This window comes from Dyadobacter sp. CECT 9275 (assembly GCF_907164905.1).
Lineage (GTDB): Bacteria > Bacteroidota > Bacteroidia > Cytophagales > Spirosomataceae > Dyadobacter > Dyadobacter helix.
The window spans coordinates 1,038,088-1,095,758 of sequence record NZ_CAJRAF010000002.1; the positions used below are offsets into that span (position 1 = coordinate 1,038,088).

Annotated in this window: 50 protein-coding genes and 1 pseudogene (2 of these 51 only partly in view); 16 read left to right on the forward strand and 35 right to left on the reverse strand. The window is 46.1% G+C overall.

Annotated elements, in window-relative coordinates:
- The 4 genes from KOE27_RS12320 to KOE27_RS12335 form a co-directional block, all read right to left on the reverse strand.
- Positions 1 to 572 carry the 5' portion of an LLM class flavin-dependent oxidoreductase gene (locus KOE27_RS12320; RefSeq protein ID WP_215239183.1) on the reverse strand. The gene continues 451 nt to the left of window position 1, outside the view, so the window shows 572 of its 1,023 coding nt (coding positions 1–572); its start codon is at positions 570 to 572; the stop codon falls past the left edge of the window.
- A gap of 203 nt (positions 573 to 775) precedes the next feature.
- Positions 776 to 2,098, reverse strand: a complete 1,323-nt coding sequence (locus KOE27_RS12325) for a neutral/alkaline non-lysosomal ceramidase N-terminal domain-containing protein (RefSeq protein ID WP_215239184.1) — start codon at positions 2,096 to 2,098, stop codon at positions 776 to 778.
- Positions 2,099 to 2,472: 374 nt separating this feature from the next.
- Positions 2,473 to 2,796 (reverse strand): HigA family addiction module antitoxin, encoded by a 324-nt coding sequence (locus tag KOE27_RS12330; RefSeq protein WP_215239185.1) that lies wholly within the window; start codon positions 2,794 to 2,796, stop codon positions 2,473 to 2,475.
- A 15-nt stretch (positions 2,797 to 2,811) separates the two neighbouring features.
- On the reverse strand, positions 2,812 to 3,090 hold the full coding sequence (locus KOE27_RS12335) for a type II toxin-antitoxin system RelE/ParE family toxin (RefSeq protein WP_215239186.1): 279 nt from the start codon (positions 3,088 to 3,090) through the stop codon (positions 2,812 to 2,814).
- 181 nt (positions 3,091 to 3,271) lie between these two features.
- On the opposite strand from KOE27_RS12335, the gene KOE27_RS12340 reads away from it, so the two are divergent.
- Positions 3,272 to 3,520 carry a hypothetical protein gene (locus KOE27_RS12340; RefSeq protein WP_215239187.1) on the forward strand — a complete coding sequence of 83 codons (249 nt, stop codon included), beginning with the start codon at positions 3,272 to 3,274 and terminating at the stop codon, positions 3,518 to 3,520.
- Between the two features lie 533 nt (positions 3,521 to 4,053).
- Positions 4,054 to 4,317 carry a dihydrofolate reductase family protein gene (locus KOE27_RS12345; RefSeq protein ID WP_215239188.1) on the forward strand — a complete coding sequence of 88 codons (264 nt, stop codon included), beginning with the start codon at positions 4,054 to 4,056 and terminating at the stop codon, positions 4,315 to 4,317.
- A 130-nt stretch (positions 4,318 to 4,447) separates the two neighbouring features.
- Here KOE27_RS12345 and KOE27_RS12350 read toward each other — a convergent pair whose 3' ends face one another.
- From KOE27_RS12350 to KOE27_RS12360, 3 genes are all read right to left on the reverse strand, one after another.
- Positions 4,448 to 5,473 (reverse strand): LLM class flavin-dependent oxidoreductase, encoded by a 1,026-nt coding sequence (locus KOE27_RS12350; RefSeq protein WP_215239189.1) that lies wholly within the window; start codon positions 5,471 to 5,473, stop codon positions 4,448 to 4,450.
- 253 nt (positions 5,474 to 5,726) lie between these two features.
- Positions 5,727 to 6,269 (reverse strand): dihydrofolate reductase family protein, encoded by a 543-nt coding sequence (locus KOE27_RS12355; RefSeq protein ID WP_215239190.1) that lies wholly within the window; start codon positions 6,267 to 6,269, stop codon positions 5,727 to 5,729.
- A gap of 64 nt (positions 6,270 to 6,333) precedes the next feature.
- Positions 6,334 to 7,116: an AraC family transcriptional regulator gene (locus tag KOE27_RS12360; protein ID WP_215239191.1), complete on the reverse strand. Its 783-nt coding sequence runs from the start codon at positions 7,114 to 7,116 to the stop codon at positions 6,334 to 6,336.
- Positions 7,117 to 7,731: 615 nt separating this feature from the next.
- Between KOE27_RS12360 and arr the strand changes: the two genes are divergently transcribed.
- Positions 7,732 to 8,181: an NAD(+)--rifampin ADP-ribosyltransferase gene (gene arr / locus KOE27_RS30040; RefSeq protein WP_406566867.1), complete on the forward strand. Its 450-nt coding sequence runs from the start codon at positions 7,732 to 7,734 to the stop codon at positions 8,179 to 8,181.
- A 76-nt stretch (positions 8,182 to 8,257) separates the two neighbouring features.
- Here arr and KOE27_RS12370 read toward each other — a convergent pair whose 3' ends face one another.
- The 10 genes from KOE27_RS12370 to KOE27_RS12410 form a co-directional block, all read right to left on the reverse strand.
- Positions 8,258 to 9,340, reverse strand: coding sequence for a PAS domain S-box protein (locus KOE27_RS12370; protein WP_215239192.1), 1,083 nt, complete (start codon positions 9,338 to 9,340; stop codon positions 8,258 to 8,260).
- Positions 9,341 to 9,510: 170 nt separating this feature from the next.
- On the reverse strand, positions 9,511 to 10,035 hold the full coding sequence (locus KOE27_RS12375; protein ID WP_215239193.1) for a GNAT family N-acetyltransferase: 525 nt from the start codon (positions 10,033 to 10,035) through the stop codon (positions 9,511 to 9,513).
- A 310-nt stretch (positions 10,036 to 10,345) separates the two neighbouring features.
- A complete protein-coding gene (locus KOE27_RS12380) occupies positions 10,346 to 10,573 on the reverse strand; it encodes a helix-turn-helix domain-containing protein (protein ID WP_215239194.1) in 228 nt (75 codons plus the stop codon).
- Between the two features lie 3 nt (positions 10,574 to 10,576).
- Entirely contained in the window at positions 10,577 to 11,113 is a 537-nt protein-coding gene (locus KOE27_RS12385; RefSeq protein WP_215239195.1) for a DUF2975 domain-containing protein, read from the reverse strand.
- A gap of 367 nt (positions 11,114 to 11,480) precedes the next feature.
- Positions 11,481 to 11,921 (reverse strand): VOC family protein, encoded by a 441-nt coding sequence (locus tag KOE27_RS12390; protein WP_215239196.1) that lies wholly within the window; start codon positions 11,919 to 11,921, stop codon positions 11,481 to 11,483.
- A gap of 169 nt (positions 11,922 to 12,090) precedes the next feature.
- Positions 12,091 to 12,216, reverse strand: a complete 126-nt coding sequence (locus KOE27_RS29850; protein ID WP_255573762.1) for a hypothetical protein — start codon at positions 12,214 to 12,216, stop codon at positions 12,091 to 12,093.
- Between the two features lie 134 nt (positions 12,217 to 12,350).
- Positions 12,351 to 13,352, reverse strand: coding sequence for an NADP-dependent oxidoreductase (locus tag KOE27_RS12395; protein WP_215239197.1), 1,002 nt, complete (start codon positions 13,350 to 13,352; stop codon positions 12,351 to 12,353).
- 88 nt (positions 13,353 to 13,440) lie between these two features.
- A complete protein-coding gene (locus KOE27_RS12400; protein ID WP_215239198.1) occupies positions 13,441 to 14,211 on the reverse strand; it encodes an SDR family oxidoreductase in 771 nt (256 codons plus the stop codon).
- A 65-nt stretch (positions 14,212 to 14,276) separates the two neighbouring features.
- Positions 14,277 to 15,014 (reverse strand): SDR family oxidoreductase, encoded by a 738-nt coding sequence (locus KOE27_RS12405; RefSeq protein WP_215239199.1) that lies wholly within the window; start codon positions 15,012 to 15,014, stop codon positions 14,277 to 14,279.
- A gap of 247 nt (positions 15,015 to 15,261) precedes the next feature.
- Entirely contained in the window at positions 15,262 to 15,852 is a 591-nt protein-coding gene (locus tag KOE27_RS12410; protein ID WP_215239200.1) for a TetR/AcrR family transcriptional regulator, read from the reverse strand.
- Positions 15,853 to 16,260: 408 nt separating this feature from the next.
- Here KOE27_RS12410 and KOE27_RS12415 point away from each other — a divergent pair, with 408 nt between their 5' ends.
- The 4 genes from KOE27_RS12415 (at position 16,261) to KOE27_RS12430 (ending at position 22,932) form a co-directional block, all read left to right on the forward strand.
- Positions 16,261 to 16,869 carry a YdeI/OmpD-associated family protein gene (locus KOE27_RS12415; RefSeq protein WP_229252753.1) on the forward strand — a complete coding sequence of 203 codons (609 nt, stop codon included), beginning with the start codon at positions 16,261 to 16,263 and terminating at the stop codon, positions 16,867 to 16,869.
- A 77-nt stretch (positions 16,870 to 16,946) separates the two neighbouring features.
- Positions 16,947 to 17,270, forward strand: a complete 324-nt coding sequence (locus KOE27_RS12420; protein WP_215239201.1) for a DUF6660 family protein — start codon at positions 16,947 to 16,949, stop codon at positions 17,268 to 17,270.
- 88 nt (positions 17,271 to 17,358) lie between these two features.
- A complete protein-coding gene (locus KOE27_RS12425) occupies positions 17,359 to 21,678 on the forward strand; it encodes a CusA/CzcA family heavy metal efflux RND transporter (protein WP_215239202.1) in 4,320 nt (1,439 codons plus the stop codon).
- A gap of 3 nt (positions 21,679 to 21,681) precedes the next feature.
- Positions 21,682 to 22,932 (forward strand): efflux RND transporter periplasmic adaptor subunit, encoded by a 1,251-nt coding sequence (locus KOE27_RS12430; RefSeq protein WP_215239203.1) that lies wholly within the window; start codon positions 21,682 to 21,684, stop codon positions 22,930 to 22,932.
- A 101-nt stretch (positions 22,933 to 23,033) separates the two neighbouring features.
- Here the strand turns inward: KOE27_RS12430 and KOE27_RS12435 are convergent, their stop codons facing one another.
- The 5 genes from KOE27_RS12435 to KOE27_RS12455 are packed head-to-tail and all read right to left on the reverse strand — an operon-like array spanning position 23,034 to position 30,948.
- The gene (locus tag KOE27_RS12435) at positions 23,034 to 24,137 is read right to left on the reverse strand and encodes a mannonate dehydratase (RefSeq protein ID WP_215239204.1); all 1,104 of its coding nucleotides are present in this window, start codon (positions 24,135 to 24,137) and stop codon (positions 23,034 to 23,036) included.
- Positions 24,138 to 24,141: 4 nt separating this feature from the next.
- Positions 24,142 to 25,677: a SusD/RagB family nutrient-binding outer membrane lipoprotein gene (locus tag KOE27_RS12440; protein WP_215239205.1), complete on the reverse strand. Its 1,536-nt coding sequence runs from the start codon at positions 25,675 to 25,677 to the stop codon at positions 24,142 to 24,144.
- A gap of 25 nt (positions 25,678 to 25,702) precedes the next feature.
- Entirely contained in the window at positions 25,703 to 29,161 is a 3,459-nt protein-coding gene (locus tag KOE27_RS12445; protein WP_229252754.1) for a SusC/RagA family TonB-linked outer membrane protein, read from the reverse strand.
- A 47-nt stretch (positions 29,162 to 29,208) separates the two neighbouring features.
- The gene (locus tag KOE27_RS12450) at positions 29,209 to 30,225 is read right to left on the reverse strand and encodes a FecR family protein (RefSeq protein ID WP_215239206.1); all 1,017 of its coding nucleotides are present in this window, start codon (positions 30,223 to 30,225) and stop codon (positions 29,209 to 29,211) included.
- Between the two features lie 45 nt (positions 30,226 to 30,270).
- Positions 30,271 to 30,948 carry an RNA polymerase sigma-70 factor gene (locus tag KOE27_RS12455; RefSeq protein WP_215239207.1) on the reverse strand — a complete coding sequence of 226 codons (678 nt, stop codon included), beginning with the start codon at positions 30,946 to 30,948 and terminating at the stop codon, positions 30,271 to 30,273.
- Between the two features lie 462 nt (positions 30,949 to 31,410).
- Here KOE27_RS12455 and KOE27_RS12460 point away from each other — a divergent pair, with 462 nt between their 5' ends.
- A complete protein-coding gene (locus tag KOE27_RS12460) occupies positions 31,411 to 32,568 on the forward strand; it encodes a hypothetical protein (RefSeq protein WP_215239208.1) in 1,158 nt (385 codons plus the stop codon).
- Positions 32,569 to 32,664: 96 nt separating this feature from the next.
- Positions 32,665 to 33,798, forward strand: a complete 1,134-nt coding sequence (locus KOE27_RS12465; RefSeq protein ID WP_215239209.1) for an acyltransferase family protein — start codon at positions 32,665 to 32,667, stop codon at positions 33,796 to 33,798.
- 7 nt (positions 33,799 to 33,805) lie between these two features.
- Here KOE27_RS12465 and KOE27_RS12470 read toward each other — a convergent pair whose 3' ends face one another.
- The 3 genes from KOE27_RS12470 to KOE27_RS12480 form a co-directional block, all read right to left on the reverse strand.
- The gene (locus tag KOE27_RS12470) at positions 33,806 to 35,227 is read right to left on the reverse strand and encodes an alanine/glycine:cation symporter family protein (RefSeq protein ID WP_215239210.1); all 1,422 of its coding nucleotides are present in this window, start codon (positions 35,225 to 35,227) and stop codon (positions 33,806 to 33,808) included.
- Positions 35,228 to 35,398: 171 nt separating this feature from the next.
- A complete protein-coding gene (locus KOE27_RS12475) occupies positions 35,399 to 36,076 on the reverse strand; it encodes a potassium channel family protein (RefSeq protein ID WP_215239211.1) in 678 nt (225 codons plus the stop codon).
- Between the two features lie 10 nt (positions 36,077 to 36,086).
- The gene (locus KOE27_RS12480; protein WP_215239212.1) at positions 36,087 to 37,877 is read right to left on the reverse strand and encodes a TrkH family potassium uptake protein; all 1,791 of its coding nucleotides are present in this window, start codon (positions 37,875 to 37,877) and stop codon (positions 36,087 to 36,089) included.
- Between the two features lie 104 nt (positions 37,878 to 37,981).
- Between KOE27_RS12480 and KOE27_RS12485 the strand changes: the two genes are divergently transcribed.
- The 3 genes from KOE27_RS12485 (at position 37,982) to nhaA (ending at position 42,572) form a co-directional block, all read left to right on the forward strand.
- On the forward strand, positions 37,982 to 39,301 hold the full coding sequence (locus KOE27_RS12485) for a DUF389 domain-containing protein (RefSeq protein WP_215239213.1): 1,320 nt from the start codon (positions 37,982 to 37,984) through the stop codon (positions 39,299 to 39,301).
- Between the two features lie 469 nt (positions 39,302 to 39,770).
- Complete coding sequence (locus KOE27_RS12490; RefSeq protein ID WP_215239214.1) at positions 39,771 to 41,300, forward strand: SulP family inorganic anion transporter; 1,530 nt, start codon at positions 39,771 to 39,773, stop codon at positions 41,298 to 41,300.
- Positions 41,301 to 41,375: 75 nt separating this feature from the next.
- Entirely contained in the window at positions 41,376 to 42,572 is a 1,197-nt protein-coding gene (nhaA, locus tag KOE27_RS12495) for a Na+/H+ antiporter NhaA (protein WP_215239215.1), read from the forward strand.
- Between the two features lie 13 nt (positions 42,573 to 42,585).
- Here the strand turns inward: nhaA and KOE27_RS12500 are convergent, their stop codons facing one another.
- Complete coding sequence (locus KOE27_RS12500; protein ID WP_215239216.1) at positions 42,586 to 43,764, reverse strand: hypothetical protein; 1,179 nt, start codon at positions 43,762 to 43,764, stop codon at positions 42,586 to 42,588.
- Positions 43,765 to 44,382: 618 nt separating this feature from the next.
- Here KOE27_RS12500 and KOE27_RS12505 point away from each other — a divergent pair.
- The 3 genes from KOE27_RS12505 (at position 44,383) to KOE27_RS12515 (ending at position 45,838) form a co-directional block, all read left to right on the forward strand.
- On the forward strand, positions 44,383 to 44,853 hold the full coding sequence (locus tag KOE27_RS12505) for a hypothetical protein (RefSeq protein ID WP_215239217.1): 471 nt from the start codon (positions 44,383 to 44,385) through the stop codon (positions 44,851 to 44,853).
- 87 nt (positions 44,854 to 44,940) lie between these two features.
- Positions 44,941 to 45,642, forward strand: coding sequence for a hypothetical protein (locus tag KOE27_RS12510; protein ID WP_215239218.1), 702 nt, complete (start codon positions 44,941 to 44,943; stop codon positions 45,640 to 45,642).
- A 46-nt stretch (positions 45,643 to 45,688) separates the two neighbouring features.
- Positions 45,689 to 45,838 carry a DUF5989 family protein gene (locus tag KOE27_RS12515; RefSeq protein ID WP_171036524.1) on the forward strand — a complete coding sequence of 50 codons (150 nt, stop codon included), beginning with the start codon at positions 45,689 to 45,691 and terminating at the stop codon, positions 45,836 to 45,838.
- Positions 45,839 to 46,385: 547 nt separating this feature from the next.
- Here the strand turns inward: KOE27_RS12515 and KOE27_RS12520 are convergent.
- The 4 genes from KOE27_RS12520 to KOE27_RS29630 form a co-directional block, all read right to left on the reverse strand.
- Positions 46,386 to 47,165, reverse strand: coding sequence for a phytanoyl-CoA dioxygenase family protein (locus tag KOE27_RS12520; RefSeq protein ID WP_215239219.1), 780 nt, complete (start codon positions 47,163 to 47,165; stop codon positions 46,386 to 46,388).
- 628 nt (positions 47,166 to 47,793) lie between these two features.
- Entirely contained in the window at positions 47,794 to 48,000 is a 207-nt protein-coding gene (locus tag KOE27_RS29620; protein ID WP_229252755.1) for a hypothetical protein, read from the reverse strand.
- A 3-nt stretch (positions 48,001 to 48,003) separates the two neighbouring features.
- Positions 48,004 to 48,243 carry a sodium:solute symporter family transporter gene (locus KOE27_RS29625; protein ID WP_229252756.1) on the reverse strand — a complete coding sequence of 80 codons (240 nt, stop codon included), beginning with the start codon at positions 48,241 to 48,243 and terminating at the stop codon, positions 48,004 to 48,006.
- Positions 48,244 to 48,304: 61 nt separating this feature from the next.
- The gene (locus KOE27_RS29630; protein WP_229252757.1) at positions 48,305 to 48,808 is read right to left on the reverse strand and encodes a sodium:solute symporter family transporter; all 504 of its coding nucleotides are present in this window, start codon (positions 48,806 to 48,808) and stop codon (positions 48,305 to 48,307) included.
- 257 nt (positions 48,809 to 49,065) lie between these two features.
- On the opposite strand from KOE27_RS29630, the gene KOE27_RS12530 reads away from it, so the two are divergent.
- A complete protein-coding gene (locus KOE27_RS12530) occupies positions 49,066 to 49,257 on the forward strand; it encodes a cold-shock protein (RefSeq protein ID WP_215239220.1) in 192 nt (63 codons plus the stop codon).
- Positions 49,258 to 49,340: 83 nt separating this feature from the next.
- On the opposite strand, the pseudogene KOE27_RS12535 reads toward KOE27_RS12530, so the two are convergent.
- The 5 genes and pseudogenes from KOE27_RS12535 to KOE27_RS12555 form a co-directional block, all read right to left on the reverse strand.
- Positions 49,341 to 49,661 (reverse strand): annotated as a pseudogene (locus KOE27_RS12535) (sodium:solute symporter family transporter); the annotation flags it as partial.
- 206 nt (positions 49,662 to 49,867) lie between these two features.
- Positions 49,868 to 52,003, reverse strand: a complete 2,136-nt coding sequence (locus tag KOE27_RS12540) for an alpha-glucuronidase family glycosyl hydrolase (protein ID WP_215239221.1) — start codon at positions 52,001 to 52,003, stop codon at positions 49,868 to 49,870.
- 67 nt (positions 52,004 to 52,070) lie between these two features.
- Positions 52,071 to 54,740, reverse strand: coding sequence for a sialate O-acetylesterase (locus tag KOE27_RS12545; protein WP_215239222.1), 2,670 nt, complete (start codon positions 54,738 to 54,740; stop codon positions 52,071 to 52,073).
- 92 nt (positions 54,741 to 54,832) lie between these two features.
- Positions 54,833 to 55,918, reverse strand: coding sequence for an endo-1,4-beta-xylanase (locus KOE27_RS12550; RefSeq protein WP_215239223.1), 1,086 nt, complete (start codon positions 55,916 to 55,918; stop codon positions 54,833 to 54,835).
- A 52-nt stretch (positions 55,919 to 55,970) separates the two neighbouring features.
- On the reverse strand, positions 55,971 to 57,671 hold the 3' portion of the coding sequence (locus KOE27_RS12555; RefSeq protein ID WP_215239224.1) for an alpha/beta hydrolase-fold protein. It continues 225 nt past the right edge of the window; the window shows 1,701 of its 1,926 coding nt (coding positions 226–1,926); its start codon lies beyond the right edge, outside the window; it ends in the stop codon at positions 55,971 to 55,973.

Genomic DNA, 57,671 nt, shown 5'->3' on the forward strand with positions numbered 1-57,671 from the left:
GCATAGGGTAAGCCCAGATGTGCCGCCAGTCGGGCACTATCGGTGCTTGAACCCAGTATCCAGATCGGTATGTCAAGCCCTTCACCCGGAATAGCACGTACTTTGGAGCTTTTGTTTTCTGCCGAAAAATAGGTCTGCAATGCCATTACATCTTCCGGAAAATCCTGTACAGACTCCATATAACTGCGCCTGAGCGCGCGGGCCGTAACCTGGTCAGTCCCGGGGGCTCTTCCAAGGCCCAGATCAATACGACCGGGATAAAGCGACGCCAGGGTACCGAACTGTTCAGCAACAACGAGTGGTGCGTGGTTGGGTAACATAATACCGCCGCTGCCCACGCGGATGGTTGTCGTACCGCCTGCAATGTAGCCAATCAGTACCGAAGTAGCAGAACTGGCGACACTTTCCATATTGTGGTGCTCGGCGAGCCAGTATCGTTTATAGCCAAGTTCTTCCGCACGTTGCGCCAGCCGAAGGCTGTTTCTGAATGTAGTGCCCGCATCATTTCCTTCGGTGATCGGGGCAAGATCAAGAATAGAAAATGGTATATCCCGGACAAGTCTTTCTGCCATTATTGATGTATTAACTGTGAAATGCTACTATTAAAAAGCATTTGTTCAGCCTGTGAGTTCCATCACACAGAAAAAGTAAATCGCCGGGTCATTTTTAAAAATCGGGTTCGGTTCGCGCTATCTGAATTTATATTCTTAAAAAGCTGATAAACCTCTGGTCCGGACGGTAGCGTTCGTCAGAGCGCAGCCCCAGACCAAAGTGGTTATTTCTGACGGGACAACTTATCCAGGTGCTGGCTTACGCCCTCGGTCAGATCCCTTGCCGCCGACGGCGAAAACGGTGATACCATTGGCTCATAACCACCCAACTTGATTTCCTCTTCCGTGGGCAGGTATCCCAGCGTACCATTGGTAATTCCTGCATAAAACGTGAACGGAAAAGGCGAATTGCCGCGAATTTCGTTGGAAACCTCGCAAAACAGCTCACAAGGAGCGCTCCATATCATGATATCGTCGTTGATACCCAGAAATTGGATCGGCATTTTGATCAGGGCCACTCCGTTGGCACCAATGCGCAGATAGTTTTTCATGTCATCGGGCCATGTTTTGATATCCGCCCTCCGGGGTGTTTCAATGACAATGCCCGAAGTGGATAGTTTTACGGATCCGGTGGTACCTAAAATCCTTTTATTGGCCTCAAGAATAGGTTCTCCCAGCAGTTTACGAAACTGCCTCAGCTGGCCATCCTTTTTGCCGGTATTGGACACAGAAATGGAAAAACGGGGGGCAACATTTCCCAGCGCTCCGTTTATAAAAAGCAGCGGCGCGCCAGTTTGTTCCTCTACGTACTGAGCCACTTCTCCGGCCACATCCCCACTGATCCTTTTATCGGAAACACTCAGTACCGTGCCGTGTATCGGATAATTGGCAATGAGGGCCATCAGCTTTCCTTCAACGCTTTCTATCCTCAGAAGGCCTATCTTGCCGTCAATAGGTGCATCGGGGTTTTCTCCCAGAAAGGTCTTATTGTCAACCCCGCGGGCGCGACGGTTGACGTTGGCACGGGAGTACCCCCAGCCCGCACCCAGTTTGGCAGGAACCTGTCTGTTACGCGCCGTGGCCACCGCTTCCACCAGTTTATCTTCTATAAACTGTGCATACTCCTGGTTATATTTTACTTCGTAGCGACTTCCCAGAAACAAGGGAATAACACCCGGCGAACCCACTTCCGGGGCGGAGTGGGTGTGGGTATTCGCCCACCAGAAATCCTCCGGATTGATATTAAATTCCTTTTTAAGCCTGGCAGCGGCTTTGTCGTAGGTCACCGTTGCGATACAACCAAGATCAGAACTGACCAGATAAAATTTCTTCTTGCCGTCGTCCAGCAATACCACTTTGTGATAAATACTATCTCTCACTCCCTCAGACATCCGGGGATCGTACCCCAGCAGATTCTGGGGAGTCAAAGGGGTAATATTGGTCCTGGCGAAAGCAGCGCGGAAAGTTTGCTGTGCAACAGCCTCTGAGGTCAGACGCAGATTCAGAAAAGCAAGTACCAGGGTAGCAGTAATCAGAAGTCGTTTCAAAGCGATAAAGATTTATTGAATTGAAGAAGATTGATGCTAAGGGTACGCAGTTGTTTGGTGTTTGGGCTATTATTGCAATTGGAGCTATTCTATCACCACTTTACACGTTCTTACTCCTAGCCCTTCCTCGAAACTGATCAGACAGGCACCCTGAGGCAACTGATCAGGAATTATCCGGTTATCGGTGGACTGCCCGGTAATTGTCTCCAAAACTCCCCTGTACTGACATCTGCCCAGTTTCCTCGCAGTACCTGTTTAAATTTATACCGGTCCCTTCTAAGCATTGAAAGACTGTTCTTTATATGAATTTCATAATGAGTAATATACGGAATGACAACCTGTTGTTGCCGGGGCCATTCGTGGGTTATTCAAAATTACGCGGGTTGCAATGTCTTTGGCTCCCATAAAGCCCGGATATGTGAGGGATCAATACGCTTTCTGGCTTGGGCCAGGTCGTAGCTTTCCTGAACGGATAACCAGAACTCAGCGCCTGTGTTCGGAAATGCTGCTCCTAAACGGATGGCCATGTCAGGAGAGACGGCGGATTTCCCGTTGATAATAGCTGACAAAGTTTTACGGGTTGTCCCTAAAACCTGCGCTACCTGCTCGACGGTGAGTTTCTGTCCTGTTTCCTCCCGGATTCCATCAAGCGTTTCACGGATCAGTTCGCCCGGATGGGCTGGATCAAATAGTGCCATGATAAAAACTCCTGTTTAGTGATAGTCAATATAATCAACGTCTGCGGCGTTCTCTCCTTCAAATCGGAAGATTATCCGCCAGTTTCCCGACACTTTTACTGCATAAAACCCCTCCAAGTTTCCTTTCAGGGAGTGAAATGCATAGCCAACCTGGTTCATTTGCTCCGGGGATCTTGCCGCATCGAGACGGGTTAAGATCAACCGTATTTTAGTAACGTGGCTTTGCTGGAGCTTCGAGCGGTCGCCTTTGGTGGCATATAATTCCAACCCTTTGTGTCGGTAACTTATAATCATAACACCAATGTAACGTGAAACGTGCCACGTGTCAAGTACTTTTTTTGATTTTGACTATTTTTATGCCACGCACGCATAAACATAACAGAAAAACGCCCCAGATGTGTGGCCTATGGGTTATCCAGTCTTATCTGTTTAATTTTCCTTTAATAATGGTACTTTTGAGAAAAGGATATCCATCATGCAACAAACATTTCAGATAAATCCGGCCAACATCAACGCGCAAGTTATCGAGAATATTCTCAATACCGCGAAAGCCAAGTTTGGAAGCCGCCCGTTTCGGCTCATCATTGATGATGAGCCTATTGTCGCAGTGATTGACCAAAAGGAGCTTTATAAAAAGTCTTTGGAGCTTCGGGAATTATTCAAAGACGCAGTCGTCCCGCCAGGAGTGAATTTATCCGATTTAGCCAATGATGTGAATTTATGATCTACTTTGATACGGATGTTTTAATTCATTTTCTTATTTCTCAAGAACCCGATAAACACCAACAAGCAAACGTACTTTACGAAGCAGCCGCCCAAAAGGGTCTTTTTTTGTCTCTCTCTTGTGCCTTCAAGAAACGGCTTTTGTGTTGCACCGGCTAAATCAATCTCCGCAAAATATTGAGAGAATGTTAGCGACCTTTCTACCATCTCAACCTGTGGCATACAGTTTGGAAGAAATGAAACGGGGCATCGCCATTGCGAGACAGATAGGCTTCCCACATATCAATGATTGTCTACACCTAGCTATTGCCGAAACCCATTGCACAGAAATATACACTTTCAATAAGTCGGATTTAAAGCGTATTCAAAACCACTCCAAACTAAAAATTACTATTTTATGACCTGTTATTTTTCTGCAAAGTGGGTAAGCCTATCGGGATCTGATGCATGGATGCTGAAATACTGATTAAGAGATAGGATAAATAAGAATTTTGAAACGCGGGAAGGCCATCAAACCGGGGAAAATTGTTGTTGATGCCGGGCAGCCGCCATGCCGAAGAATTGCTCAAATTGAAACAGCAAGGAGGTAAGAAAATTTTAGTGGACAGTCTAAGCCTGTTCCCGGAACTGACAGTAGCCGGCCTTATTGATGAATTCCATATTGTTATCCATCCCGCGATTGTAGGCAGTGGAAGAAAATGGCTGGATGCCGACAGTCAGCAAAAACTAAACTTAAAGCTGGTTGATACTGTAACTTTTAAATCCGGATGCGTCGCACTTCATTATTTAAAACAGTAACCGCGTGACCAACAATCCATGAGTACCCGGAATGGCGGATACTCCAGAGAGCCATAGGGAGGGCTGAGGCAGTCATCGACAAAAGCGACCGCTCCCCAGTCCCCCACTCTCAACAGGCCGGATCCGCTCCTCATGGACGCCATCCCAGGCCCGGCGCAACATGCTCCAGAATCGCTGACAGTACATGGACGTTGTAATCAACTCCCAGCGTATTAGGTATGGTCAGCAGTATGGTATCCGCTTCCTGTATAGCCTCGTCCTTTGCCAGTTCTTTGATAAGCTGATCTGGTTCCGCAGCATAACTTCTGCCAAAAATCGCACGTTTATCTTGTTCGATCATCCCGATTTTATCTCCCCGGACAGCCTCCTGCCCGAAGAAATAGCGATCCTGGTCGTTCACCAGCGCAAAAATGGATCGGCTCACAGACACCCTTGGTTCCCGCTTGTGCCCTGCTTTTTTCCACGCCTCTTTGTACAACCTGATCTGCTCAGCCTGCTGCACATGAAAAGGCTTGCCGCCTTCATCGTACTTCAGGGTAGAGCTTTGAAGGTACATCCCGTTTTCGGCTGCCCACACAGCCGTAGCATTAGAAGCGGCACCCCACCAGATACGCTCCCGCAGTCCTTCCGAGTATGGTTCAATCCGCAACAGGCCCGGCGGGTTTGGAAACATCGGGTACGGATTGGGCTGCGCAAACCCTATACCTTTGAGCTTATCAAGGAATTCCAATGCCTTTCTGCGTCCCATATCGGCGTCGGTTTCTCCCTCCTCAGGTTCATATCCAAAATAGCGCCAGCCGTCAATTACCTGTTCCGGAGATCCCCTGCTGACTCCCAGCTGCAACCGCCCTTCAGAAATTAAATCGGCTGCACTGGCATCTTCCACCATATACAGTGGATTTTCGTAACGCATATCAATCACCGCAGTTCCAATCTCTATTTTGCTTGTCTTAGCACCCACAGCCGCCAGCAGAGGAAACGGTGACGCCAGCTGAGCCGCAAAATGATGCACGCGAAAATAAGCACCGTCCAGACCGATTTCCTCCGCAGCAACAGCCAGGTCAATAGATTGCAGCAGCGTGTCGCTGGCTGTTTGGGTTTTATAAGCCGGATGGCTGGACCAATGCCCGAATGATAAAAATCCTATTTTCTTCATTAAACGCAGTTCTGGCTCCTAATTTTTAAGAGTAAGTTTTTAGAAAAAATACATGCTTACAGCACATTGTAAAACCCGGAAAACGAATGCCTTCGCCTCCGAATCATCCCTTTTATCCCTGGCGGACAGTGCCCGAAGCAGCTTTTGAAGCTATGTAAAGATACAATCGATCACCGAAATGGCAAGGATAACTTTTGCTAAAAATGATATCTCTCAGGATTAAAAACCACCGAAAATTCAGAAACCCTCAGGATCAGTCTTCCTTCTTATTCACTTTATAATGCAGCGATACCAGGCCTGTAGAATAACTCTTGGTTTTTAAAAGCGTAAGCGGGATACGTTCATCTGATAAACCGAATAGTGGCCTGCCCCCTCCCAGTAGTATGGGATGCACCGACAGCCACAGCTCGTCGACAAGGCCTTCTTTCATCATCGCCTCGGTCAGTGTAGCTCCTCCGAATAACCAAATGTCTTTACCCGGCTGTTCCTTAATTCTGCGTGCTTCATCCATCACATCCTCGCTTAAAAGGACGGCCCCGCTTTTTACCGATCTTAAAGTTTTGGAAAAAACATATTCCGTCAATGCAGGCATACCCGGAATCACCTCATCCGGGTGATTTTCGGCATATTGCTGCGCCACTTCATAACTTTTACGACCGATAAAGATTGCATCTATACCGGTAAAGAACTCGTTCAGTCCATAATCCTGATCTGTAAAACACCAGTCAAATTCCCCATTGGGGCCCTCTATGTATCCATCCAGTGTGATCGCGAGGCCTAAAATTAATTTGCGCATATTGTTGTCATTTTTTTGTCAAAATTACGTCTTCCGGATTTCCCCGAATTGTACGAATCGGACATTAAAATAAAATATGGCTTGCGGTTGCGACCTTACCGGGAGAACAACCCGCATAATGCTTATAGTCGCGTATGAAATGTGCCTGATCATAGTATCCGCTCAGGTAAGCAACTTCAGTCAGCGAAACACAGGGATATTTTTCCAGATATTGAAGCGAGTTAATGAAACGGCAAACGCCCAAATATTCTTTCGGAGATAAGCCGACGCTCTGCTGAAATTTTCTCACCAATTGCCGTTGGCTGAGGCCGGTTTCTGCAGCAAGTTTACTGACTGTAACGGCACGGTGGGAGTGCTGTACCTGATTCAGGCAATAGGTCACCTGTAAGTCTTGTCTCCCGTATTTCAATTGTGCGAGCAAAAATTCCTGTACCATGGATATCCGTTTTTCATGATCCGGGAGGTCAGCCAGTTTCTCTTCCAATTCCGTTGCCATATTATTCCCTATGTCAAAAAAGTTTACCGTAGTATCCTTAAACAAATACATAGGCATCTGAACGAAAGGATATGCCATTCCCGGATGAAAACAGATAGCGAGACAGCCAGAACCTTTACGCATCTGAACCTCCGCAGGGCGGCTGATGCGACAGGAAATTATGCTGCGCCTGTAAAGTTGCCCGGCAATCATTGCAATCGGTGTGTCGGTATAGTTCAGAAACAATTCCACACAGGCGTCGGGTAATACACGAACCTGGCTCCAGTCTGCTTCTCCGTCACATTCCATGGTACATATAGACCTGACGTAAGGCTGCAACTGAGGAAGAATAGCATACAATTGAGTGCGCATAAGGCAAAAATAGAAATAGACCGGCACCCTGTCAAGGAGTTTTCTGTCATGAATCAAAAGGGTACTGAAGGTATCCTCAAACAATGGTCCATTTTACAAAGATCAGAATTCCCTGGCTGTTCATACAGGCTTCTAAGGCCGATTTAATATATTTGCCCTGCAAAGGAATACTTTTTTATAACAGCCATCATTATTTCTGAGAGCCCCTTTGCTTCGAAAAATGTGAGTATTTTGCAAAGCTAACTGTTGCCTGTAGTACTTCGGCGGCTCTTTCCGTAACAAATCGTTCTAACGGTCATTAACAGAAAAAACAATCAGCTCATGGAATTCAATCCTTCCAACAACGTAGTCAAACTGAGCCTTTTGGGAATGGGCATGGAGGAAAAAGGGAAACCCGAAGAAGCAATCAAACTTTTTCTTCAGGCCTGGAACGAAGCAACGGACGATCAGGAGAAGTTTATTGCTGCACATTATGTAGCACGGCATCAAAAAAATGCTTCAGATAAATTAAAGTGGTTGGAAACGGCTTTGCTGTTTGCATTAAACCTTAATAACGACGCGGTCCGGAGTGCTTTCCCCTTCCTATATTTAAACATTGCCAAATGCCATGAGGACCTGGGCAACCCTCTCAAGGCTGAGGAGCATTATGCCTTAGCGGCTTCGTTTAAAGATAACCCGTCAGACAAAGGTCCTTTTTATCATGGGACAAGAGCGGACCTTCGGGTGGGGGATTTGCTGACGCCCGGGGAGAATTCTAATTACAAGCCAGAGCTCAAAATGAATCACATCTATTTCACGGCCCTGGTTAATGGGGCAGGACTTGCCGCAGCCCTGGCGAAAGGCGAAGGTTCAGAGCGTGTTTATGTGGTTGAACCAACAGGAAGTTTCGAAAATGATCCCAATGTAACAGACAAAAAGTTTCCGGGAAACCCCACACGCTCCTACCGGTCACAATCGCCGCTGCGGATAATCGGGGAAGTGACAGACTGGGAAAGAATGGATCCGGAAGAACTTCGGAAATGGCGGGAAAGACTGGCTAATCACAAGGGAGATATTATTAACTGATTAACAAAAAAAACTGCGCTTGACCATGTCTCAACCAATACATATTAATCCAGCATCATAATTTCCAAGGTAAATTTTATGTCACTGGCAGGGGTAATAATCTTGTAACCTTGGTAAAACCAATAACTTCTAATTCATCATCGTGTATAGCAGTAATCAATATACTACCCCAGAAAAGTGATCCATCCTTTCTAACCCTAAAACCTTCACTTTTTGCAAAGCCAATCTTCTCTGCGGTGGCAATAAGTTTTTCTGGCAGGTTGTCTTCTCTATCCTCAATGGTATAAAAAATACTGAAATTCTTTCCAATGATTTCGTTTGCTTTATAACCTTTCAATATTTCTGCACCTTTGTTCCAGTTTTCTATATTTCCATTGCGGTCTAACAATAGGATTGCGTAATCTTCAATTTCTTCAACCATTTTGCTGAAACGGAGCGCTTTAATGTCCTTCTGCCCAAGTGTTTCATGAACAATATCACGAATGCGACTATCCAGAAGACGGGTTGCTTCCCTTATCATCTCAATCCATTCCGCATCTACTGTCTGAAAGCCACTTCGGACAAGCTCCACAAGTCCCATGATAGATGATAGTGGTTGGCGGATGCTATGAGATTGTATGAATGCAATTTTCCTAAGTGACTCATTCTTTGTCTGGATTTCCTCCAATTGTACTTTAAGAATTTTTTGACTCAGTTCCAATTCCATTAAATACACGATCTGCCTAGCCAGCGTCAATAATGTTTCTCTCTGTATTACCTTCAGATGACCGGGCTTAAAATCAAATAAGCAAAGAGTCCCAACATTCTGCCCATTGCCAAGTGTTAATGGTGCACCAGCGTAAAAGCGTAAATTTGGATCATTTACAACAAGTTCATTTTCGAAGAAACGTTCATCCTTAGTTGCATCTTCGACAACCATAAGATCATTATCCAGGATAGCATACTGGCAGAAGGATGTTTTGCGTGGCATTACCTCCGCATCGACCCCGGTTCTTACCTTAATCCAGTTTTCATCTCGACCAAGAAGGGTAATCAACGCAACTGGTTTATCACATAACTTTGAGGCCAGCTCAACGATCTCCTGGAATTCCCTTCTCACAAAGTCAATTTGTAAGAATGAATCGACTGATTCTAATCGCAGTTGTTCTTGGATAACCATACTCTCTTAAAATACTGTACTTGCCCGTGAAATTTACAATATCTCCTTAGGTTAACTTACCTTGGCTTTTCAAAAGAACAGGAAAAGGCAAACTATATATTTAAGACACCATAATATTATACAGATCCGTTTGGCCTTTACTTTAAAGTAAAAATATGTGCGCTTGTCTTTTATTCTGCTAATTTAAATCTCATCATAATATCCGTTTGCTCGTCTGCACCCAGCTTAAAAATATGTTTATCAAACGCAACGAAACCATTCTTTTTATAAAATCTGATAGCTCTTGGATTCATTTCCCAAACGCCAAGCCAAACATAATCGGCGTTCTTATGTCTTGCAACATCAATGGCCTTGTTATATAGTATTTGCCCAACACTTTTTCCCTGAAACTCCTTCAAAACATAAATACGTTCAATTTCAAGCGATTTGTCATCCTGTAATTCTGTTTGCGACTGTCCGAAGTTCAATTTTAAATAGCCAACCACATGGCTGCCGAGTACCGCAAAATAGAACTCCGCATCTTTGTCTGTAAGTTCAGCAGATAGTTTCTCAACAGAAAATCCATTTTCTAAATATTGAGACATATTTTCTTCTGAATTTTCAGCTGCAAATGTTTCGTAAAATGTTAGTTTACTAATTCTTTGTAGCTCGTCAACATCGTCAAGCCCTACTCTTTTAATTTCAATGTCTTTCATTCTGCGATGATGGTATTATCTCAATTGACTCCAAGCGCGAACGGGTACTGCTCACGCCTGGAATATGATATTTCACCCTAAGTATAAGTCTATTGTCCCTGGTTACTAATTTCGCCGGGAAATTTATCACCAATCAAATTCAGTTTAATATGATGCTCCAGATAAGCCTTTAGGCCATCCAATACGACTTATCTGTCTCAGCGTCATATTTTTCTGACAGTTCGTTATACTTTTTAGCCATCTTGAAGGTGAATTTCATTTGTTGATCAGGACTTTTCCATTAGTACAGAAAGGTTTTGCCAAACCGCTGTTAGCGATTTGTGGCTTTCTGTGCATCACTAACATATTCCAAAATATCACCGGGCTGGCATTGCAATACATTGCAAATTGTCTCCAATGTGCTAAATCTAATTGCCTTTGCTTTTCCTGTTTTTAATATGGAAAGGTTCGATAAAGTCAGCCCAACCTTTTCTGACAGTTCGTTCAGTGACATCTTTCTCTTGGCCATCATTACATCCAAATTTACTACGATTGCCACGACTTATACAGTTAAATCATTTTCATTTTGAATATCCACTCCTTTCTTGAAAATAGTCGCAATAATATAAATTATAGCTCCCATTAAAATAAAGGCCTGACTGTCTGTCCAAAATTGGTTCAAGCTGTCGGTAAAAAAAGTGCTATGTATTAGCCTTTCAGCCATCTGCCTGGCAATGGAACTGAATAATCCAATTGAAATAGTGTAATAGCTAATTTTAAAAATTTGGTCAGAAACAAAAGTATTGAACGGTTTTATTAAATCCATTGTGTGCATTAGTCTGATAACTATATAAAATAAGACGGCTTTCAAAATTGAAATTGATAGAATAAAGCTATAAATTATAAAAAAGGCCAATCTGTTGTCTTTATACATTTCAGTTAAGTCCAGTTTTTGATAAAGATTTTGGACAAATTCGGGGTTGAACAGACTGAAAAAGAAATTTACAACCAAGCCACCAGCTTCAATAGACAACCCGACAAATATTATCCAAGCCACCATATATAGGCTCCAAAATACGAAGTTGTTTGTTTTGGTCATGGTCAAAATTTTAAATTTATGCCATAAACATAATAAAAAATTATTGATAAACAATAAAAAAATATCCTTATTCAAAAAATTCTTTCCGCACCGCTGGTAGATGTATTCAAAGTCACTGAGTATTCAAGATTTGTCATTGAGAGTTGGAGATACAGTGTAAAGAGTAGGGACATTGGATCTAATTTTCATAGCCTTTCTACAACAACCTCTAAATCCATACTACAAGAAAATTTCGTCCGACTTTTCTTATCTATTTTCACTATAATATGCATAATTTCAATCAGTTACAAAAAAAATCAATACCCCAAAATTTCAGTAATTACGAGCAATGACTGAAGCGCCACCTATAACGACCGCCTTCTTTCGGTTAAATTGATCCGCCCTGATCCGGGTCAAACTCTACAATCCACTCGATACCATATTTGTCCCGGAACATTCCGGCATAAGTACCCCAGGGGCTGTCATCCATAGGCCCTTCAACCTCCCCTCCTGCTGATAAGCCACTGAATATCTGGTCGGCTTCTTCGCGGCTTTCGGTGCTTACCTGTATTTTAGACCGGTTTTCGTTTTCGTTTACCCGTCCCATAAATGCCGGCACATCGTTGGCGATTAATACAGTATACTTGCTGATCGGTAAACCAATGTACATGATTTTATTCGCTTCGCTTTCGGCCACCTGAAATTCAGGACCCGACAGCTCTTTGAAGCGAATGACCTTTGTAAACTCACCGCCGAAAACTGATTTGTAAAAAGTGAATGCTTCTTCGGCATTGCCATTGAAGTTGATCCACAGATTGATTGTTCTCATTATTTCATTTTTAGGTTTTTTATTTTCTTACTCTCCCCATTCAGTATTTCGTTTGTGAATATAATTGAAATTCCACTCTAGTCCACACACGTTCTGACAGTAAGGCCATTAAAGAACCTTTTCAGCACAGCGATATGTGCTGTGAACAGGCAAGAAACTTTTCAGCTAATTAGCGATACTTATACCAGACAATCACATCCGGACGCTGGTCAAAGAGATGGAGAATATAAAAAATGGAATTGTCAGAAAAGAAGTCTTTGCGAAGCCCCCCCCCTTCGGCCGTCGAATATAGCATAACAACCCATGTGACAATCAGAGCCAGTCGTTCAAGAATTGTATAAATGGGGCTCGTGTAGGATGAGCCAACGGCGGCAGCGTATCAAGCGGCATGATTCAATCCTGGGCAAACAGGGAAATAAAGGCCATAGTTTACTTCATTTTAACAACTACTTTCCCTTTCGCATGGTGACTTTCCACGTATTGCAGCGCCTGGTTTGTTTGTTCAAACGGATACACTCTGTCGACCACCGGTTTGATCACTCCAGATTCGATGAGCCTGGTAATTTGCTGTAACTGGCTCCCGCTCGCTTCCATAAACAGAAAGGAATAATGCACACCATGCTTGCTGGCTTTTCTGCGAATACCGAAACTGATCAGAGAGAGAATAATCTTGAAAAACCACGGTAAGCCTGCTTGCCTGGCAAAGTCGGCAGTGGGCGGGCCTGAAATGGATACGGCCTGTCCGCCCGCTTTGAGAATATTGATCGACTTTTTCAATGTACTGTTATCCTGGCTGTTCAGCACAAAATCGTAATCTTTCAGCACGTTCTCGAAATCAACCGTCTGGTAGTCGATCACCACATCGGCGCCGAGCGACTTCACCAGGTCGTTGTTCTTACTGCTGGTGGTGGTAGCAACATCAAGTCCTAAATGTTTGGCCATCTGGATCGCAATAGTACCAACGCCGCCGGAGCCAGCCTGGATAAACGCCTTCTGGCCTTTCTTTAATTGGGCCTTTTCCACCAATGCCTGCCATACCGTCAGGGCAACCAGCGGGATGGAGGCAGCCTCCACCATGGAAAGGTTAGCTGGCTTCAAAGCAGCGTCTGCTTCGTCAATGGCAATGTACTCCGCAAAAGTTCCGATCCGAAAATCCGCAGGGCGTGCGTACACCTCGTCGCCAACCTTGAATTTTCTCACGGCACTACCTACCTCCACCACCACACCCGCCACGTCGTGGCCGAGTACCAGCGGAAATTTATAAGGCAGAAACAGCTTAAACTCACCATCCTTAATCTTGGAGTCAAGCAAGTTCAGGCCTGCGGCATGGATTTCAACCAGTACCTCATTTTCCCTCACCACGGGCTTTGCCACATCTGTCAGGTGCAGTTTTTCATGCTTTCCGTATTTGTTGATCACAAACGCTTTCATGTTCTTTTTGTTTAATAAGTTCCAGAGGTTTTGCTTAGTATATATAAACCCTGATTCAGATCTGCTCCGATCTCTATGATCAGGAGGACTACGGTATTTTTATATTCTTGTAATGCTTTTTCGGATTTACCAGGCCGTAGGCAATGGCAGGCGCGAGCCGATTCAGAAAATAAATCGCGCGGGAATCACCTACACGAATGACATAGTTGTCCTTTTTCAGTCCATCGATTAGCGACCGTACCAATTTTTCCGGACTTATCTTTTTGTCCTGCCTGTCGGCAACCATATCGGTATCCACCAGCGGAGGAAGTAGTTCAAAAATCTTTACACTGCTGCCAATCGCGTCCAGATGAGACCGAAGCGATCTGGTGTAAAAAGACAGGGCAGTCTTGGAAGCCGAATAGGTCGCTTCCAACACAGAGGGCACAATGCTCAGAATGGAAGTTGTATGAATGATTGCCGCCTCTGGACGCGATTTGAGCATCTCCATAAACAGATTATTGAGCCGGATTACTCCAAAATAGTTGACCTCCATTTCATACACGGCTCCTTCCAGGTGCCGGTTGTCTGCTACGCCCAGGTTCACCGGCGGCACACCAACACCCGCATTATTGTACAGGATGTCAATCCCGCCCATTTCTCTGACCTTCTCGTAAAGGGCCTGTGCATCCTCCTCTTTGGATACATCACTGCACACTGTTACGAGCGACGGGTAGTCTTGCTTTGCAGTATTCAGCTTGGACGTATTCCGCCCTGTGACGATCACACGTGCGCCCTGCTGCAAAAACTGCTTTGCGGCTTCCAGGCCAATACCCGACGCCCCGCCGGTGATGAGGATGGTTTTACCTTGTATATTCATTGCTGATCTTCATTTTCTTCGTTGAAAACCGGCCCCACCTACCTCGGCGAGCCCAGCGCTGCCTACTAGGCTGCTTCCTCAGATGCCAGCTTGGACATCGCCTCCCCGACGGCGGCGGCGTACCTTTTGGTTTCTCCCACAGGAATATCGAACTGATTACCAGCCAACCCTGCAAACAGTTCATCGGCAACTTCACTCGCCGGAATACCATTTGCACCACCAATATAAGCTGAAAACTCTGTGTTGACCAACGGAGGGTATACTTCATATACCTGCAAGTTTCCCTGTTCCTGGTAGGTATATCTCAATGCCACCGTGTAGCTATGCAAGGCTGCCTTGGTGGCTCCGTACGTAGGCAGCAATTTGTGGCTTCCGTAAACCGCCAGCGAAGAAATGTTGACAATTGCAGCCTCCTCCTTTTGCAAAAGATGGGGAATCAACAGCTCATTGAAATGGACGATTGCAAAGTAGTTGGTATTCATTTCGATCTGCGCCTTTTCATACGCATTGGTTTGCTCACTCAGCAGGTAACCAAAAGCGGCTCCGGCATTGTTAACGATGATGTTCACATCCGGATATTGGGTTTTCAGTTCATCTGCTATACGAATTCTATCGGCCTCGACACTCAAATCGCCCTGTATCGCTTCGGCACCGTTTAGCTCGCCCAACGCCTTTTGAAGCCGTTCCCAGCTACGTCCATTGATGATGATTTTGTTACCTGCGGCCTGTAATTTTTTGGCAATGGCCAGGCCAATGCCTGCACTTCCTCCGCTGATGAATACGGTATTTCCTGTTGTCTTCATGTTGATTCAATTGTTATTTGTTATCCCGCCTGTGAATATTCTGATATAGCCGCCACCAGGCTTTGCGACGGCCTTAATGTTTTAAAAATGGATAGTCGGTATACCCCTTTGGCCCGGAAGTGTAGAAAGTGGTCTGATCCGGCGCTTTGAGCTGAGCATCCTTTTTGATAAGAACATTACGCATGTTTAATTTCTGTGTTGTAAATGCTTAAAATATACCTTTTAGTCTATTTTTGTGCAAAAAAAATTAGCTTTCATACCGTCCCAATTCCGCTTTCAGATCTTTGATCATATCCAGCATCGGCTTCACTGTCCCCATGATACGGCATAGCACAGTTGCTCCCTCTATGGCCGCCACCAGCTTAAATGCGAAGCGCGCCGGGTGCAGTTCTGCAGAAAACTCTCCGGCTTCGATCCCCTGCTGCAATATGCCCGCCAGATTTTCCTGGCCTGTCATCAATATAGCCGCCACCTGCTGTTTGATCACCGGAAAATGATCGTCAGCTTCCACCGCAGAATTAAAAATCGGGCACCCTCCCGGTATGTAAGTATCGAGCGGGTTTTTATAAAAATCCATAAACGCATGAATCTTAGCCTTCGCGGTTCTATGTCTCAAAACTTCCTGAGTCACCTTCTGAGTCAGGCTCTTCATAGAATGTGCGATAACCTGCTCCGAAAGATCCTCTTTCCCCGAAAAATGCCCGTAAATGCATCCCTTGGTCAATTGCGTTGCCGCCAGGACATCATCGATACTCACCCCGGAAATACCCTTTTCGTTGTAAAGCGGGGCTGCCTTTTCCAATATAAACTGCTTCGTTCTTTCGGCTTTGGTTAACATCTCCTGTTTTCTATTTTGCTATGCAAATATACTAAAAGGTATTTTTAATTTGCAAATAAAATATACTAAAAAGTATTTTTAATTTAAAAGATGAGACACCTACGTGCATCATTTTCGATGTATCTTCCTTATTGACAAGACAATGGAAGACAGAACATTTTTTTATAACGGTACGCGGGCCTCCTTCCTCATTTCCTTTCGGCACGCAGCTGAACAGGATCAGCCTTCAAGGTACCGGATAGCCATTTCCGGAATTGTGTTCCTGCCATAGTATTATCCGATACCGCATAGTTGCAAATAGAAAATGACGGAACAGACTACAAATTGTGGCTGTCACATCATTTTTATGCAGCTGACATACTGTTGTCAGCTGCACTCTTTTACTTTGCATGAACCAAACAACAGAGGATGAAAAGATCATTGACAGAGAAAGAAACCATCAGATTTTGTCCGGTAAACCGGGATGAATGGAGAGCATGGCTGGAAGAAAATCATGCTCAGGAAAAATCCGTTTGGCTTATCTATTATAAAAAGAATGCTTCCGGCAGGCTGCTGAGCTGGAGTGATGCGGTGGATGAAGCACTTTGTTTTGGCTGGATCGACAGTACCGCCAGGGGGATAGATAACGAGCGTTACATGCAATTATTCAGCCGACGAAAACCGAATAGTACCTGGTCCAAGATCAATAAGGCAAAAGTCGAGAGGCTCATCCATGCCGGACTGATGACACAGCCAGGCCTAGATTCCATTGAAATAGCCAAAAGGAACGGATCCTGGACCATCCTGGATGATGTGGAAGAGCTGGTCATTCCGGATGATCTTCAGCAAGCGCTGTCAGACAAACCCGGCGGAAACGCTTTTTTCCTGAAATTGAGCAAATCCGAGCGGCGTAGTTTACTGCAGTGGCTCGTAATGGCTAAACGGCTTGAGACACGGCAAAACCGTATACTAGAGATTGTGGCATGCGCTGAACAACAGATTAAACCGAAAATCATCCAGTGGAAAAAGCCTGAATAAACGTATGGATACAATTTAAAAGCTTTTCCTTTTTGACTACCTGTTGCACGTTTGTTAGTGGTACTTTTGTATCACTTATGAAGATCGGACTGGTCATACTGGCGTTTTACATTGGCTTCATATCCTGCTTTCCCTGCCAGGATGAAGCATTTGCACTCAGTTTTGAAAGCCATGCGACCATCCAGGCTCACGAAGACAGCCACGCGGAGGCGCTGATGGGCGACTTTTGCTCCCCATTCTGCATTTGTGCCTGCTGCTCCTGCGTGAGTATCCCACCCGTTGTTACCGCATTACCTCCGTTAGCGAAATCTGTTTCTACAGATCAGCTGGTTTTCCGTTATGTCCATTCTTTCGGACAAACCGGCCATACTCTCATCTGGCAGCCTCCCCGCCAGGTGTAACTTCCTATATTTCAGTTAAGTCTGCCTCTGCCCGCTATGACGGGTCACTGGCTGGCTGTGTCTGCACACTTTTTAAGTTATATTTCAAATGCTGGATAAAATCATTCATTTTTCTATCCACAATAAGCTCATTGTCGGCTTTTTTACGCTGGGGCTTATTGTATGGGGCACATGGAGCGCGTCCAACCTGCCGGTAGACGCAGTGCCCGATATTACCAACAACCAGGTGCAGGTTATAACCCTCACCCCCACATTGGCGGCGCAGGAAACCGAACAGCTGGTAACCTACCCTATCGAACAAAGTATGGCCAACCTGCCTGACCTGGTTGAGATGCGTTCCATTTCGCGTTTCGGGCTTTCGGTTATCACGGTTGTTTTTGAAGACAATGTCGATATCTATTTCGCCCGGCAGCTGATCAGCGAAAAACTGAAAGAAGCAGAAGGGAAAATTCCGAAAGGAATAGGCACACCCGAACTTGCTCCGGTAAGTACAGGCCTGGGCGAGATTTATCAATATGTAATCCACCCCAAAAAAGGCTCAGAAAACAAATACACCGCCATGGACCTGCGTACCATGCAGGACTGGATCGTGGCCAGGCAGTTATATGGTACCCGAGGTGTGGCCGAAGTGAACAGCTTTGGGGGGCTGCTCAAACAGTACGAGGTAGCCGTCAACCCTCAGAAATTGAAAGGGATGAACGTTACGATTACCGAAATTTTCAGTGCGCTGGCCAAAAATAATGAGAATACCGGCGGGGCTTATATTGATAAAAAACCGAATGCTTATTTCATCAGGGGCATCGGATTAGTATCATCCATCAGCGACATCAGGAATATTGTGGTCAAAAACGTCAATGGCATTCCGGTACTGATACGCGATGTAGCTGAGGTAGGTCTGGGCAATGCCGTCCGTTATGGTTCCGTAACCTACAATGGAGAGAAAGAAGTGGTAGGCGGTATTGTAATGATGCTCAAGGGTGCTAACAGTGCAGCTGTTGTGCAACTCGTGAAGGAACGTTTGGAAACGATCAGAAAATCACTTCCGGCGGACGTGGAGATTGAAGCTTACCTGGACCGTACCAATCTGGTTGACCGTGCCATCAGCACGGTCAAAACCAACCTGATCGAGGGGGCACTCATCGTTGTGCTGGTACTTGTTTTATTTCTGGGAAACCTCCGGGCAGGACTGATCGTAGCCTCTGCAATCCCGCTGGCAATGTTGTTTGCCCTCGGGATGATGCACGCATTCGGCGTATCGGCCAACCTCATGAGCCTGGGAGCCATTGACTTTGGTCTGATCGTCGACGGAGCGGTTATTATTGTAGAGGCAGTTTTGCGCCATCTGGCACTAAGGAGCGGGACGGCCAGGCTGACACAGGACCAAATGGACGAGGAAGTATTCCAGTCGGCGTCCAGGATCCGGAGCAGCGCTGCATTTGGCGAAATCATCATCATGATCGTTTACATCCCTATCTTATCCCTTGTTGGTATTGAAGGAAAAATGTTCCGCCCCATGGCGCAGACCGTTTCTTTCGCGATACTGGGTGCGCTGATCTTGTCGCTTACCTACATTCCAATGATGTCCGCACTGATCTTGCCCAAAACCATTTCCCGCAAAAAAACGCTGTCGGACCGTATGATGGAGATTTTTCACAGGCTCTATCAGCCTGTACTATTGTGGGCGATCCGTTTCCGGATAGTGATTATCTCAGCCACAGTGGTGGTGTTTGGTGTTTCGGTTTTCCTATTTTCCAAAATGGGAGGAGAATTTATTCCGCAGCTGGAAGAAGGTGATTTTGCCTTTCACTGTATTCTGCCCCAGGGTACTTCTCTTTCGCAAAGCGTTGAAACCTCCATGCAGGCCAGCCGGATTATCAAAACATTTCCGGAAGTAAAAATGGTCGTGGGCAAAACCGGGAGCGCCGAAGTCCCCACCGACCCTATGCCACCCGAAGCAACGGACCTGATGATCGTACTCAACCCCAAGGATACCTGGGCTCGTGCCAAAAGTTACAGCGAGCTTGCCTCTGAAATTGAGGAGAAACTGGAAGTGATCCCGGGCGTCTTTTTCGAAGCAAACCAACCCATCCAGATGAGATTCAACGAATTAATGACCGGGGTGCGCCAGGATGTGGCCATCAAGATTTTTGGTGAAAACATTGACACCCTGGCCGCCATTGCACCCAAAGTGGCACAGATCATACAGAATATTGAAGGTGTTACTGAGCCGCAGATCGAGCGGACCACCGGACTTCCCCAGATCACCATCGAGTACGACCGCGCCAAGATCGCCGGTTATGGTATGAATATAGAAGACATTAACAGGACCGTGCGTACTGCCTTTGCCGGAGAAGCCGCGGGGGTAGTATTTGAAAACGAGCGAAAATTCGACCTGGTCGTCAGGCTCGACAGTGCCAACCGCTCGTCGATCAATGACGTCAGTGATCTGTTCGTTGCCATGACCGACGGCACGCAGATCCCGCTCTCGCAAGTAGCTACCATTTCATTCAAGGAAGGCCCGGCGCAAATCAGCCGCGAAGACGGCAAACGGCGCATTGTAATTGGTTTCAATGTACGTGGCAGGGATGTACAAAGTGTAGTACAGGATATACAGGGCAAATTAACAGGCGCCCGGCTGTTACCCATCAGTTATTACTATACTTATGGTGGAACATTTGAAAACCTGCAAAAGGCTACCTCTCGCCTGCAAATCGCTGTACCCATTGCATTAGCCCTGATTTTTGTCCTGCTCTATTTCACATTCGGTTCTTTCAAAGAATCACTGCTGATCTACACAGCCATTCCAATGAGCGCGATCGGCGGTATATTCGCATTATTACTCAGAGGAATGCCGTTCAGTATCTCGGCCGGGGTCGGTTTTATTGCGCTCTTCGGCGTGGCAGTCCTGAACGGTATTGTACTGATCAGCACCTTTAATCAGCTGGAAAAAACCGGTTTTCATGATCTGGTTCCGCGGGTACTGGAAGGTACCAAAATCAGGCTCAGGCCGGTCCTGATGACGGCCACCGTAGCATCACTGGGCTTTATACCCATGGCTTTGTCTACTGGTGCGGGCGCTGAGGTACAGAAGCCACTGGCTACTGTAGTGATCGGAGGACTGATGACTGCCACCTTCCTGACACTCGTGGTACTTCCATTGCTGTACATCCTTTTTTCCAAACCGGTAAAAGGCCGTACCGGGGCGATGGCAGCGGTACTTAGCCTGCTCCTGTTTACAACAGGTGGTGCCAGCGCTCAGGATGATTTTCCTGTGACAAAGAGGGTCAGCATCAGCCAGCTTATGGATTTGACAAAAGATAACCTGGAATTAGAAGTAAACAAACAGGCCGTCCGGCAGAGCGAATTGCAAATTAAAAGCACAGGGCTGATGCCCAAAACAGGCTTTTTTGCCGAAAATGAAGACCTCCGCCCTACCGATAGCAGGGGTATCCTGAAAATTGGTGTTTCACAGAGCATCCCCTGGCCCGGTATTTACAAAGCGCAGCGTAACCTGTACCAGCAGCAACGGGAAGCGACGCAGACAAATGGCGCCTTGATCAGTACCAACGTACGCCGTGACGTGCGGAGCGTGTTTTATCAGCTATGGTATCTGCAGGACAGGCAAAAGCTGTTCAAAGCATTGGACAGCATTTATATTACCCTCCGGGAAACTGCCCTGATCCGGGCGCGCAAAGGTGATGTACCAGGCCTGGACAGCATCGCTGCCGACGCACGATCCAAAGAGCTCCAGGCACTTATCCATCAGACAAACACGGATATCCGGATACAACAAAGGGCGCTGATGCAACTCCTGAACACAAATACCGCCTTTCTACCCCCTGACAGCTCCCTTCAGAAATTGCCAATGCCCGTACCCGTGCAGGAAGGCTTACATCCCATGGTGCAACTGCAAAAACAGCATGTCGCCATTGCGGATGCAGGCGTGTCGGTGGCAAAAAACGAGAACAAACCCGATTTCTCCGGCCGTTTTTTTAGTCAGCGACTATACGGCCTAAACGATCCCTTCACAGGCTTTTCAGTAACGGCCGCCTTCCCTATATTGGGTGCGGGCGCTTACCATAACCGGGTAAAGGCTGCGCAGGCGGAGGTCAGCGTACAGCAGGCCCAACTTACCTACAGCGAACAACTTTACGGTACGCAACGGGCCCAGGCACAAGAGGAAGTTCTGAAAAACCAGACATTGCTCACTTACTATGAGCAGACGGGGCTTGCCCAGGCCAGCGAGATCATCCGCTCTGCGACGCTTGCTTACCGCCTGGGGGAAACTGGCTTTGCAACGCTTTCGCAATTCCTCACCCTGGCCATCGACATCAGGCGTAATTACCTGGAAAGCCTTCATGCCTACAATCAATCGGTCGTTCAGTTCAACTATTTTTTGAATCAATAAGAAATGAAAAAGCGAATCATTATCGCACATTTGCTCCTATCAGTACTCTGGCTGGCATCTTGTGTAGAGAAAAAAACTTCGGAAGAGGTTCCGAACGAAAAAGAAGCGCATGCTACAAAAGCAGAAAATCATGAGGCACAACATCAGAATACAAATACGGCAATACTCACCGAAATGCAGATGAAAAGCATAGGTGTTGAACTGGGGCTTATTGAACAAAAGGAGCTTACTGCGTCGCTCAAAGCCAATGGTACCCTGCGGGTTCCTAACCAAAACCGGGCCAATATCAACACACTGTATGCCGGTGTAGTACAGTCGATACGGGTGCAACCCGGGGACGCGGTGCGAAAAGGACAGATCATTGCCTCCGTTATCAATCCTGACTTTATGAAACCGCAGGAGGAGTATCTGGCCCTTATTGCCCGCCTTGAACTGGCTCAGGTGGAATATGACCGTCAGAAAGAATTATCTCAAAACAATGCCGGGGCATTAAAAAATTTCCAGACCGCCAACACAGAATTACAAACTTTAATTACCCGGAAGAACACACTCTGCCAGCAAATCCGGTTGATGGGTATTAACCCAACAGAGCTAAACAGTGGAAAACTGATATCCACCCTAACGGTTAAAAGTCCAATCTCCGGCGTGGTCAGCAGTGTAAGTGCCGAGCTGGGAAGTTATGTGGATCTTACCACGCCCATCGCCGAGATTGTAGACAATAGCCAGTTACATCTGGATCTTTTTGTTTTTGAAAAAGACCTTCCCAAATTGCGGGAAAATCAGCTGATCCACTTTACCTTGACCAACGCCCCCGGGCGGGAATTTGACGCGCAGATATTCTCGCTGGGCTCCTCTTTTGAAGGTGAAAGCAAGGCTGTATCAGTACATGCCAAGGTATTGGACAAAAAAACAGGCCTGATCGACGGCATGAACATAACAGCCATTGTAAGTCTTGAAAAAGCCAAAGTGCCCGCAGTTCCGACAGAGGCGATCGTCAGTTACCAGGGGCAGGATTTCGTTTTTATGGTATCGGGACTTCCTTCTGAAGAAACACTCAGTCACAAGCCAGGACGTGAGGATACGGCACAAAGCGTCACGTTTGAGAAAGTTCCCGTGGCAAAAGGTACTACCGATATAGGGTATACGGAGATTACCTTACTTAAACCTGTCCCCCTCAATACCCGGATTGTGGTCAAAGGCGCATTTTTCGTGCTGGCCAAGATGACAAATTCCGGTGACGAGCATGCACATTAATCCCGCCGGGGGTGTTTCTCGCAGAACACCCCCAACTTTAAGTTTCACTTTCGATCGTGAAACCAGGATAACCCATCAGGCATTCCAAATTGCGGTTCTGGCTATTTTTTCTTCACGATCCCTTCAATCAGTCCGCGCATGTAGCCGATCGCGAAAAGCGTGCTGATGTTGCTATAGCCCGGGTGTTCGTTGGTATCGCCGTACATGGTGGGGGTATGATCAGGCCGCATGGGGCCTCGGAAACCCATTTCGTAGTAGGTTTTCATCGCTTCATGCATATCCGTTTTGCCGTCGTCGTGGAAGGTTTCTTCGAAATTATTCCGATCGCCGCGGACATCCCTGAAATGAACGAAATGTATTTTCTTCCGGCTTCCGAAGTATTTGATCACCGACGGAATATCTTCTCCCATCGTGGCAAATGTACCCTGACACAACGTGATCCCGTTACTCGGGCTCGGTACAATCTCGATCAGTCTTTTGAATGCATCGGCCGAAGTCATGATGCGCGGAATGCCCTGGATTTTGTCTACCGGCGGATCGTCCGGGTGTAGTGCCAGTTTCACACCTGCCTTTTCCGCTTCGGGGACGACTGCTTTCAAAAAGTATTCGAGATTCTTCCACATGTTCTCCTTGGTAAAATCCCCGAACTCGGTCAGCGGTTTGTTTTTGACGTCTTCATAGTCAAACGCGCTCACCAACGCACCTCCACGCGACGGCCTGTCCAGCGTAGTACGTGCCCAGCTGATCACCGGCATCCAGTTGTAGCAAATGGTGTCGATCCCTGCTTTTGAGAGATTTTTAATCAGCTGGATAAAATTCCCGATCTCCTCATCCCGACCGGCCAACCCCAGTTTTGTCTTTTCATATAAAGCGGGCGGCCCCTCCACCACACGAAAGGTAAGTCCCTCGTTTTTCCAAGCGTCACGTACAGCTGCAACCGCCTCGTAAGCAAAGTTTTTGACATTGTTCAAACCCACCATTTTCGGATTAATACCGCCCACGGCACCGAGTACCTCCATCTGCTTCGACAGCTCGATGCGTTGCTTGTTCATCCCGAAAAAATGGGCAAGGCAGAATTGCATGCCGCCGTCCTTCACAAACGCAACAGCCTCTTTGGAAGGTTGCGCGATGGTATTGTTCCCGGAAACGGACAGCGCCGCCAGCGCGGCACTGTCCCTGATAAATCTTCTGCGTGATGGCTCCATGCGATCAGTTTTTATCCCACCAAATCCTGGTCATGAACACGTCCGCCCCCTGGCGGCTGATGGCATCTTTGAAGTTAGGATTGATCCCTTCCTCGCTGAGCGGGTAACGCAGCCTGCGCGGTATTTGTCCGTTGGTATCATTGCCCAGGTAATTCACCGGCGTAAGTACCGGGTAGCCTGTACGACGCCAGTTGGCCCAGCCCTCAATGTGGTTAAAAGTACTGGCCGACAGCAAATATACCTCCGTATGAATGGCGTTCATTTTTGCCTCCAGGGTGCCTGCTTCAGGGTATGGGTTCTTGGCAGCATACGACGCTATTTGTGCACTTGTGATGTTCCCGCCCGCAACGGACATCTGCGACAACGCCGCGGCTTGTCCCGCCTCAAAAGCAGCTTTGGCCGAGCCCGTAGCCCAGGTACGCTCAATCGCCTCAGCTTTCAGAAGCTGCGCCTCGGCGTAGCTCATATAAATCCATGGCAGCGAAATAGCCATGACATTGGCAGTCGGCCGGGAGTAGTTGTCCAGGTTTTTTTCTTCCAGCGCAGCCAATCCTACCGCATCGGTGGCATTGGGTAATCCACGCTGGGCGCTGGGCGTATTATTACCGCCTTTCAACATCGCGATCACCGGCAGGCGCGGATCCTGGCGGGTTTTCATCATATCGATCAGCGTTTTACCCCATTGCACCCCCGCATTAGCGATGTTGGTCACATTCGATCCGCTCGGGCCCAGAATCCAGGAGTTGGGGTTGGAGTTGATCTCTGCACCCGTGTTGGCGAATTTCACTGCAATCGTTTCGTCATTGCCGGTGATCAACCCGCGGTCGATCGCTTTTTTCGCCCACAGTTGCGCATTGGCTGCATCTGCTTTCTGGATACGCATGGCAAGACGAAGCATCAGCGTATTCGCTGCCCGTTTCCATTTATTCAGATCACCCCCATATATATAATCGGCGGCTGCGGGGATGTACTGACTGGCGTCAAAAGCATTACCGGCTTCTTCCAGGTCTTTCAGCATATCCATATAAATGGCCTGCTGCGCATCGTACTTGGGTGCGAAATTGCCGTCAATGAAACCTTTACCTGCGTCGAAATACGGGATGTCTCCGTACAAATCGGTGGTCCGCGAAAACTCCATCACCTTGATAATACGCGCCATCGACAGGACATTGACATACCTCGGCTCCTTTTTCGCCTCTTCGATCAGGTTCACCATACTCTTCACCGCATACGTGTAGGAGTTATCAAAAAACGCGGAATTGATCTCCCCTAAAAAGGTATAAAAGCTGCCTTTGTAAAACGTGGCGTCGATCGACGACATCTGCTGGATCAGGCAGGCGGCATAACCAAAATTAGCACGCCATGCCTTGGACGCGGGCCCGCTTGCCGAGCCGGTCAGCAGTAGCTGCGACTGCCCCAGCAGGTAATCCACCGGCACGTTGCTGGGTGCATTCGGGTTGACGTTTATTTTGTCAAAATCATTGGTACAGGCCCCTGCTCCGGCCAGTAACGCAAGACATATGGTTATTTTTTTAAGCATGATTTCTCTGTTTGAAAAAGGTTGGTCAGAATTTCAGGTTGAGGTTTACACCGTACGAGCGGGTTGGCGGCGTACCGGCAAATTCCACACCCTGCGCATTACTGTTGTTGTAAGTAGCTTCGGGATCAATAATCGGTACTTTCTTCATTAAGATCGCCAGGTTACGCCCCACGATGGAAATCGATGCACCTTTGAATGGCATTTTACCCAGGAAGCGTGTCGGTACGGTGTATTGCAGGATGATCTGACGGAGCTTGATAAAATCCGATTTGTATACAAATGGTGTTGCGATAGCCGAATACCAGTTACTGTAATAAGCCTGAGCCCGGGCCTTGGCGGTATTTATTTCGCCGCTTTGGGTCACACCCGCACCGGTCACACCTCCCTCGCGTCCTTCCAAAGTCTCTTTGTGCAAACCGAAACGATAGGCCAGTGCGTTGGTACCCGAATAAATATAACCGCCAAACTTACCATCGACGAGCACACTCATGGTGATACCCTTGTAACTAAAAGAGTTGTTCAGGCCCAGGGTATAAGGCGAAACGCCTGACCCGAAATCCTTGATGTCGCCCGCCAGTGCAAGCCCCTGCGAATTATACACGATGTTTCCGTTGGCGTCCCGCTTGAAATCGTACCCTTTGATACGGCTGTACGACTTGCCGATATCCTGATGGATGAACGAAGATCCAGGACGCGACTGGTCTACACGCAGTGTTTGCAGGTCGCCATACAGTTTCTGAACCTCGCTGTCGTTAAAGCCCATATTGAAGCTCGCATCCCAGGTAAATTTCTTGTTATTGATGATCGTGCTGCTCAGCAAAAGCTCCACACCGCGGTTGCGGATGGCACCGACGTTAAACAGCGCACTGGTGTAACCAGACGTCTGAGAAATCGTAGCGCTGACGATGTCGTTGGTCGTCTTGCGGTCATACAACGCCAGATCAATATTGAGCAGGTTGTTGAACAACTTCGTTTCCAGACCTATCTCGGATACGGTAGAAGTAAGCGGCTGCAAACCGCTGTTGGGTACTCTAGTACCGTTGATCTGTGCCAGGGCAGAACCCAGGTGCGCGCCACTCAGCGAATAATACAGTGAGAGGTTGTAAGGATCTGTATCGCCGCCAGCCTGCGCCCACGATCCTCTGAATTTCAGAAAGTTGATGGCGGCGGGCATGGTAAAGGCTTCGGAAGCCACAAAGCTCACACCAAACGACGGATAGAATATACTGTTCTTGCCTTTGGCAAGTGTCGAAAACCAGTCATTACGCGCCGTAGCTGTCACAAAAAAGTAATTGTTGTAGGAAAATTCTGCTGATCCGTATACGGAATTGATGCGCTTTTCAATGTATGCCTCCGTTACTGTACGTGCAGCAGGGTCGATATTGGACACATCATAAAAGAAGGGAATATTGAAACTGTTGTTTGCCGACACGTCGTTCAACTCCGTTACCTGCTTCATCATGTTACCGCCCACGAACACATTCAGGGCATATTTCTCTCCAAACTTCTTGTTGATACCCGCCATCAGTTCCTTGTTGATTTCGGTAAAATCACGCAGCGACGAGGTATAACTTCCTCTCAGCACATAACCGGTTCCGTAGGGCTCAATGGCTTTGTAACGGTAATTAAAATTGTCGAAACCGATACGACCTTTCAGATAAAGCCAGTCCGTGACATTGTACTTTGGCTCAAACGAAGCGATCACACGCTTCTTATGATCGTCCTGCTGAAACTTCTCCGTGGCAAAATACGGGTTTTGGGTATACTGATTGTCAGACCAAACGATTTCGTTTCCGGCTGCGTTGGTTTGCGCATTTTTCAACACGTCCACGTTCAGGGATGTCGGCAGCACGTACATCGTAAAGTTGGCGTTCCCTGGGGAGTCGTTCACCCGCGGACGGTTATGGTTACGTTCGTTGATATACTTCACATTGGCCACAAACGACAGATTTTTGCCGAGGTTGCCATTCGTATTAAGCGCGAAATTATTTCTGCGAAGTGTATTGTTCGGCAAAACACCTTTGTTATTCAGGTCATTCATCGAAAGGCGGTAGGTCACTTTCTCCGTAGCGCCGGTCAATGCGATGGAGTTGGTAAAAGTCGTTCCGACGTTGTAGAAATCACGCAGGTTGTTTTTGGCAGCCACATAGGGTCGCTCCACACCGTCATAACTCATGGCATTGCTGCCATCCAGCCGGCCACCGAAGCTGTTGCGCGTGGCAGTTTGCGCCACCGTGGTTGGTTTTACGCCATTGGATCCCAGCCCGTATTCGTACTGGTAGTCTTTATAGGTCTTGAAAAGCAAATCTTCCGCAAGAAAATTGCTATTGACTTCCACACCGATTCCCTTGTCCGCTTTTCCGCCTTTTGTTGTCACGAGAATGGCACCGTTTGATGCACGCGAACCGTACAGGGCGGCCGCAGTAGCCCCTTTCAACACGCTGATACTCTCGATCTCGTCAGGATTCAGGGAGGAAATACCATCTCCGCGGTCTGAGCCGGTCCAGGACCCGTCGCGGTTGGCCCCGATGGCCACGCTGCCAAGATTGTCGTTGTTGATCGGAATCCCGTCCACGATGATCAGCGGCTGGTTATTTCCTGAAATAGAACCGTTACCTCGGATGACGATACGGGACGAACCGCTTGGCCCGGTTGCGGTGCTGGAAATGTTCAAACCGGCCACTTTACCCACCAGGCTATTGGCAATGTTGGTCGAGCGTGCCTGGGTCAGCTCTTCGCCTTTCACTTCTGAGATCGAGTACCCCAGCGCTTTTTTCTCCCGTTTGATACCCAGGGCCGTCACGACCACCTCGTCCAGGGTTGCGGTTTCAGTGGCCAGTTTTACATCCACGATATTCCGCTGCCCAACAATGATTTCCTGTTTCTGGAAGCCGATCGAGCTGAATATCAGCACAGATTCTGCCGCAGGTACATTGATTTCGTACTTGCCGTTTACATCGGTATTGGTACCAATGGCCGTGCCTTTTACCAATACGTTCACACCCGGCAAGCCTTCACCTGTTGCGTCTGTTACGGTACCTTTGATCAGCATATCAGCCACTTTCGCTCTGATTTCCGCCTGACCATTGATTGTCCCCGTTGGCTGCGGAGCGCTGATAGGTGCTATCTGCGGTCTGCGCGGCAAAATCATGTACGCATTATCGCGAACTTTCCGAAGCACGAGGTTAGTGTGTTTGAGTAATTGCTCGATGTTATATTCTGCTGAACGGTTTTTGTCAAGATTAAAATTCGTGACCACCACATCGCTCATCATACTTTCTTCAAAAAGGATATCCGCTTTATAGTGTTTTTTCAGATGGATTAGTGCGTCCACAAGCTTCATCTGCGTTGCCGGCTCGCTTGCCACAGCCGGTTTGCTCCGCTGGGAGGTATAGGCCAAAACCTGCGCGGCGAGTGGCAGAGCCTGGGTGGTACCCAGTATCATGCCACAGCAAAGGACTGATAATAGAGATTTGTGTTTCATTTATAAATCTGGAAAAGTATTGTACGAAGTTTTTATGGGTGTGCGATCTATTTCTGTAAAATCAGATAGGTATCTCCTGTCCGGCTGAGACGGAAGTCGAAAAGCTCCGAAAGTAACATCAGCAGCTCTTCTCCGCTTTGGGGCTGAAATGTGCCGCTAACGGTACGTGTGGTGAATTTTTCTTCCTTTATTTCTACCTGAATACCGTAGCGTTCACGCAACTGATTGAGGACCTCCGAAAGTGGTGTTTTATCAAATACGAAGCGATTTCCCATCCAGGCGGTAAGCATTTTGGTATCTGCATTGGTTTTTAAAACCGGCCTTGCATCCGATTTGGGCATCGTTATGAGGTCGCCCGGGTGCATGATGAGTTCTTTTTTTTGTTTTCCTTCCGAAAACAGCACGTGAACCTTGCCTTTTTTCAGCAAAACCTTTCCGCCCTTGCGACGGGTGTAAACTGAGAACTCCGTGCCGAGTACCATGACCTCAAAATTCTCATCCGTCTTGACCATAAACCGCTTATTGTCAATGGTGTGTGTCACATTAAAAAAGGCTTCGCCACTCAGTACCACTTCTCTCGTTTCACTGCCGAAACCAAATCTGGGCACTTTCAGCGAGGAGTTTGCATTGAGTGTTACCTGGGTTCCGTCCGTCAGGCGGAACGCCTTTGTCTCGCCGTAGGCGGTATCGTAGGTTTTGTAGGTAACCGCATCGCGACCAAACCAGGCGGTCAGCCCCAGGAGGGTGATCGACGCCGCAGCGATGAACCAGTTCCGACGCCTCAACGGACGGGGAATGGTTGGCTGAACAGGTTGCGCCTCATCAGCCGAAACCTCAGGACGGTGCGGATTTTCCCGCATAAATTGCAGGTACTGCTCGTAACGTTCGCTGCTGTCGGCCAGGTAGTGCGGTGAGTTTGCCTGCCACTCAGCCAGCCATTGGAAATAGGTTTCCTGGTTTTCGGCTTGCACCAGCCATTCGCTGATCAGCCGCTTTTGCACCGGGGTGGCCCCTCCGGCGAAGTACTGAAACAGCAGGGCTTTGTTTACTGACAATGTGTTCATCTCAGTTGGGTAATGCGATAATTGTTAAGGATATTTTAGGAGTGATTACAGTCCGGCTATAAACGGGATTGCCGCAATCCAGGTCCAGTGGTCTTTCAGCCCTTGTCGCAAAGCGCTCAGCGCACGGCTGATATGCCCTTCCACAGTTCGGCTCGACAGGTTCATCTCCGTCGCTATTTCCTGGATCTTCTTGTTTTCGAAACGATTGAGCAAAAACACTTTCTGACACTGCGGCGGGAGCTGTTCCACAATACGGTCTATGCGGGATGCCAGCTCTTCGAAATACATCAGCGCCTCGGGCCTTTCGGTAGACGCTACATCGTAATTCGGCAGCTGTTCAAACGAATCTATGTTTTTGAGTTCGCTCGCCAGGTAATTGAAACTGCGGTTCTGGATGGATTTGAACAGGTAAGCCCGATAGGAAGTCTTCACCGATTGGTAGGAACGGTTTTTCCAGAATGCATAAAACATTTCAGAAACGATGTCGGCGGCTATTTCTTTGGAATACACAAATCGCACGGCGTATGAGCAAAGCGGATTATAGTATAACCTGAAAAGCAACGCGCATCCCTCCTCCGGGTTCGTTTCGAACGTCTTCCGGATAAAAAGTTCGCGGTCGTTTTCGTGCTGCCCGGTTTCACCCTCCTGCTGACCAGACGCAGTTTTCCTCATTTCCGGGGAAACGTCCTGTCCGTTTTCTCTTGAACCTGGGGATGAAAGCATTAGTAACTTTTGAGTAAAAATTGGTACAATTCTAAAAGTTGGTTTTTAACTAAGACAGGAAAACCGCGCTACACACGTGGTCGATTGAGGTATATTTTTAAAAAATTGCACTTTTCTTTATTCAACCAATTAAAAGAATACTTCCCAGCCGAATGATACTCAATGCCTTACCCTTGCCAGTAAAAATACTTTTTCAAGAAAATTTATTACATTGCTTGGGTTCCATTAAGATGGAACAACAAAAATACCATACGGTAACATACAAGCCAATCTGATCCTGGCAACATTTCTTCGTTACAATCCGGAATTTTATCACAAAGCCTTATCCCTCTTTCCATGTCACTTTTTTATACCTTGCGCTGGATTACCGTGAAAATGCTGATGATTGGAAACGCGGGTGCATCGGCCATGTACCACCAGACATTGTTCCGGAGAATAAGGTTTTAATAATAGCATTACAATATGCAGAATCACATCGCCTTCTTGTCAGAATGGGGAAATAATGAACTCGATTTTTCTAAAAACGGGGCTACTGTACCCACTACTCATTTTATCGTCACGGCCATCATTGTCCAGAAAGAGCAGCTGCCGGATGTAAAACGGGTGCTGGAAGCGGTAAGCAACCGCCATTTCGGGGGAGGCGCAATTGACTCCCGAACCACAGGCAGTGACCACGGGAAGAGGCGGGAAATACTTGAAGACATTGATGAAGCGCCGTTTAAAATATTTTCTGTGGTGGTTGACAAACGTCAACTCATCGGAGAAGGGCTGCGGTACCGGGGGTCCTTTTTTAAATTCCTGCACAGTCTTGCAGATCGGGAACTTTTCCGTTTGCTGCCCAACCTTGACCTGGTGGCAGGCAAGATAGCGGATGATACCTTTATGAAAGGCTTTGCCCGGTACATTGAGCAAAATCATATTTCAAACCTTTTTAACGAATCAACTTTTGGGTTTGTCGGTTTCCAGGACAGTCTGCTCGTGCAGCTTGCAGGTTTTATTGCGGGTACTCTGGCCCGTTGCTATGACGAAACCGTGATCACAGACCAGCGAAATGAGTTTGTCGAACTGCTGCGGCTTAAGCTGCTTTCGATCCGTTTTTTTCCGGATACGTTTGGCAGCAGCATTGCCCCGCCGCCCGCTGGCAGCCAGTATTATAATGAGACACTGGCCAACCTCAGCATCCGTCTTGCAAACGACTTCCTTCATCACAGGTCGTTAAGCCCGGTACCTCAGGTGAAAGACCAGGTAAGCAGCCTAGGGTATCTGCTTTTCCATTTCAGGCACATCAGCCCGACGCGCTACATTACCAGCTTTGAGCTCATGGAGCAGATCAGGGCACGAACAGGCAGAAAAGTATCTCTGCATTACTTTCAAACCAAGGTGATTGCTCAACTGCGAGACGCAGGCGTATTGATCGCCAGCAGTTCCCGGGGGTATAAGCTACCCGCCAGCGAAACGGATCTGCATGATTTCATTGCCCATAGCAATACGATCATCGAACCAATGTTATCGCGCGTAAAACGTTTCCGCGATCAGATCCACCTAGCTACCGATGGCAAGATCGACGTCCTGGCGGCAGAACAATACAACCTGATCAGGAAGGTCATTGAGCCATCATGATTCCTGATTGAAATACCAATGCCTGCGTTTGCATGTCCGGTACTTCTTAATTTTTCAGATTAAGAACTCCTCCGGCCTGTTGCCAATTTAATATCTATGTCAAAAAAAGAAATTTCCGCTGCGTCATTTACAGACACAAAACCGCATTATAACATACTGGACGGATTACGTGGCGTAGCAGCCTTAACCGTCGTCTGTTTTCATTTATTCGAAGCCTTCGCGACGAGCCATCTGGACCAGAAGATCAACCATGGATACCTGGCCGTTGATTTTTTCTTTATCCTGTCAGGGTTTGTGGTCGGTTATGCTTATGACGATCGTTGGTCCACCATGACCGCAAAAGACTTTCTAAAGCGCCGATTTATCCGCATGCATCCTATGGTAGTGATCGGGGCTGTTATCGGAGCTGTGATGTTTTATTTTCAGGGCTGTTCCGCCTGGGATGTTTCCGGGGTATCTGTATCTATGCTGCTTACCGCGACCCTCCTGAATGCCCTTCTGATCCCGACAACACCTGGTTCAGAGATCCGGGGTGTCGGCGAGATGTATCCGCTGAATGGCCCCAGCTGGTCTTTATTCTTTGAATACATTGGTAATTTCCTCTACGCCTTCTACCTGCGGAAGCTCTCCACCAAGGCGCTTTCCCTGCTGGTGGTACTGGCAGGCCTTGGATTGGCGACATTTGCCATTTGGGGAACCTATGGTGATATATGTGTCGGTTTCTCCATCACGGGTGAAAACATGACCGGCGGTTCTTTACGACTGTTGTTCTCCTTCCCCGCCGGACTGCTTTTGTCCCGCCTGTTCAGGCCAGCCAACGTAAAAGGAGGTTTTTGGATAAGCGGCCTGTGTATTGTAGTTTTATCAGCAATGCCCCGAATCGGCGGCAGCGAAAATTTGTGGCAGAACGGTTTATATGACGCCGTCTGCGTTATCCTTATCTTTCCGGCACTGGTTTATCTCGGAGCTTCTGCTAAGCCAGCAAACCACCTGACCACCCGGCTCTGCAAGTTTTTGGGTGATATATCTTATCCTCTTTACATGGTACATTATCCGTTTATTTATCTGTACTATGCCTGGGTAAAAAACGAAAGCCTCACGTTCGGGCAGTCCTTGCCAGGTGCAGCAGGACTTGTGATCGGTTCGCTGGTATTGGCCTACTTATGCTTAAAACTGTACGATGAACCTCTTCGCAAGTTTTTGACGAAGTACCTTCTAAGGAAGCAGTAATCAGCAACTAATTCCATTCTTCTGCATTCATCACGCCATGTTCTTTGGCCTTGTATACGGGATTTTTGCCCTGCTTTTTCTGATTGCTGTAATCTTTCAAAGCGGCGAGGGCAGGCTTCCTCAATAGCAGTATCGCGATGATGTTCAGCCATGCCATGATGCCCACGCCAATATCACCGATCGTCCAGGCCAGCGTAGCTGTTTTGACAGACCCATAAAATGTTGCGGCCATGATCAGCCCGCGGAGTCCCCACAAAAGCCATTTATTTTCTCCTTTTTTTAAAAGATAGCTCAGGTTTGTTTCAGCGATGTAGTAGTAAGCCATGATGGTGGTAAATGCAAAAAACAGCAGAGCTATTGAAACAAATCCACTTCCCAGGGCAGGGAATTCAGTGTTGATTGCTGCCTGGGTGTATGCAGCACCAATGGTAAGATCATGTACATTCTCCACTAAAAATCCGCCTTTAGGATTTACAACATTATACTGCCCTGTGAAAAGGATCATTAAAGCTGTTGCGGTACAGACAAATAGCGTATCTACATACACTGAAAATGCCTGAACCAGCCCCTGTTTTACCGGGTGGCTCGCTTCCGCAGCTGCTGCGGCATGAGGAGCCGTTCCCTGGCCTGCTTCATTGGAATAGATACCCCTCTTCACCCCCCAGGAAACTGCCATTCCGAAAATACCGGCAAAAGCGGGTTCCCTATCAAAAGCGGAACGAAAGATCAACCCGAAAACGGTAGGTACCTCGGTAATGTTGAGCGCGATCACAATCAGGGCCATCAAAATATAGGCTCCTGCCATAAAAGGCACTACAATTTCGGCCACCTTCCCTATCCTTTTTACTCCACCAAAAATAATCAGACCCAGTAAAATAGTTACCGCTCCTCCCGTGATTTCTACTGGAATGTCAAACGCACTGTTTGCACTGATCGCAATACTATTGCTTTGTACGCCTGGCAAAAATAGTGCTGTACTCAATATAGTGGCCACGGCAAACAAACTCGCATACCACTGAATACCCAGGCCTTTCTCAATGTAAAAAGCCGGACCTCCCCGGAATTGGCCGTCTTTCACTGTTTTATATATCTGCCCCAGGGTTGCTTCAACAAAAGCAGAAGCGGCACCCAGAAAGGCAATCGCCCACATCCAGAACACCGCACCAGGTCCTCCCATAGCAATCGCCGTGGCAACTCCGGCAATATTCCCTGTCCCCACCCTACCCGAAATGGCAATGGCAAAGGCCTGGAAAGAAGAAACCCCTTTGGCGGAAGCCTCACCCCCAAAAAGTAAACTGACCATATCTTTGATATAGCGAACCTGTAAAAACCGTGTTACAAACGAAAAATAAATACCGGTTGCAAGACATAATATAATGAGGGCATTACTCCAGATAATGTCATTAACGAAATTTACAACTGGTTCCATAAACGATGAGGCAGGGAGAGGATTAACATGTAAAATTTTATTTGAAAACGATAAAGTAAATATAAATATGCCAAATAGCCACCAAAGGATACTTTTATATATGTAATATCTCGAAATAGTACCATTTGTAAAATGAGTGACATAAGATCCCCCACTGTATTCCCGAAGAAGTCAGTGCATCAGCCTCTCAATGTCTTTTAATTCACCAAACAACACCAGAATTTCGTTTTCGTGCAGCACCGTTTCGGGTGTAGCAATTCCGGAAGCTCTTTTGAAAATACGAGCGAAACCGTTTTCCGATTCTTTGGAAATTTTCAGTACCGTCAGCACAATCACATTGTAACGTTTGGTGAGATCCGCCTCCGCCAGGCTCATTCCAAGGTAACGGGCTGGTACCCGTGTTTCTATGATACTATATTTTTCTGAAATTTTGAAGGAATCTACAATCCCTGCATTGTCCAGCCGCATGGCAAGTCTTTCAGCCGACTCTTCCTCAGGCAGTACGTATTCTTCAATCTGCATAGCCTCAAGAACTGTCTTTTGCAAATCGGAAACCACCCGGCCAATGATCTTTTGTATACCAAGCTGTTTTAGCAATGCCGTAGTGAGCAGCGAGGCCCCTTCATCCTCTCCAATGGCAACAATTACTGCGTCTGCATCTTTCAATGGCAGCGCGCTCACTGCATTTTTGTCGGTACAATCCATACAGACGGTATGGGTAATCCTTTCCTTGAGCTGCTCCACTTTTTGCATATTGTTATCGACACCGATCGTTTCATGCCCGAGCTCAGTGAGCCGGATGGCGAGTGATCTGCCGAAATTCCCTAAACCAAATATTACATATTTCATGACAATCTTTTCAAAGGTTTATTTGCTCAGAAGGTAACTGGTAATTTTTTGGTTTTACTTTCCTGACCAACGCTACCAGCAAGGTGAGCGATCCTACCCTGCCGACAAACATCGTCAGGACGATGATCAGCTTTCCGGCGTTACTGAGCTGATGGGTAATGCCCAGGCTGAGCCCTGTGGTGCTATAAGCGGAGAAGGTCTCAAATGCGAGTGATATCAGGTTTTTGTCAGGATCTGTAATTGATAACATAAATATGGACACACCCAGAAAAATCAACGACAATGAAATGATTCCAAGCGCACGGGAAACCGATTTGGACGACACCCTCCTTCCGAAAATCTCTATGCGGTCCTGCCCTCTTGCCACGCTGATGATATTCAGCGTGGCCAACGCGAAGGTAGTAACTTTCACTCCCCCGCCTGTTGAGCCCGGAGCCGCACCGATCCACATGAGAAGGAAGATCAGCATGATCGTAGGAAAGGCCAAATCACCCATTTCAACGGTATTGAATCCAGAAGTACGGGGACTGGTTCCGATGAATAAAGCAGTAGTTACTTTCCCGAGATACGAGTGATGCTGGCGAAGTGTATGGTTGAATTCGAGAATAAATACCAATACAAAACCACTCAAAATCAAAAGCAAAGTCGTATAGGCAATTATTTTTGAATTAAAAGCCATCACCCGTCCCCTAAAGACAAAGGGCCGCCCGTATCTGATCTTTTGATAGATGTTAAACAACCATCTTCTGACAAACTCGTAAGTGTTAAAAATAATCTCGAACCCAAGGCCTCCCATCACATATAACATAATAACAGCCAGCTGAAGGCCATAGTTAAATTTCACTGATGGATGGCTGAGCCCTTCAGGCAAGGTAGAAAATCCGGCATTACAGAAAGCGGTAATGGCATGAAAAAGAGTAAAATAAAAGTGTTCAGAAGCATTTGTAAACTGCGCCGGATCCAGGCTCAGATAGATGAGCACACCGCCGAGCATTTCAAAAATAAACGTAACAAACACAATTTTGTATAGTGTTGAAATAACCGAGCTCACCTTGTTCTCACCGATCAGTTCGGTAAACATCAGTTGGTTCTTGTAAGAAAAACCTCCCGAAAAAAAATAACCGAAAAAGCCGGTAAAAGTCATGATTCCTAAGCCACCGATCTGCACCAAAATGAGGATCACAGACTGGCCAAACCGTGTAAGCTCACAGGAGATATCAATGGATGACAGCCCGGTGATACAAACAGAACTGGTTGCAAGAAAAAGGGCGTCAATAAAGCCCATCTGCTGCCCTACGGTAGATTTAGGCAAAAGCAAGAGGGCAGTGCCGGCGAGTATCAAAACTAAAAAACTAAGTACAAAAAGCAGTGTTGGATTGAAATAGAAATGATCAAAAAACAGACCCCTCTTAGAAATCTCGACGATCAATAATGAAAAAACACCCAGGTACATCCATTCGGGTTTCACCAGCAGTGTGCCATCTGCCCCTGAAAAATAAGAGCTGCCGGCAATGGTAATCGCAATAAAATAAAGGCACAGTAATGCCTCCACCGTCTGAGCAATAGAGAAAGTCCCGATTTTAAACAGGGTAATGGTTTTCACGAACAGCACTACTGCGAAAAATAAAAAACACCATTCCAGCGCACGGTTGATATTTTGCGTTAACCCGGGATCGGTGTTATAGCCAATGTGAAAAATGATCACCACGGCACTTATCAGGCTCGTCATCAGTATAAATCGATCCAGCAATACCCGCAGATAACTTACTCCATTATTCATATATTCTCTGAGTATTCTCACACAAACATAAGATTATTAAGCATCAATTGTGGTTAATGGATATATTGCCGGCAAAAATTGATCTCAACCTATTTACATTTTTATCAAAACAAACGCAGTGGCTGATGGGCGTAAATAAAGTACTTGAACGTTTTGATATCTCCTCCGAACGAGAAGAATACACGGTTATCCATGATGTGGTAGAAAGCGGAATCGAATTTAAAGGTACTAACCTTTGGATCCTGATATTTGCCATATTTATTGCCTCTGTGGGCCTCAATGTAAACTCTACCGCGGTAATCATAGGCGCCATGCTCATTTCTCCGCTCATGGGCCCCATTCTCGGAATGGGTTACAGCATAGCCACTTACGACTTCGCCTTATTTAAAAAGGCGCTGGTCAATTATCTTTTTGCCATCGTAGCTGGCTTACTGACGTCGGGGCTTTATTTCTTTGTAACACCTATTTACCAGGCTCATTCGGAACTCCTGGCGCGTACACAGCCCAATATTTATGACGTAATCATAGCTCTGATCGGTGGTTTGGCCGGAATCGTTGCCATTTCAAGCAGGAATAAAGGCAATGTAATTCCTGGTGTAGCAATTGCAACAGCGCTCATGCCCCCCTTATGCACGGCTGGTTACGGACTTTCCACCGGCAATTGGCCCTTCCTTTTTGGGGCTCTTTACCTGCTGACCATCAATACTGTTTTTATTGGGAGTGCAACCCTTATCACCGTCAGGCTGCTCAGATATCCCATACACAATTATGCTGACCAGCATAAGAGACGCATAGCCAACCGCTGGGTTTCGTTTATTGCCTTGCTCACCGCCGTTCCCAGTATTTATTATGGATACCTGTTGGTTCAGAAGGAGAATTTTATCCAGAATTCCAATAATTTCATTGCCAACGAAAGTTATATTGAGGGAGACTTCCTGCTAAAGAACGAATTGAATCCTGCCCTGAAACAAATCAAACTCATCTATGGTGGTAAAACGATTGGTGAGGCCGAAAAACAGCGCCTAGTTAAACGAAAAGCGATTTACGGACTCCATGACGCCACTTTAATTATTCAGCAGGGCTTTTCTATCAATGATGTTTCTAACGAGCTGAGCCAGACTGAAAGATACCAAGCCGAAATCAACCGCCTCAAAGCCCAACTCGGTTCAACCATTCAAAAGCAAGACAGCATAAGCAATTTTAAAAAAATGGGAAACACACTCTTTAGGGAGATCAGGCCACTTTTCCCTGAAGTAAGGTATTGCTCTGCCGACAAGCAGACCTTTTACAACGGCGCTAGTCAGCAGAGACATTTCACAGTGGTGGTTTTAGGCACAACAAACCCTAAAAAGACAACCCGCGACATACCCCGCATAAGCAGCTGGCTCAAAATGAGGTTAAAAAGCGACTCACTCAAACTCTATGTTGAAAGATCTACATTTTAGGATACTCCGTACTATTCCATACCCATTTGGGTTTGTTACCACTCCAACCACAGACAGGCTGAGTCGAAAAAGACTCTGATGGTTTGAACGAAGAAAATAATATTAATAATGGCAAAACTTAAATTAAATCAAGATTTTCGCAGGAAACTGATCGCAGCCGCGGTCATTACCACATAAAAACCATTATTTTAGGGCACCAATGCTGTTGTTTTACCAGACATATCACATGAGATGTTCTTCACCCACGGGGAGTCCACCCTGAAGAACTCCCGGGATTTTTCACACCAATGCTTAAGAACGGAAGTAATCCTTACATCCCATTATAGCTATCGCTCACTATACAAAATAACGGTTCGGTAATTGGAACAACTGTTTTTTACAGGTTGAAAGCCAGTATTATCCAAGGCGTGAGTAGTCTGAATAAATAAGCGGAAAATTACTCCTCCAAATCATCTATAACCTCATATATATGAAAGGTTACTTCAATCTCTTTGACTTTAAACAAAAGGTTAATTATAAAACTGAAATTCTGGCAGGTCTTACTGTCGCCATGACGATGATGCCTGAATCGCTCTCATTTGCCATTCTTGCGGGTTTCCCTCCCCTTGTGGGTCTTTATGCAGCATTTATAATGGGGTTAGTCACCTCCATTTTTGGAGGCCGACCCGGGCTGGTGTCCGGAGGAGCTGGTGCAACAGTCATTGTCCTGATAGCTCTAATGAAATCTCACGGAATTGAATATGTTTTCGCGGCAGTTGCCCTGGCTGGTGTTGTACAAATTCTGGTGGGGATCTTTAAGTTTGGGAAGTTCATCCGCCTGGTCCCACAGCCTGTTATGTATGGCTTTGTGAACGGATTGGCTGTTATTATTTTTGTATCTCAGCTACAGCAGTTTAAATCGGTTAGCAACGGAGAGCCCACCTGGCTGACAGGTACACCGCTGCTGATTATGGCAGGCCTGGTATTACTTACTATTGCTATCATTATTTTACTCCCTAAGGTTACCAAAGCCGTTCCTCCGTCATTGGCAGCGATCATTGTTGTTTTTATTGTTGTACTAGGGTTTCAGATCGACACGAAAACGGTGAAGGACATTGCGTCCATTAGTGGCGGCTTCCTTCCTTTTCATATCCCGCAGGTACCATTCAATTTTTCCACCTTTCAACTAATATTTCCGTATGCCTTAATTATGGCAGCTGTCGGTTTGACGGAAGGGTTGCTAACACTCAACCTGGTAGACGAGCTGACCGCCACGCGAGGGAATGGAAACAGAGAATGTCTTGCACAGGGGGGTGCCAATATATTGAACGGGTTTTTCTTTGGCATGGGTGGCTGTCCCATGATTGCCCAGACGCTTGTAAATCTTTCAGCAGGTGCTAGAGCCCGGTTATCCGGAATCATTGCGTCGATGACCATCCTGATGATCATCCTTTTTGGTGCGCCGGTCATTGAACAGGTTCCTATGGCAGCACTGACTGGTGTGATGATCATGGTTGCGATTGGAACTTTTGAATGGGCCAGCTTCCGATTCATTAACAAAATGCCGAAACAGGATATTTTTGTAGGCATGCTTGTTGCGGTGATCACGATTTACCTTCATAACCTGGCTTTGGCAGTTCTGATCGGTGTGGTAATATCTGCTCTGGTTTTTGCCTGGGAAAGTGCAAAACGTATTCGTGCCCATAAATCGGTTGATGAAAACGGCGTTAAATATTATAAGATTTACGGTCCCGTTTTCTTTGGTTCCGTCACTGCATTCCATGAGAAGTTCGATGTGCTGGGTGATCCGCAAGAGGTTATAATAGATTTCTCGGAAAGCCGTGTTGCAGATATGTCGGGGATCGAAGCGCTTAATAAAATCACCGAAAAATATACCAAGGCAGGAAAGAAGATACATTTAAAGTACCTCAGTCCAGACTGCAGACAATTACTTGCCAATGCTCAGGACGTTATTGAAATAAATATCATTGAAGACCCTGCTTACCATGTTGCCATATAACATAAGGTCAAAAAACACCGGGTCAAATTGAAACTAAAATTCGATATGCGGAATATTTTTAACTAATTTTAGCCTATGAGCAGAATCAACTTAGGAGCTTTCAAGTATTTTTTCAAATCAAATTCTACCGGCGGCATTATTCTGATTGCCTGTGTGCTGCTATCGCTGATCATTGCCAATACCGGAGCAGGCCCGCATTTTGATCACTTCCTTGCTTATCAAATAGGTGCGGATATTTCAGGCGTTAACCTTCGATACCCGGTTTCCCTGTGGATCAACGATGGCCTGATGGCTATCTTTTTTCTTCTGGTCGGGCTGGAAATTAAACGGGAACTCATAGAAGGAGAGCTATCTTCCGTAAAAAAGGCGACTCTCCCCATTGTTGCGGCTTTGGGCGGGGTGCTGGTGCCTGCTTCCATATATTATGCTATTAACAGCGGCAGCCCGACAGCCAGTGGCTGGGGCATTCCCATGGCCACCGACATTGCCTTTGCTTTGGCAATCCTTTCCTTACTTGGCAAGAAAGTCCCGGCATCTTTGAAAATATTTTTGTCTGCTTTGGCGATCGTAGACGATTTAATGGCAATTCTTGTGATAGCCATCTTTTATTCGTCGGACCTGCACTATATATACCTACTCTATGCCGGGGCAATATTTATATTTCTGTTGGTTATCAATAAAGCAGGCGTAAAAAATCTGGCGGCTTACCTGATCCCCGGTGTATTGATCTGGTATTTCATCCATCATTCTGGTGTGCATGCCACCATTGCCGGGGTGCTGACGGCCTTTGCCATTCCTACCACGCCCGATTCTAAAGAATCTCCGCTCGAAAAGCTTGAACATACCCTGGCAAATCCCGTCAATTTTATCATCATGCCATTGTTCGCCCTGGCCAATACCAACATTAAGTTTGAAACAGGCATGGTTGAAGGACTGACAACCGTACTGGGGCTGGGGATTATTGCGGGTTTGGTTATTGGCAAGCCGTTAGGAATTACATTGTTTTCCTGGATCATTGTAAAAATGGGGGCAGCAAAAATGCCAGGCGGCGCCAACTGGAAACATCTCATCGGCTTGGGTATGCTCGGTGGGGTTGGTTTTACCATGTCCGTTTTTATTGCCCTGTTATCCTTTCCCGGAGCGCATTTCATTTTATCCGAAGCAAAATTTGCAATTCTCACGGGTTCTGTTTTGTCCGGAACGCTGGGCTACTTCTGGCTTAAATCGTTGGCGAAGGCAAAAAAAGTTAACCCAAGTCTGCGCAGAAGGTAAGAGACAGATTAATTCAGCGAAATATATAAGAAACAACAAAACCAGGCTGAAAACCAGATTCCAGGTTGAAATGAAAGCGTTGAATAGCCGGGATTGTAGCAATTTCGGCATCCATACTTCCAACTCTACTATAACCTCCAGAAACACCCAGCAAACGAGCCTCTGCAAGCCAACTCTTTCCCAAACTATAAGCGAGACCGAAGTTTGCCCCTGCATTGTAGGTATTTGTTGCAGGGCCTCCCGCCATAATCCTGTGGTAACTTGCATAGCCTTCGAGATAAGGAGACAACTTTGCAGAGGACAAATATTTTTTTACAAATGGCCGCAAACCAATGGAAACAGGTGTACGATCATTTACAGTAAAGTATCCGGCGCTACCGGAAATATTATTGGCACCTCCATGTATTCCCACTTGAACACCCAGACCCATTAGTAACCTGTCACGAACAAAAAGTCCGGGAGCCAGTGCAATGGATGTCGCCGGGTTGTCATAATCTATCCGTTGCCCGCCATCACCTGAGAAACCCTTGTCTCCGCTGGTACTAAATGAACCTGATAACACCCATCGTCCCCTGGCAAGCGGAGATATCGCTGGAGCATCTTTGGCAGTATGGGTATCGGCTCCGCTAAGAACTACCAGCCCAAGTTCTGCAACATTGAAGGAGAAAGGAAACAATTGGGACCGGGCTCCGAATTGTAGCCCCAACCGGCTTGTTACCGGAAAGATCACTCCCAGTTGGAATTGACTGGTTAATTGGAATTCTTTCCGGAATTGAAGCTCATTTACCTGCCCAAAATCCTCCCTCTGCATCGAAAATTTAGAAAAAGTCCCCACGACACCGCCACCCGCATAAATAAACAATGGTGAAAATTGCCAGTACTTTCGTATAAATGGAGTTAATGAACCACCCTTACCAATGTATTTAAGCGTAAAACCGTTTGGACCCTCAGCAATGGATTTATTACCATTCCAATTCCCCTGAGCCCCTAGTCCCCATGCAATACCCTCTTTAATAAAAAAACTGGCCTCCCCACTTACACTTTGATTGTAAGCCGGTGTTTTAACTCCTTCCTGCTGGTTTTTCATGAATTCTGAACTGAGTTGACCTGTCCATATCACCTGTCCTTTTTTGATCTGGGCATTTGTAACTAACGGAAACAATAACAACAGCGGGTAAAACAAATATCTCATTGCGAACACATTTTAAGTTTGGACCGGAACAGCCTGAAAAGAAAGAAATAAACCGTTTAATACAAAACAGTTATAAAAGGCAGCGCTATTTTACTTTATGCACTATTGGCAGGTAATAAAACAATTTAGTCTCAAGAACCTGTATATGATCATAGCGAAGGTGAGTTTTTCGATCAAATATACAAATTTGTGACCACCTAACAACTAAATTTGTTTATTTATTTTACCAAAATTTCAATACTATTGAAGTGATCAACCTATACAAGGTATAAACAAATGTGTATTCTCAATTAGGAAATATTTCTATACCTACGCTCCTTTTCTTACAGGACTTAGCGTTCCAGATTATCAGCCGTATCAGGTGAAGCAGAGGATTCCATCATGCGCTGTGGCAGAGGTCCTTATACCGGATTTAAGCGTGTGTTGGTTACATGATAGTATACTTTTGCAAATAATTTGTTGACTTAATTTTAAAATTAACACGATCAAGTTTTTATATTATAGAATTTATCCTATTATTTACACAATAAAACCCTAATAATGGTTAAGTAACTCTTTATTACCTAGTTGATTGACTAAGTTATTCGGGACAAAATGTAACCCATAACTTCAATTTGAATGGAAGGCCAAATAAAGCATAGTACCTCCCCTGCAACTTTACACATCCTTAAATTTACTGGTATTTTTTTATTGACCGGACTGCTTTTATCCCTGTTAGCCCTGGGTGCAGAATTTTCCTATGGAAACGGAGATGGAATTTGGTTCGATCTGGACATTCGCAGAACAGCCTTTAGGTATGTAACTTTCTCCGCGGTTGTTGCCGTTACGCTGATGCTGCTTTTCAGCAAGGTCTGGTATGTTCGCTCTGTAACATTTGGCCTGCTTGGCACCTTCATTTTGCTTTTTGGAATTGAGAAATTATGCCAGCTCATCATCTTCCTGCGGACACCGGCGCCCACTACCCAAATACAGCCTCCATTTGAACGTACGGACTGGAAAAATTCTGCGATGATGGATGATACCCTTGGAGTTAAAGCAAAACCAAATTGGTCTTTTGCATGGGCTCCTGTTTACAGAGGCTTGGTTTAAGATTCTATAGATATATCCACGGATGAATTCTCCCGCCGTATCACACCTACGGATGACACCGTAGCCAGGCCGCGTTTCGCACTGTTTTTGGGATGCTCCTACACCTATGGCGACGGTGTCTCTGACCATGAAACATTGCCCTATTATTTCCAGAAAAAGGCCTTGGATTATCAGGCCTATAATTATGGATTCCTGGGGCATTCACCGTTGCATGCCTTAGCGCGTTTACAACATTCGAACTGGAAAGAGCAGATTCAGCAAGGGGAAGGCTTCGGGGTATTTACACTGATCAATGATCACCTGGACAGAGTCATTCCTGCTTCACGCTGGATTGAACTGACGAAAGGCCGCTTCCCTTACCTTAACGAAAGTACGATGCAAACAGAAGGCACATTTGACCAGCGCCGAAAATTATATACTACTTTCGTAACCAGTTTTCAGTCTACCGCTTTAAAGGAGGTGCTCCGCTGGGGATATCCTCGCTTTCATACAAAGGAACATGAAGAGCTACTTGTCCGCATCATTGTTAAAGCACGGGATGAATATGTCAGCCGCTTTAAAAATCAGAACTTTTATGTGATCATATTTCCCGGCAACCCGGTGTCGGATACCATCACCAAGCTTTTCAAAGAGAAAGGAATTCACTATCTCGATTATTCCGGACTCCTTGACCTCAAGAAACACATGCTTGGATTTGATAACGCCCACCCCAAAGCCGAGGTTTACCAGGCGGTGGCGCATCAATTGGCAGCAGACCTGCATGGCCTGCCACAGCCGTCTGCGAAGTAATTCACTATTATAGAATAAAGTAATTGAGTTTTAAAACAATATAACAATGGATTTCTTAACGGATTTATTTGCATTTATGAAGGAGCGTAAGAAGTGGTGGCTTGCTCCTGTAATCATCGTTCTACTGCTGATTGGTATCCTGATCGTGATCGGTGGAGGTTCGGCCGTTGCACCTTTCATCTACACCTTGTTCTGATTCTTTCGGTACAATGCGGGGCATTGGCAACGCCGCTATGAAGAAGATGGATGTTCTGGTCGCTTCAAAATGAGCGAGCACAAAAACCTTCCGTGCTCGCTCATCTGATCTCATCACAACGTCGGATCATCAACGGACTCTTGGAGGTCATCCCTTTCCATTAAATGGTCAAATTTCCTGTGTGGCGTCCGCTTCTTTCAATGTATGGCCAATGAAACCATAAGGATTGGCTGTGATATGATTACAAATATTAACCTGACTGGTGAACTCCTCTCGGCCAGGCTCCGAACATCATTTCCATAGCGGTGCAATTCCGGAAAGTATTTCTTCAGATTTTTCGTATCGGTTGCCTCTATAAACCAACAAGCCTCGTGACGATGACCAAACTTTCTGCCATAGCGTAAGTACTTTGCCACCTTGGAATCCGTTCACCTATCTTAATATCGACTGATTCTCTGTACATGTTCATCGTTTGGGAATTAAAACTGGCATTCAAAATAAGAGGTTGCCAAAAACAACCTCTTATTAAATTGGAGCTTCTTGCAAATTAATCGAAGGCCATTCGGATAGCCTGCTCAATGGGAGAATAGCCAACATCCGAATCTGAAATAGTCAGCTCTTTTTTTAACAGCAATGGCGGTTGTGCCATAAATTTAGGAGCAGTTCCGTTATGTCGTTGTGCTGAATGAACGATAAACGGATGGCATAAATAAACAGTACCGGCTTTACCTGTTGCGAATACCTCTTTCCTTGCTGGCAGTTCGTTTAATTTCCCGGCCAGTTCAGTAAATGAAAGACCAGAATCACCCTCTTTGGATAAAAGTTTCGCAACGTCAATATGAGATCCCTCGTAAATGACCGTTGGAGCATCATTTTCACTGACATCCGAATACAACACCAGCATCAATAAAGCTCGCCCTTTTGATCTGACATTGACACGCCATTCAAAATAATTATGAGGATCATTGCCCGGAAAACTTGCATCTACGTGTTTTCCTATGTCATTCGGTTGATGGACCGAAGGGAATCTGACCGGGAATGTTCCTACACTTCGACAAGGAATCCATTTATCCTCACCAATCAATTGATTGAAAATAAAATGCAGTTCTTTATTATTGAGCGAATCGATGAAAGGTTGCTGAGTATACATACCCAAACGAATAACAGGTTCAGTCCAGGTAGAAGGGTTTGATCTTTCGCAAGGAAGGTCATTCCACAAAATATCTACAACTGCATCTGCAATTTCCTGGGAAAATGTATTGTCAATACGAACGAATCCATGAAGAATAAACTGTTCTATTTCTTTGGTACTTAATTCAACTGACATATTTTTTGTGTTATAAATCATTAAGGAGCAACAACCATCCTATGACGAATTCGTCCGATGGTTATGAATGAAAAATTTGAATAATAGAAGATGTGCGCTACGTATTAAGTATAGCGTATTGCTTAAGAACTAAGCCCGAAAGGATATTATAACATTACAGTCATTCTCATACGACAAAAGTAGGTATTTTTTCATAAAATACCATTTGCCAGGTGGCAACTGAAAGGGGAGCATTTCGCACAAAAACTCTCCTATTTTCGTGGTGATATTGTTGGCAGATGTGCATTCGGCTTTGACATCCAGAACATCGGCAGATACCAGAACAGTACTATCTTAGGGTATTGTAGCACTGGCAAAGAAGGATAGATTGGATCTTTTTTACAACGGGGCAGAATTCAAAAGAGTGCCCCGGAAAAAATTTGGGCAGGGCTTATTAAAAGATGCATTTTTGAATTCAGACGGCTACCCAAACAGTACAATATTTACCAGAAATAAGTATATAAGCCAACCAGCAAATCAGAATAATTACCGCCCCAAACACAAAACCGTTATGCGCTTTGAACATAGCAAGCTCAATCACAAGGCCTTTTTTCTCAGCCGGTAAAACATAACCCAGCAAAAACATCCCCTAGATACAAATTACAAACACCCATCCCATTCGATCCAGGAACGGAACCTCTGCCCAGTTGGCAAACGGGAGCCAGTTATTGTGCATAGCCAGGGCAACAAGGAATCCGCCAACAATAGCGAAAAGCGCTCCTGCTGAATTGCTGCGCTTCCAGAAAAACCCCATCATAAAAGAAGCAAAAATTCCCGGTGACAGCAGTCCCGTCATTTGCTAAATAAACTGAAAACCGCCCGCTTTATCAATGCCCATGTAGGGTGAAATCAGAATGTCCATGACCATTGAAATGACGATCACGATACGGCCAATGGTAACCAATTGCGTTTCAGATTTATTCCTGCCCAGGTAAATTTTGAAAATATCCAGGGTGAAAATCGTTGAGATACTATTGGCTTTCCCGGCCAGTGAAGCCACGATCACCGCGGTAAGTGCGACAAAGGAAAGCCCTTTCAATCCGGCTGGCAATAGGTTTAATAAAACCGGATATGCCTTGTCTGCAACGATGACGCCGTTTTCAGATCCGCTCCGAGCGCTCGCTGCGTGATATACTGATTACATCCCAGTAGTTCAGGTTCACGATCCACATACCGCCGAGCAGGACGGTCAGCCCGGGAAGTTCCATATAATGTTTGCTGCCTTCTTTAAATATCATGTGAAAATGGTCGTCGTGGTGCAGCGTCATCATTTTCAAACCATTCAAAAGACTAGCTGTATCAAAATTATCCGACACCAGATTAATGGCAATATAACTTGTAGCAAGCCCACCAATGATCAGAAAAAACAGCCGGATCACATCAGTGAAGCCAATTACCTTCATCCCTCCGATCGTGATGATGATTGAAAAAATGGCGAGCCCCCACACGCACAAATCGAAATCCAGTCCAGAGATTCCTGACACTGTAAGTGCCCCCAGATACAAAATAGAGGTCAGATTCACCAGAATATACAAATTCAGCCAAAAAATAGCCCTGACCAGACTAACGGTTGGGTGATAGCGTTGACTGAGAAACTGGGGCATTGTAAACAAATGGATCAGTACGAAAAGTTGGGGGGCGATTAAAAAAGTAGTTTTTAGGCACTTTAATTGATCCGGGCGAAGCTTTGTCGAAACAATGCGCATCGACCCTGAACATTCCTGGCTCGGATGAACTTTCAGGTAAGGCATTCACTGTAAAAAGCCATGGTATAATAAAGAATAACATTTAACTTTTTATATAAAATACTTGTATATATCAAAATATTATTTACATTTGTTCTTTATTATAAAATAAAGTTATGAATAAAGGAACAGTTAAGTTTTTCAATGAAGCCAAAGGTTTTGGTTTTATCGCTCCTGAACATGGTGGGGCAGATCTTTTTGTACATGTATCTGGCCTTGTTGATGATATCCAACAAAATGACAGTGTATCTTACGAAGTTGAAGATGGCAGAAAAGGTCTGAATGCAGTTAATGTATCAGTAATCTGACCATTTATATTTGCAGGCATTGTAAATCCTCCCAAGTTGGGAGGATTTTTGTTTTATGAGTGAACACATTCCGTTGAAACCAAAATCTTATTCCTCAAATAAATAGGCATGAAGAAAAGTGCCACGATCACAAGTGTTGCAGCAGCCATCCATTCATAACTGGATATGGCCAGGCCCATCGAAAAACCATTTCCGGACATACCGATAAACTGTTCAGCAGAAATATTGGATGCAATCAGCGATGCACCGATTGCCCACCAGGCCAGTGAGCCTTCTGCCAGAAAAAAATCCTTGGTGGATACTGTCTCACTTTTTCTACGGTGATAAATCCAGTAACCATATACCGATACAATAATAAAGTAAACAAAGAAAACAATGTAATCCAGAGGCTGTAACCGCTTCATTGATCAGTCCTTTATATTGTTTAATAAAGGACTGATTGAAAATAAAGCCGAGATTACCGGCTATTCAGAGCTCTAAGAGTTTTGTATTTTTGAACAAAACCTTCGTGGCCATATTCCAGAAGGAGCATGTTGCTTTGGGTGGCAGTGCCCAAAGCACCAAATGCCTTCTACCTGCTGTAATGGACCAAAGCTTTCCATACAAAACACTATTTCATGAGGTAAATATTTACAGACTTTTTGACTTCCTCCAAAGTCTGCTTCGGTGGTTCGAAATCTTTTGGAATGAGCTGTCTTGCAAAAGTTTGCAAATACAAAACCCAGGCATCTCTCCACCAGATCGCCTCTCTGTGCTGAACTTTCAGTCGCGCGGCAACGTCGGTATATACCTGCGGATCCAGACTTGGTTTGGCAAGATCCCATTGCTGCTGCATCCATACTACCGAATTGGCACAGGTATAAAAACGAGTTAAAAGTTCTTGCCAAAGCGTCCTTCCTGTGCTAAGCTCTTTATTCCAGGCTACATGATGAAACCACAAAAGATAGGGCAAAGGTGTTTTGTCAGGATTGTTCCACTGCTGCTGAACTTCGGGACGATACTGAGCCAGGGCATTACTTCCAGAGACAGTCCTGTCAAATCCCAGTCCTACGGAATCTGCACGGTGATAGTATACAGCGGTCCAGTCGGGCCGGGAACCCCTGCTTTGCCAGGGTTCCGGAGCGAAATGGACACCCATCCAGGGGCGGGAAAGTCCCAGAGGTGTATTGTAGCCGACATAAATTTCACGTGATTTTAACATCAATTTTACAATCGGCTCCATTGCTTTTTGATTCCGCGTCAAAGTCAGTCCAGCCCATTCCGTCGCAATCTGGTCAGAAGTTAATTGATGATCCCAGCTCAGCCTTCCGAAGGCATACCAATTGGCCTGTGCCAGTGGATGCCCCGTCCAGTTTCTGTCACTGCCTGTATTCGCTACGCCCGCCATCAGCGTACGTGAATGCCCGTGCAGACTGCCGTCAATAACTTTGGCAACCGTTGACCCGGCCCCATTGACATACGTATCGGATTCAAGCGTTTCCTTAAAAATGGGCGCTTCGTAAACGGCATGTGTAGCAAAGCCCAGATACTCCTGTGTCAGCTGAAATTCCACTCCCAAAGGTGTTTTTGGCATATTGCCAAACAAGGGCGAGAACGGCTCCCGGGGCTGAAAATCAATCGGGCCATTTTTTACCTGCAGAATTACTTTCGGATCAAATTTTCCATCCAGCGGAACAAATTCCTCGTAGGCGGCTTTAAAACGATCAGCGTTTGCGTCGGCTTTGTAAACAAATGCCCGCCAGATCACGATTCCGTCGTAAGGCTGAAAAGCTTCTGCCAGCATGTTGGCGCCATCGGCGTGCGTGCGGCCATAATCCTGAGGACCGGGCTCTCCCTCTGAATTGGCCTTGACTAAAAAACCTCCAAAATCAGGGATTTCCTTATAAATCAGGGCTACCTTCTCTTTCCACCAAGCCCTGACTTTCGGATCCAGCGGATCAGAAGAAGGTAATCCGCCAAGAGTTTTCGGCGCAGCAAAATACACCGACAAATACGTCCTGATCCCATATTTCCGCATCACACTGGCAACTGCCGCTACTTTTACGATGTACTCCTGAGACATAAACCGTGCGCTGGCGTTCACATTATTAAGCACCGTGCCATTGATACCTAAAGAAGCATTCGCACGGGCATAATCCTGATACCGGGGGTCCACACGCTCAGGCAATTCATACCATTTCCAAAGCGAAGAACCTGCGTAGCCGCGCTCGATGGTGCCGTCCGGGTTATCCCAGTGATTAAGCATCCGGTAACGGACTTTCGGGCTGCTTGCCAGGTTTAAGGTTTTGACAGACAGCTGCATTTGCATATGCCTTAAAAGTGCGAATGTTCCGTACAAAATACCGCTTTCAGATTTTGAACTGATTACAATGTTGCCTGCCGACAATTGTATACGGTAACCTTCTTCTGGCAGTTTTGCTGTATCAGTACTGGGGTCGAGTCTTAAAATGATGCCGCCTGATTTATTCCCGACAGCGTTTTTCACGTTAACATTTTTACCCAAAAGACTTTTCAATCCCGTTTGCAGCTCCCGGAGTGCGCTTTGCATGACCTCGCCATTCCCCGACTTGGAAATAAAAGACAAGTATCTCAGATACTCCGCTTTGATGGACGAATCTGTCACTGGCTTGTATTTAAGCCAGAGCTCGTAGCCGTCATCACCCTCAGAAGATACCGGATCTGCGGCCAATGATCCTAAACGGATCAGAATCAAGCCAAATAATACTAACAGAAATTTGCTGGTCATGTAAAGGTTCTTTGTCAATATGTTCCGCCTCTTATAAACTGATAATCATGAATCTAACACCTCATATTTATTTTTTCACATCACGTATATGCGCCGCCATATTGAACAGGGTATCGATATAGATATCGCTTTCATTTTCTTTCAAATAACGCAGCAGCCGGCTGTGATCCTGACTGGAAACATTCAAGGCATGCTCACCTCCCACCCCATGAAAAAGAAAAACCAGGAGTCTGCCGCTTTCCTTTGCCTGGTTGACCAGTGCGATCATCTCATCTGAGGTCTGCCCGGACATACCGTAACAGTCCATATCCATCAGATTTTGTTCGTCAACGGTGTGCATTTCATGCCTGACAGCCCTTGCGGCTACAAACTCATCGGAAAGTGTATGGATAAACTCCCCTTCGGCTATTTTTTTATGTCCGCAGGTAAACGCAAAAGTCCGTTTCGTTTTTCCGTCGATTGAATTTAAATAGGCGTTGCACATTTTGATCTCGTCTTGTATCCTGGCCAGACTGTATCTGCTCAGATCATACTCCGGTTTTACCCAGCTCATCCCCGGACGGGTGGCATCACAGGGGTGATACAGCGTGTGATTACCCAGTTCATGTCCGTTGGCTGCAGCGGCGCGCCAGTCGCTGATCCTGTTTCTAGCTGCATCCGACGAGGCTGTCAGATAAAAACTCCCCTTCAGACACAAAGAATCCAGCGCCGGAATCACATGATCCAGATGGACGTTGAGTGCATCGTCATAGGTCAGCACAACGGCGCATTTTTTCCCTTTCCAGGGTTTTGAATCATCCAGAACTTCGGCATCCGTCCGAAAAGGCGCAGCCGGTAGGCCTTCGGAATTATAAAAATTAACTCCCTCTGGATTGTCCTGCCAGGCGTAGCGAACGTATTTAGGCGTTTTCACCAACTCGCTGAACAGTTCTACCTGATCTTTGCCCATCAGGCGGGCTTTTGCCCAAACAAACTTTTTATCGTAATCTGCTATGGAAAACCAGCGTAAATCTTCTCCATCTCTGGACCGTATGCCATCTGCTACTTCATCAAATGTCAGAATAATCTTATCACCCAAAATATCCTGAGACCGGAATCTGGGACCGCTGCAAACTACACTCTTTTCATGGTAAGCCAGGTTTCTTGCGGACAATGCCAGTCTTTTCCCGATGTCCTTTTTGTTCAAAGGGTGAATATCGTTCCATTCGCCCAGGTCAATTGTTACCGTTACAGCTGTATTTTTTAACCGAAGTGCCTGGTTTTGCGCTTCCCTGATCAGGGCCATATTACTCTCCGCGGGCGTGTAATCTATGTCTTGGAAATTGGGCAGCTGCACCACCAGGAAGGGGATCTCGAGTTCTTTCCATAAACGTCTCCGATCATTAATCAAAGCGGGTAGCAGTTTGTTATATGGCCCAGGGTTGTCGACATTCGACTCTCCCTGATACCATATAAATCCTTTGAGTTTCATGGGTAAAACAGGCGCCACCATAGCGTTGTATAATGCCGTGGGTTGGTTTTGATGCACCATCTGATTGCCAAAATTTCCTTTTTCCCGGGGTTGGTACACCTCCCCTACTTTATACTGCCAGGTTCCTTTCAAATCGATCTGCTCGTCATTCATCGACATAAAATAAGGCTTATCGGAAACAAAACCACCTTTACCAGCCTGATTTGCAACCCTGATGACAAATGTATTTTTACCAGACCTGAGTAAATCTGCCGGGATCTCATATCGGCGCGGCGGATACTGGTAGGTTGTATTTCCAATTTTTTTGCCATTGACATACATTTCGTCAGCATCCACAATACGACCCATGTAAAGTTTGGCAGGCCTGCCAATCCAGTTTTCAGGAACTTCAAATTCTCTCCGAAACCAGACCACCCCATTCAGGTCTTTCAATCCCTGATCTTCCCAATAACCTGGAATATTAAAATTTCGCCACCCTTGGGGTTGATAACTGCTAGTTTCCCAATGTTCGATCTGTCCCTGATCGGCTACCTTCGTCAGCTGAGCGTTGTTCCTGACAATAATGCGTTTGAACGAATTGACATAAGCCGTGTCTTTATTTTGCGCAATGATCTTTTCAATATCTGCAAACTCTTTGTAACCTCCCTCGCTGATCCAGGCTTCAATGGGCGTACCTCCTACTGAGCTGTTAATAATTCCGATTGGTACTTTATACTGATCATAAAGATCTCTCGCAAAAAAATATGTTACCGCTCCAAAGCTCAGCACATCTTTGGGATTCGCTGCTTTCCATTCTCCACTAGGAAAATCATTCTCAGGGCCGTTCAGACTAGTGCGTGGCTGAACAAAAAAATTCCGGATTTCGGGGTAATTGGCCGAAGCAATATCCGTAGCAAAACGCTCCTTGACACGCTCCATATTGATGACCATATTACTTTGCCCGCTGCAAAACCACACATCTCCAAACGCAATATTTTTGATCAGAAGTTGGTTTTTACCTTTTAATGCCATTTCAAAGCCGCGGCCCGCCGGCTGTGCCGGGAGCTGAATCTTCCACCTGCCTTCTGCATTAGCCGCAGTGCTGTAACTTTTGTTTTTCAGCGATACTGTAACTTTTTCCTTAGGTGATGCCCAGCCCCAAATTTCAACTGGCTGCTCCCGCTGTAATACCATATTATCGCCAATCAGGCGAGGCAGACGAATCTGTGCAGAAAGACTGTTGGAAAAGAATAATATTAGCAGCGATAATAATTTCGAAGTACGCATCAGATGGGCGGATCTCCGTACAAATCTGGCGCAGATCGCTCACACCAAATTTGTACCCTGTTTTAAAAAAATGTAATCTTTACAAAAGCCTCTCAGAAATTGACAACCCCTTCAAAGGCTTTTTTGGGTTTATAGTTTTCGTCGAACAAAAGCGGATAATCTTTTCTGCCGGGTACCGGGAAATTATCCAGCCAACTGGATTTATCCGACACATTCCAGAACGTGACGCCGGTAACGACGCCTTTGTATTTTCTGAATACGTCGAAAAGCATTTTGTACTGAGCCGCTTGTTTCGCTATCATCTCAGCAGTCAGCTCTCCTGTATCTGCTGGCTTTTTAGCACGTCTTACATGCTCTTTCGGATGCACGGAAATATCAAGCTCGGTAATCTGGACCGCCACACCCAGGCTCGCAAATTGACTGATGGATTTTTCAAGCTCTTGGGCAGTTGGCTCATAAATGGACCAGTGCCCCTGTAATCCGACACCATCTACGGGTACACCTTTGTCCTTTAACTTTTTGACAAGCTGATAGATCTTCTCCCTTTTTGCCGTGTTTTCAGTGTTGTAATCATTATAAAACAACTTGGCATCGGGATCCGCTGCGTGGGCATATTCAAATGCCTTTTCAATATAATCTTCCCCTATTATTTCATAAAATTTCGACCGGCGGTAAATGCTTATTCCTGTGTCGGGCACAGCTTCATTCACCACATCCCAGGCATAAATCTTTCCCTTGTAGCGACCCACAACCTCACTGATATGCCGTTTCAACCGCCCCAGAAGCACTTCACGGCTTACCTGCCGGCCAGTTGAATCTGTAAAAAACCATCTCGGTGTCTGATTGTGCCAGCACAAGGTATGGCCCCTTACTTTCATGCCATTATTTTGGGCAAAAGCTATGATGGCATCCGGATCCTGCCAGGCATACCGGTCTGGTTCGGGATGGATTGGTCCCATTTTCATGGCATTTTCGGGCGTCAGACTGCTGAATTGCGCTATGATTAATTCCGCTTCAGGCCCTGTAAGATTTCTTGGTGCAACTGCCACACCAACGGGGAAGAAATCCCGATAGGCACTCTTCAGCGTTTTTTGGGCCAAAAGATTATTTGAAGAAAGTAATGCCACCGATACAGCCACAAATCGACAACAAAACCTTAATCCTTGCGAGTTTATCATGACATAAGTTGATTAAAAATTGATTTGCTATCTGCTTACAACTAACAGCTCGCTACTTAAATAGCAGCTGTGAGAACTCAAACAAGTCATGTCTCCAGACAGGCCAGCTATGTCCTCCAGGATACTCGCTGTATTTGTACTTAACCCCCATCTCGTCAAATTTGGCAAGCATGATCTGGCAATTTTTGAAAGCAATATCTTCTTCACCACCCATTGAGACCCAGAAGTTTTTCAGGTTGCCATTGATCTTTTCTGCGTTGGATTTCATAAAAGCATACTGCGGATCAGAAAGAGCCGTATTATTGGCAAACCAGCCGGAACTGAATACCCCAAGGGACGAAAACATTTCTGTGTTTTTTATCCCGGCGTATAAAGTTTGCAGCCCGCCCATGGAAAGTCCGGCGAGCGCCCTGTTTTTAGCGTCCGTCTCCACCCTGAAACTGCTTTCCACAAATGGAATGACACCCATTTTTAGTTCATTTTCAAATTGTTTCAGCACATTTTCATTAAAACCGGCAATCCCGCCTGAGCCCCCCATATTTCCGTCCAACATCACAATCACCATCGGTTTTGCTTTTCCTTCGGAAATCAGGTTATCCAAAATCAGGTCTGTTTTACCTTGCTTTGCCCAGCCACGCTGGTCTTCACCACCGCCATGAAGCAGGTACAGCACGGGATATTTTTCTGTGGAACTGTCATAACCAGGAGGCGTATAAACATTCATTTCACGCCAGGTGCCCATGGCTCTGGAAAAGTATCTTTTGAGCCGGATATCACCATGGGGAATATCCCGCAGCGCATAATAACCGCCATTGCGGTAGGGAATCTCAATCCCACTGGCCATTCTGCCCATGCCATAAAAGGTTTCACTCGCAGGATCGGCCAGCGCTACGCCATCAATCAGAAGCGAATAATAATGAAAACCTTTTCCGATAGAATCCGTTGTTACGGTCCAGTAACCACTGGTATCCTTTTGCATTTCATACTTTCTGCCCAGATCGACCTGAACCTTCTGTGCATCAGGCGCCTTTACTCTGAAAACTACCCGGTGATCTGGTAAAATCTGCGGATATTGAGCCGTGCGGATGTTTGTTTCGGCGCGTGTCCCCAGAATGGTATACTTGGATAACGAGGCCTGATCGACCGGTTTGAACAAAAACTGCGAAAACAGATATAATCCATTTTTCCAGACCTTAAAATCATGTACTCCGGGCTCTATGTAATACACATGCGGAATCTGATGCTCAAACATATAATCATGTGTTCGTTTGCTGAAAGTGATCAGCCTGTCGTTGTCTCCACAGGATATGAAAAGTAATTTCAATTTCTTTCTGGCCTGATCAGGATCGGGCATGAGCTCGGTTGGAATTCTGGTATTCGGAGCTGACGAAAAACCACCCACCCAGGCGAACTGATCCAGGTTCCCCAAACCAAAGTTTAAGGCCTGGCCACCTCCCATGGAAAGCCCGGCAATGGCACGGTGCTCCCGGTCTTTCAATACCGGGTATTTGCCTTCTACAAAAGGGATTAAATCTGTGAGAAGGTCCCGTTCAAAGGTGGCAAATGCTGCCACTTTATCGGGCGCCATGATATTTCCCTCTGCCCGGTCGTCTTTCATGGCCCTGCCGTTGGGCATCACCACAATCATGGGCTCAATTTTCTTTTCGGCATAAAGATGGTCCAGGATCAGGTGCGGATTTCCCCCTTTTAACCACTCCTTTTCATCACCTCCAATCCCATGCAATAGATATAG

Excerpts from the sequence above, each read along its gene's own strand:
- KOE27_RS12330 (WP_215239185.1), bottom strand. The coding sequence starts at position 2,796 with ATGGCACTATTTGATCCAGCCCATCCGGGCGAACTGATCCGTGAAACG.
- KOE27_RS12335 (WP_215239186.1), bottom strand. The coding sequence starts at position 3,090 with ATGATTATAAGTTACCGACACAAAGGGTTGGAATTATATGCCACCAAA.
- KOE27_RS12340 (WP_215239187.1), top strand. The coding sequence starts at position 3,272 with ATGCAACAAACATTTCAGATAAATCCGGCCAACATCAACGCGCAAGTT.
- KOE27_RS12345 (WP_215239188.1), top strand. The coding sequence starts at position 4,054 with ATGCCGGGCAGCCGCCATGCCGAAGAATTGCTCAAATTGAAACAGCAA.
- KOE27_RS12350 (WP_215239189.1), bottom strand. The coding sequence starts at position 5,473 with ATGAAGAAAATAGGATTTTTATCATTCGGGCATTGGTCCAGCCATCCG.
- KOE27_RS12355 (WP_215239190.1), bottom strand. The coding sequence starts at position 6,269 with ATGCGCAAATTAATTTTAGGCCTCGCGATCACACTGGATGGATACATA.
- KOE27_RS12360 (WP_215239191.1), bottom strand. The coding sequence starts at position 7,116 with ATGCGCACTCAATTGTATGCTATTCTTCCTCAGTTGCAGCCTTACGTC.
- KOE27_RS12370 (WP_215239192.1), bottom strand. The coding sequence starts at position 9,340 with ATGGTTATCCAAGAACAACTGCGATTAGAATCAGTCGATTCATTCTTA.
- KOE27_RS12375 (WP_215239193.1), bottom strand. The coding sequence starts at position 10,035 with ATGAAAGACATTGAAATTAAAAGAGTAGGGCTTGACGATGTTGACGAG.
- KOE27_RS12385 (WP_215239195.1), bottom strand. The coding sequence starts at position 11,113 with ATGACCAAAACAAACAACTTCGTATTTTGGAGCCTATATATGGTGGCT.
- KOE27_RS12390 (WP_215239196.1), bottom strand. The coding sequence starts at position 11,921 with ATGAGAACAATCAATCTGTGGATCAACTTCAATGGCAATGCCGAAGAA.
- KOE27_RS29850 (WP_255573762.1), bottom strand. The coding sequence starts at position 12,216 with ATGCTATATTCGACGGCCGAAGGGGGGGGGCTTCGCAAAGACTTCTTT.
- KOE27_RS12395 (WP_215239197.1), bottom strand. The coding sequence starts at position 13,352 with ATGAAAGCGTTTGTGATCAACAAATACGGAAAGCATGAAAAACTGCAC.
- KOE27_RS12400 (WP_215239198.1), bottom strand. The coding sequence starts at position 14,211 with ATGAATATACAAGGTAAAACCATCCTCATCACCGGCGGGGCGTCGGGT.
- KOE27_RS12405 (WP_215239199.1), bottom strand. The coding sequence starts at position 15,014 with ATGAAGACAACAGGAAATACCGTATTCATCAGCGGAGGAAGTGCAGGC.
- KOE27_RS12410 (WP_215239200.1), bottom strand. The coding sequence starts at position 15,852 with ATGTTAACCAAAGCCGAAAGAACGAAGCAGTTTATATTGGAAAAGGCA.
- KOE27_RS12415 (WP_229252753.1), top strand. The coding sequence starts at position 16,261 with ATGAAAAGATCATTGACAGAGAAAGAAACCATCAGATTTTGTCCGGTA.
- KOE27_RS12420 (WP_215239201.1), top strand. The coding sequence starts at position 16,947 with ATGAAGATCGGACTGGTCATACTGGCGTTTTACATTGGCTTCATATCC.
- KOE27_RS12425 (WP_215239202.1), top strand. The coding sequence starts at position 17,359 with ATGCTGGATAAAATCATTCATTTTTCTATCCACAATAAGCTCATTGTC.
- KOE27_RS12430 (WP_215239203.1), top strand. The coding sequence starts at position 21,682 with ATGAAAAAGCGAATCATTATCGCACATTTGCTCCTATCAGTACTCTGG.
- KOE27_RS12435 (WP_215239204.1), bottom strand. The coding sequence starts at position 24,137 with ATGGAGCCATCACGCAGAAGATTTATCAGGGACAGTGCCGCGCTGGCG.
- KOE27_RS12440 (WP_215239205.1), bottom strand. The coding sequence starts at position 25,677 with ATGCTTAAAAAAATAACCATATGTCTTGCGTTACTGGCCGGAGCAGGG.
- KOE27_RS12445 (WP_229252754.1), bottom strand. The coding sequence starts at position 29,161 with ATGAAACACAAATCTCTATTATCAGTCCTTTGCTGTGGCATGATACTG.
- KOE27_RS12450 (WP_215239206.1), bottom strand. The coding sequence starts at position 30,225 with ATGAACACATTGTCAGTAAACAAAGCCCTGCTGTTTCAGTACTTCGCC.
- KOE27_RS12455 (WP_215239207.1), bottom strand. The coding sequence starts at position 30,948 with ATGCTTTCATCCCCAGGTTCAAGAGAAAACGGACAGGACGTTTCCCCG.
- KOE27_RS12460 (WP_215239208.1), top strand. The coding sequence starts at position 31,411 with ATGCAGAATCACATCGCCTTCTTGTCAGAATGGGGAAATAATGAACTC.
- KOE27_RS12465 (WP_215239209.1), top strand. The coding sequence starts at position 32,665 with ATGTCAAAAAAAGAAATTTCCGCTGCGTCATTTACAGACACAAAACCG.
- KOE27_RS12470 (WP_215239210.1), bottom strand. The coding sequence starts at position 35,227 with ATGGAACCAGTTGTAAATTTCGTTAATGACATTATCTGGAGTAATGCC.
- KOE27_RS12475 (WP_215239211.1), bottom strand. The coding sequence starts at position 36,076 with ATGAAATATGTAATATTTGGTTTAGGGAATTTCGGCAGATCACTCGCC.
- KOE27_RS12485 (WP_215239213.1), top strand. The coding sequence starts at position 37,982 with ATGGGCGTAAATAAAGTACTTGAACGTTTTGATATCTCCTCCGAACGA.
- KOE27_RS12490 (WP_215239214.1), top strand. The coding sequence starts at position 39,771 with ATGAAAGGTTACTTCAATCTCTTTGACTTTAAACAAAAGGTTAATTAT.
- nhaA (WP_215239215.1), top strand. The coding sequence starts at position 41,376 with ATGAGCAGAATCAACTTAGGAGCTTTCAAGTATTTTTTCAAATCAAAT.
- KOE27_RS12500 (WP_215239216.1), bottom strand. The coding sequence starts at position 43,764 with ATGAGATATTTGTTTTACCCGCTGTTGTTATTGTTTCCGTTAGTTACA.
- KOE27_RS12505 (WP_215239217.1), top strand. The coding sequence starts at position 44,383 with ATGGAAGGCCAAATAAAGCATAGTACCTCCCCTGCAACTTTACACATC.
- KOE27_RS12515 (WP_171036524.1), top strand. The coding sequence starts at position 45,689 with ATGGATTTCTTAACGGATTTATTTGCATTTATGAAGGAGCGTAAGAAG.
- KOE27_RS12520 (WP_215239219.1), bottom strand. The coding sequence starts at position 47,165 with ATGTCAGTTGAATTAAGTACCAAAGAAATAGAACAGTTTATTCTTCAT.
- KOE27_RS29620 (WP_229252755.1), bottom strand. The coding sequence starts at position 48,000 with ATGACGGGACTGCTGTCACCGGGAATTTTTGCTTCTTTTATGATGGGG.
- KOE27_RS29630 (WP_229252757.1), bottom strand. The coding sequence starts at position 48,808 with ATGCCCCAGTTTCTCAGTCAACGCTATCACCCAACCGTTAGTCTGGTC.
- KOE27_RS12530 (WP_215239220.1), top strand. The coding sequence starts at position 49,066 with ATGAATAAAGGAACAGTTAAGTTTTTCAATGAAGCCAAAGGTTTTGGT.
- KOE27_RS12540 (WP_215239221.1), bottom strand. The coding sequence starts at position 52,003 with ATGACCAGCAAATTTCTGTTAGTATTATTTGGCTTGATTCTGATCCGT.
- KOE27_RS12545 (WP_215239222.1), bottom strand. The coding sequence starts at position 54,740 with ATGCGTACTTCGAAATTATTATCGCTGCTAATATTATTCTTTTCCAAC.
- KOE27_RS12550 (WP_215239223.1), bottom strand. The coding sequence starts at position 55,918 with ATGATAAACTCGCAAGGATTAAGGTTTTGTTGTCGATTTGTGGCTGTA.